Raw genomic sequence first — 57,671 nt, forward strand, 5'->3', positions numbered from 1 at the left:
GCCGAGCGTATCGCCCGCGTCCTGCACAACGACCCGGCCACTGGGGTCATGCGTCACGCCGATGCCGGTTATCAGATTGCCATCGACTGTGCCAAGGAACAGGGCCTGAACCTGCCGATGATTACCGGTAAATAAGCTGTTGCAGGAAACCCGTGTGGGAGCCGGCTTGCCGGCGATGCGGCCCGAGCGTCTTGCATCGACTGTTCGATCGCCATCGCCGGCAAGCCGGCTCCTACAAGGGGGGCTGGAGCAAGTTTCACAAACGCTGTGCACCTAACGAAAACAATCCACAGAGGTTGAACAATGTCTGCGTCAAATGATCGTGCAAGCTACAAACCGTTGATCGAAAGGCGTTCGATCGACTACATCCCGGAAGCGGAAAGACACGGTCGTCTACTCAGTCAGTTCACCCTGTGGTTGGGTGCCAACCTGCAAATCACCGCGATTGTCACCGGTGCCTTGGCGGTGGTGCTAGGCGGCGATGTCTATTGGTCGCTGATCGGTCTGCTGCTCGGGCAACTGATCGGCGGTGGGGTGATGGCGCTGCACGCCGCGCAAGGTCCGCAACTGGGCCTGCCGCAGATGATCTCCAGCCGCGTGCAGTTCGGCGTCTATGGCGCGGTGATCCCGCTGGTGCTGGTGTGCCTGATGTATATCGGTTTCTCGGCCAGCGGCTCGTTGCTGGCCGGGCAGGCGGTGGCGCAGCTGCTGCATGTGGAAGACTGGGTCGGCATCGTGCTGTTCGCCGCCAGCATCCTGGTCTGCACCATCTTCGGCTACCGGGTGATCCACGGCATCGGCCGGATCGCCAGCGTGCTGGGAGTGATCGCCTTCGTCTACCTGTTCTACAAACTGTTGGCCGGCAACGATATCTCGGCCTTGCTCGGCAACAAGCATTTCTCCCTGGCGAGTTTCCTGCTGGCAATGTCGCTCTCGGCGTCCTGGCAGATCGCGTTCGGGCCTTATGTGGCGGATTACTCGCGTTATTTGCCACGCCGCACTTCGCCGGTGAAAACCTTTTGGGCCGTGGGCCTGGGTTCGGTGATCGGCGCGCAGGCGTCCATGGTCTTCGGCGTGTTCGCCGCCGCCCTGGCCGGCTCGCAGTTCTCCCACCACGAAGTCTCGTTCATCGTCAGCCTCGGTGGTACCGGGGCGGTCGCGGCGGCGCTGTTCTTTGCCGTGGCCTTCGGCAAGGTGACGGTCACCACCTTGAACGCCTATGGCAGCTTTATGTCGATCGCCACCATCATCAGCGGTTTCCGTGGCAACCGACATATCTCCAGCGGTGTGCGCCTGCTGTATATCTTCATCATGGTCAGCGTGTCCGCGGCCCTGGCGCTGCTGGGCAAGGACTCGTTCCTCAAGGAGTTCTCCTCCTTCATTCTGTTCCTGCTGGCGTTCTTCACACCCTGGAGCGCGATCAACCTGGTGGATTTCTACTGCATCACCAAGGAACGCTATGACATTCCCGCGCTGTCCGATCCGAAGGCCCGCTACGGTGGTTGGAACCTGCTGGGTATCAGCATTTACGTGTTTGGCGTGCTGATCCAGATGCCGTTCATTGCCACCCAGTTCTATACCGGTTCCCTGGTGGCGAGCCTGGGCGATACCGATATCTCCTGGATCATCGGCCTGGTGGTGCCGGCGGCGTTGTACTACGTCGCGGCGAAGAAGTGGCATGGGGCTATTCCCGACCGTCTGATCCTGCCGGTAGAGCCGGGCGTGGAAGCGCTAGCCAAGACCAATGGGCGTGTGCAACCGGTGGCGAACTAGCCAGTGGGAGCGGTGCTGGGTCCGGGCGGTGTCCCGACGAAGCTTTGGGTGGTCTCAAGGGCCTCTTCGCGGCGTCCCGGAAAGTCCTGCTCCACAGGGCCTGCTGGCAGGCCAACCCGGGTCGGTGGTCTCTTGACCGGCGTTAACCCTTTGCAGATTAGGAGCGGCACAGAATGAAAATGACCAAGACCCTGCTGACCACGGCGCTGTCCCTGGGCCTGTGGGTAGCGGCCGGCGCCAGCCAGGCCGCCGGCTGGTGCGAATCCGGCAAACCGGTGAAGTTCGCGGGTCTGAATTGGGAAAGCGGCGCGTTCTTGACCGACGTGCTGCAGTTCGTTCTGGAAAAGGGTTACGACTGCAAGACCGACAGCCTGCCGGGCAACTCCATCACCATGGAAAACGCCCTGAGCAGCAACGATATCCAGGTGTTCGCCGAGGAGTGGGTTGGCCGCAGCGAAGTCTGGAACAAGGCTGAAAAAGCCGGCAAGGTCGTCGGTGTCGGCGCGCCGGTGGTGGGCGCCATCGAAGGCTGGTATGTGCCGCGCTATGTGATCGAAGGCGACGCCAAGCGCAACCTCAAGGCCCTGGCGCCGGACCTGAAGCACATCGCCGGCCTGGGTAAATACGCGGTGTTGTTCAAAGACCCGGAAGAGCCGAGCAAGGGCCGTTTCTACAACTGTCCGGCCGGCTGGACCTGTGAGCTGGAGAACAGCGAAATGCTGAAAAGCTACGGCCTGGAAAGATCCTATACCAACTTTCGCCCTGGCACCGGCCCAGCACTGGACGCCGCCGTGCTGTCGAGCTACAAGCGTGGTGAGCCGATCCTCTTTTACTACTGGTCGCCGACGCCGCTGATGGGTCAGGTCGACCTGGTCAAGCTGGAGGAAAAACCTGGTGTCGACAAGCGCGTGAGCATCAAGGTCGGTCTGTCCAAGGCCTTCCACGAGCAAGCCCCCGAGCTCGTCGCCGTACTGGAAAAGGCTAACCTGCCAATCGATCTGTTGAACCAGAACCTGGGGCGCATGACCAAAGAGCGGATCGAATCGCCGAAACTGGCGAAAATCTTCCTCAAGGAACACCCTGAGGTCTGGCAGGCTTGGGTCAGCGCTGACGCTGCCAAGAAAATCAACGCGGCTCTGTAGGTCGACTACCTCCCGGCTAACCGAGAGGCTGGCCGGGAAGTTCGCCACAACCACTTGATCGAGAGTTTCCAATGTTTCCCGAACGTTTCACATTTTCCATCGCCGACTGGGTCAACAGTTGGGTCGATGCACTGGTGACCCATTACGGTGATGTGTTCCGCCAGATCTCCGACACCCTGCTATGGGCCATCGTCAATCTGGAAGGCCTGCTGCGCCTGGCGCCCTGGTGGCTGATGCTGGCCATTGTCGGCGGTATCGCCTGGCACGCCACTCGCAAGTGGGTGACCGCCCTGGTGATCGTCGGCCTGTTGTTCCTGGTCGGCGCGGTCGGCCTGTGGGACAAGCTGATGCAGACCCTGGCGCTGATGCTGGTGGCGACCCTGATCTCGGTGCTGATCGGGATTCCGCTGGGCATTCTTTCGGCGCGCAGCAATCGCCTGCGTTCGGTGCTGATGCCGTTGCTGGACATCATGCAGACCATGCCCAGCTTCGTGTACCTGATTCCGGTGCTGATGCTGTTCGGCCTGGGCAAGGTCCCGGCGATCTTCGCCACGGTGATCTACGCGGCGCCGCCGCTGATCCGTCTGACCGACCTGGGCATTCGCCAGGTCGACGGCGAGGTGATGGAAGCGATCAACGCCTTTGGCGCCAACCGCTGGCAGCAACTGTTCGGCGTGCAACTGCCGCTGGCCCTGCCGAGCATCATGGCCGGGATCAACCAGACCACCATGATGGCGCTGTCGATGGTGGTGATTGCCTCGATGATCGGTGCCCGTGGCTTGGGCGAAGACGTGCTGGTTGGGATTCAAACCCTCAACGTCGGACGCGGCCTGGAAGCCGGCCTGGCCATCGTGATTCTCGCGGTGGTGATCGACCGCATCACCCAGGCCTATGGTCGGCCACGGCATGAGGTGAGCAAATGAGCGAGGCCAGCGTCAGCAAGATCGAAGTCAAGAACGTCTTCAAGATCTTCGGTTCGCGTGAGAAGGACGCGATGAGCCTGATCCTCCAGGGCAAGACCAAGGATCAGGTGCTGGCCGAGACCGGTTGCGTGATCGGGGTCAACGACCTGTCGCTGAGTGTCGGTACCGGCGAGATCTTCGTGATCATGGGCCTTTCCGGTTCCGGCAAGTCGACCCTGGTGCGGCATTTCAACCGCCTGATCGACCCGACCAGCGGCGCGATCCTGGTGGATGGCGTGGACATCCTCCAGTACGACATGGAGGCGTTGCGCGAGTTTCGTCGGCACAAGATCAGCATGGTGTTCCAGAGCTTTGGCCTGTTGCCCCACAAGAGCGTGCAGGAAAACGTCGCCTACGGTCTCAAGGTCCGTGGCGAAAGCAAGGAAGTCTGCGCCAAGCGCGCCTTGCACTGGATCAATACCGTGGGCCTGAAGGGTTACGAGGACAAGTACCCGCACCAGCTGTCGGGCGGTATGCGCCAGCGTGTTGGGTTGGCCCGGGCCTTGGCGGCGGACACCGACATCATCCTGATGGATGAAGCCTTCAGCGCCCTTGATCCGCTGATCCGCGCCGAGATGCAGGATCAGTTGCTGGAGCTGCAGAAGACGCTGCACAAGACCATCGTGTTTATCACCCATGACCTGGATGAAGCGGTACGGATCGGCAATCGCATCGCGATTCTCAAGGATGGCAAGTTGATCCAGGTCGGCACGCCGAAGGAGATTTTGCATGCGCCGGCGGATGAGTATGTGGATCGGTTTGTTCAGCGGCGTGCCGCGGCGGTGTAGGCGGGTGAGGGTGGTGGTGGCTGGGCTGGCCTCTTCGCGGGCAAGCTCCGCTCCCACACTAGATTTGAGTCGTGCCCGAGTCTTGCGTACGACTGAAAAACCTGTGGGAGCGGAGCTTGCCCGCGAAGAGGCCGGTAATGCTGCATCAATATCCAAGTTGTACTGATGAGGTTGAAGATGTCCCAGGCTGAAAAAATCGTTATCGCCGACGCCCCCTTGCGTTGGCAGGATGTGGTCGCGGTGGCCCGGCATGGCGCCCCGCTTGAACTGTCGCCCGAGGCTTGGGCGCGGATCGACAATGCCCAGGCCATCGTCCAGCGCATCGTCGTCAGCGGCGAGCGTGCCTATGGCGTGAACACCGGTCTCGGCGCGCTGTGCAACGTCTCGCTGTCCGGCGAACAGCTCAGCCAACTGTCGCGCAATACCCTGCTCAGCCATGCCTGCGGTGTCGGCGCGCCGCTGTCCGATGAACAGACCCGGGCCATCCTCTGCGCCGCCATCGTCAACTACAGCCATGGCAAATCCGGCCTGCAGCGCCAGGTGGTCGAAGCCCTGCTGGCGCTGCTCAACCGGGGCATCACCCCGCAAGTGCCGGCCCAGGGCTCGGTGGGTTACCTGACCCATATGGCCCATATCGGCATCGCCTTGCTCGGTGTCGGCCAGGTGAGCTATCGCGGGCAGATCGTCCCGGCGCAACAGGCGCTGGCCGCCGAAGGCCTGCAACCGGTGCAACTGGGGGCCAAGGACGGTCTCTGCCTGGTCAACGGTACGCCGTGCATGACCGGCTTGAGCTGCCTGGCCCTGGCCGACGCGACCCGCCTGGTGCAATGGGCCGATGTGGTCGGGGCCATGAGCTTCGAGGCCCAGCGTGGGCAAATCGCCGCGTTCGACGCGGAAATCATCGCGCTCAAACCGCATCCCGGCATGCAGCAGGTCGGCAACAACCTGCGTGGCTTGCTCGACGGTAGCGAAGTGATTGCCGTCAGCAAAGGCATTCGCACCCAGGACGCCCTGAGCTTGCGTTCGATCCCGCAAGTACACGGCGCCGCCCGCGACCAGTTGGCGCACGCCACCCGGCAGATCGAAATCGAACTCAACGGCTGCACCGACAACCCGCTGTTGCTGGGCACGCCGGACAACTACCGGGTGATGTCCCAGGCCAACCCCCATGGCCAGTCGGTGGCCCTGGCGGCGGACCTGCTGGCAATCGCCATGGCGGAAATCGGCTCGATTGCCGAACGCCGTCTCGACCGCCTGATCAACCCGCATGTCAGCGGCCTGCCGGCCTTCCTGGTGAGCAACCCGGGGGTCAACTCCGGGATGATGATCGTGCAGTACGTCGCCGCGTCCCTCTGTGCGGAAAACCGCCAGTTGGCGCAGCCGGCGGTGCTCGACAACTACGTCACCTCGGGCCTGCAGGAAGACCACCTGAGCCTGGGCACCAATGCCGCGCTGAAATTGCACCGGGCTCTGGAAAACTGCACGCAGATCCTCGCCATCGAGTACCTGCTGGCGGCCCAGGCCTTCGAATTCCTCAAGGAACAGCGCTTCGGTGTCGGCACCGAGCGCGCCTGGAAACTGCTGCGCGAGCGCGTCCCGGCCTACGACCAGGACCGCTGGCTGGCGCCGGACATCGCCAGCGCGGCGAGCCTGCTGAAGGACCCAGTATTGATCCAGTGCAGGTTCCCCGACCTGCACTGATTCCACGAATAACCAGCGTGCCAAGGCGCCATCGGCTCAAAAAGTCGGCGGCGACGGATAACGGAAGCTTCCGGAGCGTCTGGTAGTTAGTAAAAACTCTCAAAAGGAGCATGAATGTGACTGCGTTGAACCTGATTCCCGGCCAACTGAGCCTGGCCCAACTGCGTGCCATCTATCAACAGCCGGTGAAACTGACCCTGGATCACAGTGCCTCGGCACAGATCGAAGCCAGCGTCGCCTGCGTCGAGCAGATCCTCGCCGAGAACCGCACCGCCTACGGCATCAACACCGGTTTCGGCCTGCTGGCCTCGACCCGTATCGCCAGCGAAGACCTGGAAAACCTCCAGCGCTCCCTGGTGCTGTCCCATGCCGCCGGTGTCGGCGCGCCGATCAGCGACGCGCTGGTACGGCTGATCATGGTGCTCAAGGTCAACAGCCTGAGCCGTGGTTTCTCCGGGATTCGCCGCCAGGTGATCGACGCGCTGATCGCCCTGATCAATGCCGAGGTCTACCCGCACATTCCGCTGAAAGGTTCGGTCGGTGCTTCCGGTGACCTCGCGCCGCTGGCCCATATGTCCCTGGTGCTGCTGGGTGAAGGCAAGGCCCGCTACAAGGGCGAATGGCTGGACGCCCACACCGCGCTGAAACAGGCCGGTCTGCAACCGCTGACCCTGGCCGCGAAAGAAGGCCTGGCGCTGCTCAACGGCACCCAGGTGTCCACCGCCTTTGCCCTGCGTGGCCTGTTCGAAGGCGAAGACCTGTTCGCCGGCGCCCTGGTCAGCGGTTCGCTGACCGTCGAAGCGGTACTGGGTTCGCGTTCGCCGTTCGACCCGCGTATCCATGCGGCTCGTGGTCAACATGGCCAGATCGATGCGGCTGCCGCTTATCGCCACCTCTTGGGCGAGCGCAGCGAAGTGTCCGACTCCCACGAGAACTGCGAGAAGGTCCAGGACCCGTACTCCCTGCGTTGCCAGCCACAGGTCATGGGCGCCTGCCTGACCCAGTTCCGCCAGGCCGCCGAAGTGCTGGTGATCGAAGCCAACGCGGTGTCCGACAACCCGCTGGTGTTCGCCGCCGAAGGCGATGTGATCTCGGGCGGCAACTTCCACGCCGAGCCGGTGGCCATGGCCGCTGACAACCTGGCCCTGGCGATTGCCGAAATCGGTTCGCTGAGCGAGCGCCGCATCTCCCTGATGATGGACAAGCACATGTCGCAGTTGCCACCGTTCCTGGTGGCCAATGGCGGCGTCAACTCCGGCTTCATGATCGCCCAGGTGACTGCCGCGGCCCTCGCCAGCGAGAACAAGGCCCTGGCGCACCCGCACAGCGTCGACAGTCTGCCGACTTCCGCCAACCAGGAAGACCATGTGTCGATGGCCCCGGCTGCGGGCAAACGTCTGTGGGAAATGGCTGAGAACACTCGTGGGATTTTGGCTGTGGAATGGCTGGCGGCTTGCCAGGGGCTGGATCTGCGCAATGGCCTGAAAACCTCGCCAACCCTGGAAAGCGCACGGGCGACGTTGCGCGAGGAAGTGGCGTATTACGAGAAGGACCGTTTCTTCGCCCCGGATATCGAGGCGGCCACCGAGTTGCTGGCTTCCCGTTGCCTGAATGCACTGGTTCCGGCGAAGTTGCTGCCAAGCCTGTAAGCGTTGCCCGAGACCAGACTGGGGCGTGAAGGACATGTAGGAGCGAGCTTGCTCGCGATGGTGGTTCAGGCACTGCGGGGCATCAGATACCCCGCGTTATCGTTGGCGTCCATCGCGAGCAAGCTCGCTCCTACAGTAGTCGCCACCCGGCAGATGGGTTTTGCCTGCATCTGCCGGGTTGGGTACTCTGCGACCCCTTTTGCGGTCAGGCGGCCGCGAGATACTCGCCAACAGTCTGATTCTCATCGAGTTTTATCGATAAGAATAATTAAGGACGAGCAATGCAACAGCAAGTCAAAGGTTTGAAACGCGGGCTCTCGGCTCGACATATTCGCTTCATGGCCCTGGGGTCCGCTATCGGCACCGGGCTGTTCTACGGTTCCGCCTCGGCCATCCAGATGGCCGGCCCGGCCGTGCTGCTGGCCTACCTGATCGGCGGCGCCGCGGTGTTCATGGTTATGCGCGCCCTCGGCGAAATGGCCGTGCACGATCCGGTGGCCGGTTCCTTCGGCCACTACGCCAGCACCTACATCGGTCCCCGTTCCGGTTTTATCCTCGGTTGGACCTATGCGTTCGAGATGGTCATCGTTGGCCTGGCCGACGTCACCGCCTTCGGCATCTATATGGGCTTCTGGTTTCCCGAGGTCGATCGCTGGGTCTGGGTACTCGGCGTTGTCTTCATCATTGGCGCGCTGAACCTGTGCACCGTGAAGGTCTTCGGCGAAATGGAGTTCTGGCTGTCGCTGCTCAAGGTCGGCGCCATTGTCGCGATGATCCTTGGAGGCTTCGGCATCCTGTTCTTCGGCATCAGCACGGCCACGCCGTCGACGGCCGTCGGCATCAGCAACCTTTGGAGCAACGGCGGCTTCATGCCCAACGGCGCGGCCGGGATGATCGCCTCGTTCGCGGTGGTCATGTTCGCCTTCGGCGGCATCGAGATCATCGGCGTCACCGCCGGTGAAGCCCAGGACCCACAGCGGGTGATCCCCAAGGCGATCAATGCGGTACCGCTGCGCATCCTGCTGTTCTACGTGCTGACCCTGTTCGTGCTGATGTCCCTCTACCCGTGGCAGCAGATTGGCAACCAGGGCAGTCCCTTCGTGCAGATCTTCCAGAACCTGGGGATAGGCTCGGCGGCAAGCATTCTCAATATCGTGGTGATTTCGGCGGCGATCTCCGCCATCAACAGCGATATCTTCGGTGCCGGCCGTATGATGTACGGCCTGGCCGAGCAAGGCCATGCACCCCAGGCCTTCGCCAAGCTGTCCCGCGCCGGTGTGCCGTGGATGACCGTGCTGGTCATGGCCGCCGCGCTGCTGCTGGGCGTGCTGCTCAACTACCTGATTCCTGAAGACGTATTTTTGCTGATCGCCTCGATCGCCACCTTCGCCACGGTGTGGGTGTGGATCATGATCCTGGTCACCCAGGTGGCCATGCGCCGTTCCATGAGCCGTGAAGAGGCCGCGCAACTGAAGTTTCCGGTGCCGTTCTGGCCCTATGCGCCGCTGGCGGCGATTGCCTTCATGGTGTTTATCTTCGGCGTGCTGGGCTATTTCCCCGACACCCGGCCGGCGTTGATCGTCGGCGCGGTCTGGATCGGCCTGCTGGTGCTGGCCTACCAGGTCTGGGTCAAGCCGGCGGCGGCCCAGGATGCCCGCGTTCAGCCAGACCCTGCTTTGTCTCATCAATAACCTAACGGAGGCCCCGGATGAAAACGCTTTGGCAGAACTGTCACGTTGCAAGCATGGCGCAAGGCAGCTACTCGATCATCGAGGATGCCGCCATCGTGACCGTGGCGTCGACGATCGAGTGGATCGGCCCACGCGCCGAACTGCCGGCCGCGGATTATCCACAGGTCGAGGATCTGCGCGGGGCCTGGGTGACGCCGGGGCTGATCGATTGCCATACCCACACGGTGTTCGGCGGCAACCGCAGCGGTGAGTTCGAGCAACGCCTGCAAGGCGTGAGTTATGCCGAGATCGCCGCCGCTGGCGGCGGGATTGCCAGCACCGTGCGGGCGACCCGTGCCGCGAGCGAGGACGAACTGTTCGACAGCGCTCGGCAACGCCTGACCTGCCTGCTGCGCGATGGCGTGACCAGCGTCGAGATCAAGTCCGGCTACGGCCTGGACCTGGACAGCGAGCGCAAGATCCTCAAGGTGATTCGCCGCCTCGGCGCCGAATTGCCGGTCAGCGTGCGCAGCACCTGCCTGGCGGCCCATGCCTTGCCGCCGGAATACCTCGGGCGGGCCGACGACTATATCGAGCATATCTGCGCCGAGATGCTCCCGGCCCTGGCCGCCGAAGGTTTGGTCGACGCGGTGGATGCCTTCTGTGAATACCTGGCGTTTTCCCCGGCCCAGGTCGAGCGGGTGTTCAAGGTCGCGCAACAGCTGGGCTTGCCGGTGAAACTACATGCCGAGCAGCTGTCATCGCTGCACGGTTCGAGCCTGGCGGCGCGTTACCAGGCGCTGTCGGCGGACCACCTGGAATTTATGACCGAAGAGGACGCCATCGCCATGGCCGCCGCCGGTACCGTCGCGGTGCTGCTGCCCGGGGCGTTCTACTTTTTGCGCGAAACCCAGCTGCCGCCGATGGATGCCCTGCGCAAGCACGGCGTGAAGATGGCCATTGCCAGCGACCTCAACCCCGGCACCTCGCCAGCGCTGTCCCTGCGGCTGATGCTGAACATGGCCTGCACCCTGTTCCGCATGACCCCGGAAGAAGCCCTGGCCGGTGTCACCCAGCATGCCGCCACGGCGTTGGGCATGGGCGCTACCCACGGTTCGCTGGAGATTGGCAAGGTCGCGGATTTCGTCGCCTGGCAGATCGAGCGGCCGGCGGACCTGGCCTACTGGCTGGGCGGTGACCTGAGCAAGCGCGTGGTGCGCCATGGTGTCGAAGTACTGATCTAGGAGATTGTCCTGTGGATAACGTTCTGAGTTTCAAACAAGGTCGCGTGCCGCTGTTGATCAGCATGCCCCATGCCGGTGTGCAACTGACCCCGGCGGTCAAGGCCGGGTTGATCGCCGAGGCGCAAAGCCTGCCGGATACCGACTGGCACATCCCGCGGCTCTATGATTTCGCTGCCGAACTGGGCGCCAGCACCCTGGCGGCCGGTTACTCGCGGTTTGTCATCGACCTGAACCGGCCGTCCGACGACAAGCCGCTGTATGTCGGTGCCACCACCGGCCTGTACCCGGCCACCCTGTTCGATGGCGTGCCGCTGTTCGTCGAAGGGCAGGTGCCGTCGGCCGCGGAGCGGGCGAACTACCTGGAGCAGATCTGGACACCGTATCACCAGACTCTGCAACAGGAGCTGGCGCGGCTCAAGGCCGAGTTCGGCTATGCCTTGCTGTTCGACGCCCACTCGATCCGCTCGGTGATCCCGCACCTGTTCGACGGCAAGCTGCCGGATTTCAACCTGGGCACCTTCAACGGCGCCAGCTGCAACCCGCAACTGGCGGCGCGGCTGGAGGGCATCTGTGCCGGACATCCGGCCTACAGCCATGTGTTGAACGGACGCTTCAAGGGCGGGCATATCACCCGTCACTATGGCGACCCGGCGCAGAATATCCACGCCGTGCAGCTTGAGCTGGGGCAGTGCACCTATATGGAAGAGTTCGAGCCGTTCAACTACCGCAGCGACCTGGCGGAACCGACGCGGGTAGTGCTCAAGGAACTGCTGCAAGGCCTGCTGGTCTGGGGCCGCGAGCACTACGGTCGCTGAGGCGGGTTGCACCGTTTTCAAGATAATCGAACGAGTCCTGTCACGGCCATGGCTCATCCCGGGAGCACCTCGACGCCCGGGCTGAGGAAGTCGATGTGATAGCCACTGTTGCCGTCCCCCAGGCCCACATGCACGCCGCTGACACCTTCGTTCATCGGCGAGTTGTGGCTGTAGTTGATGTTCGGCCCGATGCTCTCGTTCACGCCGATGGCGAACTCGCTCAGGTACAGGCCCCTGTCACCTGCCGCGCGACTCAGCAGACCGACATATTCCTGCCCGGCAACCTTGAACGAGCGCACCTGGTTGTGTTCGATATGTAGCCAGGCCTGGTGCCTGGCGACACTCTGGGTCAGTTCCAGCACGCGTTCATCGACCCCTGTGGCGAGATGCGTGCGGTTGCTGCCCTGAGACGTCAGCAGGCCGCTGATGTGCAGGATGCCGTTCAGTTGAAAGAGATCGGGACTGTCCGGGCGCATGTGGGCGTAGTGCACTTCGAACAACTCCGAGACGGACAGCACGAACTGTTCGCTGATCTCGTCGCGGGTGGTGACATAAGGGGCCGAGTGGTTTTGCAACCAGACATCGGCCCGCGATCCCTCGCCGGCCAGGTGCAGGTGCGGGTGCTGACTCAAGAGCCTGAGGTGGTCGCGCTGGCGCCTCAGGCACTCGGCGAAGTCGCTGCGCAGGAGCAGCATCAGGCTGTACAGCGCGTTCTCCAGGCCCGGGTCGAAGGCGTGCAGCGGGCAGAGAATACTTTGTTTGCCCCGGGTTTTGGCCGCCCGCTCATAGAATTGCCGGGCGCCCTGGCGGGTGAAGGAAAACACCAGGCTTTGCGCCGGCAGTGGTTCGGTCGAATCGACAGCGGCGGCGTCCAGCCCCAGTTCCGCGAGGGCGCGGATAAACATTTCGTTGTCAGCGAGGATGATGGCCTTCTCCGGGTAGGAAAGCAGGCCCGGCAAATAGTCTTGCTGCATTGGAAACTCCCTTTCACTTTTGCGCGGATACCCCGGCAGAGCGGCTCCTGCCGTTCTACGTGACCTGACTATTGAAGCGTTTATTGGGCCGACTTGAACACTGACCAAATGGATAGGCATCGTCCGACGAGAGGAAAACATCGCCGAGCAGGCCCGCGTGCATCCGCTTTTGACAAGGGCATGCCGATTCGGCGATTCGGGTTTATGATGCCGAACGACAGAATAATATGAAGTCCCCATCAGGGATGACCTCGACCCCTACGGAGCGCGTGATGCAGACTTTGTACCCGCAGATCAAACCCTACGCCCGGCACGATCTGGCCGTGGATGAAACGCATGTGCTGTATGTCGACGAGAGTGGCTCGCCGGAAGGCTTGCCGGTGGTCTTTATTCATGGCGGTCCTGGAGCCGGCTGCGACGCCCAGAGCCGCTGCTATTTCGATCCCAACCTGTATCGCATCATCACCTTCGACCAGCGCGGTTGCGGTCGCTCGACCCCCCACGCAAGCCTGGAAAACAACACCACCTGGGACCTGGTGGCGGACCTTGAGCGGATTCGCCAGCACCTGGAAATCGACAAATGGGTGCTGTTCGGCGGCTCCTGGGGCTCGACGCTGGCCCTGGCCTACGCCCAGACCCATGCGGATCGGGTGCATGGCCTGATCCTGCGGGGGATCTTCCTCGCCCGCCAACAGGAGATCGAGTGGTTCTACCAGGCCGGCGCCAGCCGCCTGTTCCCGGACTACTGGCAGGACTACGTGGCGCCGATCCCGCTGGATGAGCGCGACGACCTGCTCAACGCTTTCCACAAGCGCCTGACCGGCAACGACCAGATCGCCCAGATGCACGCCGCCAAGGCCTGGTCCCTGTGGGAGGGGCGTACCGCGACCCTGCGCCCGAACCCGCTGGTGGTTGACCGTTTCTCCGAGCCGCAGCGCGCGCTGTCGATTGCCCGGATCGAATGCCACTACTTCACCAACGACGCTTTCCTCGAACCCAACCAACTGATCCGCGACATGGGCAAGATCGCCCACCTGCCGGGAGTGATCGTGCACGGTCGCTACGATGTGATCTGCCCGCTGGACAACGCCTGGGAGTTGCACCAGGCCTGGCCCAACAGCGAACTGCAGGTGATTCGGGATGCCGGTCATGCGGCCTCCGAGCCAGGAATCACCGACGCGCTGGTACGCGCTGCCGACCAGATGGCCCGGCGCCTGCTTGACCTGCCTCTCGAAGAAGCATGAAGGGCTTGTTGCAACGCGTCAGCGGCGCGCGGGTAGAAGTGGCTGGAGACGTGGTCGGGGCCATCGACCAGGGTTTGTTGGTGTTGCTGGCGGTGGAGCCCGGCGATACCCAGGCACAGGCCGACAAACTGCTGAAGAAGCTGCTTAACTATCGGGTGTTCAGCGATCCACAGGGCAAGATGAACCTGTCCCTGGCGGACACCGGCGGCGGTTTGCTGCTGGTGTCGCAGTTCACCCTGGCGGCCGATACCCAAAGCGGATTGCGTCCGAGCTTCTCCACGGCGGCACCTCCGGCGCTCGCCGAGGCGCTGTTCGACTATGTAGTGGCACAGGCGCAGCACTTGCATGGGCAGGTGGCGACCGGGCGTTTCGGGGCGGACATGCAGGTGCATCTGGTCAATGATGGCCCTGTGACCTTCCTGTTACAGACCTGAATGCACCAAAAACGACGTATTTGACTGAAAACAGGGGGTTTTCGCGATAAATACTTTGTTTCACCTGATGCGTTGTAACGCGGCCTACTAGATAATCGCGCGCTACGGGGATCGCTGTTCGTTGGTCCAATTTGACTTAGGTAGAGACTTGTCCGTGACCGTTTGGGGAATCATTTTCTCCCACGGGAGTCGGAACAATGCTCGCCAACCTGGCATATAGATAGCTGGCCGTTGGTTTTTGATCTGTTTTCGGCGAGGGTTGCTCGTGATTGTTAGTCCCTGTAATGCTCCAACACTGACTGCCAAAGGTTTGAGAAAAGCACTGGTGGCGGGCTCGGCACTGTTTTGCCTGCTCAGCGCCGGTCAACTCTTTGCGTTCAATCTGGATGATGTGTCGGCCAAGGCCAAGACGCTGGCCGGGCAGAAATACGAAGCTCCGCGCAGCAATCTGCCGAACGAGTTCCGTGACATGAAGTTCGCGGACTACCAGAAAATCCGCTTCCTGACCGACAAGGCTGAATGGGCGGGCGAGAAAACCCCCTTCAAGCTGTCGTTCTACCATCAGGGCATGCACTTCGATACGCCGGTGAAGATCAACGAAATCACCGCGGACGATGTGAAAGAGATCAAGTACGACCCGACCCGTTTCGACTTCGGTGACGTCAAGTTCGATCCGAAAGCCACCGAACAGCTGGGTTATGCCGGCTTCCGGGTGCTTTACCCGATCAACAAGGCTGACAAGCAAGACGAGATCATGACCATGCTCGGCGCGAGTTACTTCCGCGTCGTCGGCAAGGGCCAGACTTATGGCCTGTCGGCGCGTGGCATGGCCATCGACACCGCCTTGCCGTCCGGCGAAGAGTTCCCGCGCTTCACCGAGTTCTGGATCCAGCAGCCCAAGCCGACCGACAAGCACCTGGTGATTTACGCCCTGCTCGACTCGCCACGGGCTACCGGCGCCTACCGCCTGATCCTGCGTCCGGGCACCGACACCATCGTCGACGTGAAGGCGCAGATGTACCTGCGCGACAAGGTCGGCAAGCTCGGCGTGGCACCGCTGACCAGTATGTTCCTGTTCGGCGCCAACCAGCCGTCCAAGGTCCTCAACTACCGTCGCGAGCTGCATGACTCCAGCGGCCTGTCGATCCATGCCGGCAATGGCGAGTGGGTCTGGCGTCCGCTGAACAACCCGAAACACCTGGCGGTGAGCAATTTCTCCGTGGAAAACCCACGGGGCTTCGGCTTGCTCCAGCGTGGCCGTGACTTCAGTCACTACGAAGACCTTGACGACCGCTACGACCAGCGCCCAAGCGCCTGGATCGAGCCCAAGGGCGACTGGGGCAAGGGCACCGTCGACCTGGTGGAGATTCCGACCGCTGACGAAACCAACGACAACATCGTGGCTTTCTGGAACCCGGCGGAACGCGCCGATGCGGGCCAGCCGATGAACTTCGCCTACCGCCTGCACTGGACCACCGACGAAGCGGCCCTGCATTCGCCGGACGGCGCTTGGGTCAAGCAGACCCTGAAGTCCACCGGCGACGTCAAGCAATCCAACCTGATCCGTCAACCGGACGGCAGCGTGGCCTACCTGATCGACTTTGAAGGCCCGTCCCTCAAGGCCTTGCCTGAAGATGCGCCGGTGCGTAGCCAGGTCAGCGTCGGCGACAACGCCGAACTGGTGGAAAACAGCCTGCGCTACAATGCGGAAACCCAGGGCTGGCGCCTGACCCTGCGCCTTAAGGTCAAGGATCCGGGCAAGGCCACCGAGCTGCGCGCGAACCTGGTCAAGGACCTCACCACGGCGGATCCGGTCAAGGTTGCGGTCTCGTCCCAGGTGGTCAAGGCCGATAAGGTCGCGGCCAAGCAGCAGGAGAAAGAGAAAGCCCTGGAAAAGAAAGAGCAGGCTCAAGACAAGAAAGAGCCGGCTCAGGATAAGAAAGAGCCAGCCCCGGACAAGAAAGAGCATGACGCTGCGGCGCCGGCTGCCGAGGCTGCCCCTACCACCCCGGATCCGGTGCCGACTGAGCAAGTCCTGACCGAGACCTGGAGCTACCAGTTGCCTGCCGATGAGTAACCCAAACGTAAAGCCAGAGGCTCTTTTCGAGTACCTGGCGCACTTGCCGCTGAGCAATGAGCAGCGTGCGGAACTGGCGAACTGCGGCTCGTTCGCCGAGTTGCATGAGCGCTTGAGCGAGCAACCGGCGGTTGACCCCGCCGAGGCCGCGCAGGCTTCGGTGGGGCGGCGCCTGATCCTCGATTCGGCGGCCGAGCTGGAAGACGCCGAGATGCTTGCGCTGGATGCCTCCGGGCGCGTGCGCCTCAAGGCCACGCCGCCGATCCGTCGGACCAAGGTGGTCCCGGAGCCGTGGCGCACCAATATTCTGGTGCGCGGCTGGCGGCGTCTGACCGGGCGCAGCAACCCGCCGGCGCCCAAGGACGACAAACGCGACCTGCCCCATGCGCGCTGGCGCACCGTGGGTTCGATTCGCCGCTATATCCTGCTGGTGTTGATGCTCGGCCAGACCATCGTTGCCGGCTGGTATATGAAAGGCATCATGCCTTACCAGGGTTGGGCCTTCGTCGATCTCAACGAAGTGGTGCACCAACCGCTGTTGCAGACCGCCCAGCAAGTACTGCCTTATCTGCTGCAAACCAGCATCCTGGTGCTGTTCGGGATTCTGTTCTGCTGGGTCTCGGCGGGTTTCTGGACTGCCTTGATGGGCTTTCTCGAATTGCTCACCGGGCATGACAAGTACCGTATCTCCGGCGCCAGCGCCGGCAGCGAGCCGATCGCCAAGGACGCGCGTACGGCCATCGTCATGCCGATCTGCAACGAGGACGTGCCACGGGTCTTTGCCGGCCTGCGCGCGACCTTCGAGTCGGTCGCGGCCACCGGTGACCTGGATCGCTTCGATTTCTTCGTCCTGAGTGACAGTAACGACACCGATATCTGCGTCGCCGAGCAACAGGCCTGGCTGGATGTCTGCCGCGAAGCCTCGGGTTTCGGCAAGATCTTCTACCGCCGTCGCCGCCGTCGGGTGAAGCGCAAGAGCGGCAACCTCGACGACTTCTGTCGTCGTTGGGGCGGCGACTACAAGTACATGGTGGTGCTCGACGCCGACAGCGTCATGAGCGGCGAATGCCTGACCAGCCTGGTACGGCTGATGGAAGCCACGCCGGACGCCGGGATCATCCAGACCGCGCCACGGGCGTCGGGTATGGACACCCTGTATGCGCGCATGCAGCAGTTCGCAACCCGCGTCTACGGTCCGCTGTTCACCGCCGGCCTGCACTTCTGGCAGTTGGGCGAGTCGCACTACTGGGGCCATAACGCGATCATCCGCATGAAGCCGTTTATCGAGCACTGCGCCCTGGCGCCGTTGCCCGGTAAAGGGGCCTTCGCCGGTGCGATTCTCTCCCACGACTTCGTCGAAGCCGCGCTGATGCGTCGTGCCGGCTGGGGCGTGTGGATCGCCTACGACCTGCCGGGCAGCTACGAAGAACTGCCGCCGAACCTGCTTGACGAGCTCAAGCGCGACCGGCGCTGGTGCCACGGCAACCTGATGAACTTCCGCCTGTTCCTGGTCAAGGGCATGCACCCGGTGCACCGCGCGGTGTTCCTCACCGGCGTGATGTCTTACCTGTCGGCGCCGCTGTGGTTTTTCTTCCTGGTGCTGTCGACGGCCCTGTTGGCGGTCAACACGCTGATGGAGCCGCAGTACTTCATGGAGCCACGCCAGCTCTATCCGCTGTGGCCGCAATGGCATCCGGACAAGGCGGTGGCGTTGTTCTCCACCACCATCGTGCTGCTGTTCCTGCCCAAGCTGCTGAGCATCATTCTGATCTGGGCCAAGGGCGCGAAAGAGTTCGGCGGCAAGTTCAAGGTTACCCTGTCGATGCTGCTGGAGATGTTGTTCTCCATGCTGCTGGCGCCGGTGCGGATGATTTTCCACACCCGTTTCGTCCTGGCCGCGTTCCTCGGCTGGGCGGCGACCTGGAACTCTCCGCAGCGTGACGACGACTCCACGCCATGGAGCGAAGCGGTGCGCCGCCATGGCCCGCAAACCCTGCTGGGTGCGCTCTGGGCGCTGCTGGTGGTCTGGCTCAACCCGAGCTTCCTCTGGTGGCTGATTCCGATTGTCGGTTCGCTGATGCTGTCGATCCCGGTTTCGGTGATCTCCAGCCGGGTCAAGCTGGGCTTGCGTTCCAGGGATGAGAGCCTGTTTCTCATTCCCGAGGAATACAATCCGCCGCAGGCGTTGTTGGCAACGGATGAGTACACCCACGAAAACCGTTGGCATGCGCTCAATGACGGCTTTGTCCGGGCGGTGGTCGATCCACGGCAGAATGCCCTGGCCTGCGCCCTGGCGACTGCCCGTCATGGTCAGGCCGAGCCGATCGAATGGCTGCGGGTCGAGCGTGTGCGGCATGCGCTGAAGGTCGGTCCGGCCGGTCTGGACAATCAGTCGCGACTGCACCTGCTGAGCGATCCAGTGGCCCTGACCCGCTTGCATGAGCAGGTCTGGAACGAAGGCCATGCCGAGTGGCTGGGCGCTTGGCGCCAGTCGATCAAGGCTGATCCCCATGCCCCGTTGCTGCCTCTGCAACCCACCACAACGGCGGCCCAGCCCGCCTGATGTCCGAGGGGTCGCGGGGTGATAAACACCGCCGCCCCTTTGTCATTTGGTAACAAAAGACCCGTCTCCCCTCAGTGTTGCCCCGCACCTGAGTACGTTAGGATCGCCCCGCAAAATCGTGCCCGCCAGACCCTGGTGCCCGCGCTCTCGCGCGGGCGTTGCGGGGGGCGATGGCACGACCGGAAAAGCCGCCCTGGGGAGTTTCATGATGAAAAGGTTTCTGTCGATACTGCTGCTGGGCATCGCAGTGCTCACTCACACCTGCGCACTGCAAGCGGGCGCCATTGACGATGCGCTCAAGCGCGGCAGCCTGAAAGTGGGGACCAATCCCACGTATATCCCCTTCGAAATGACGAGCAAACGCGGCGAAATCATCGGTTTCGAGATTGATCTGCTGCGTGAAATGAGCCAGGCGCTGGGGGTCAAGCTGGAGCTGGTGTCCAGCCCTTACGCCGAGTTGCTCCCCGGTCTGCTGGCGAACAAGTTCGACCTGATCGCCAGCGGCATGACCCTGACCCAGGAGCGCAACCTGCGGCTGAACTTCAGCGATGCCTTTATCGTGGTCGGGCAGACTCTGCTGATTCCCCTGGCGCTGGGCGGCAAGGTGCAGAGTTTCGAGGACCTCAACCAAGCCGGCTATCGCATCGCCGCCAAGGCCGGGACCACGGGGGAAATCGTTGCGAAAAAGATGATGGGTGCAGCGCAACTGAGCACTTATGCCAATGAGGAGGACGGTGTGCAGGCCGTGCTCGAAGGTAAGGCCGACGCCTTTGTCCACGACGCGCCCTACAATCTGGTGGCGGTGAACAAGCTGGGCAACGGCAAGCTGTTGTGCCTGGATCAGCCGTTCACCTACGAACCGCTGGCCTTCGGGGTGAAGAAGGGCGACCACGATAGCCTCAACTGGATCAACCACTTTCTCCACCAGATCGCCGAAGATGGCACCTACGATCGCATCCACGACCAGTGGTTCAAGACGAGCGACTGGTTGGCCGAGATCGATTGAAACGCTACCCCCCTGTAGGAGCCGGCTTGCCGGCGATGAGGCCAGTGAACCTAGCGTTGAATGTGAGGACGTCATCGCCGGCAAGCCGGCTCCTACAGGGGGAATCGCTCAGACCTTGAAGCGTTCCACCAGACGCTGCAACTGAGCCCCCAGTTGGCTCAGTTGCAGGCTGGCGGCGGCGGTCTCGTCGCAGGCATTCGCGGTCTGCCGCGACATATCCCGCACATGCAGCACGCTGCGGCTGATCTGCTCGGCGACGACGCTCTGTTCTTCGCCAGCGGCGGCAATCTGTTCGTTCATTCCGAGGATCCGCGACACGCTGCGGCTGATGGCTTCCAACTTACCGCCGCTGTGGCGGCTCGACTCGACGCTGTGGCGAGTCAGCTTGCGGCTGTTGTCGAGCATGCCCGCGACCTCCTCGGTGCCGCCTTGCAGGGCCTCGATCAGGTCCTTGATCTCCTGGGCCGCGTCCTGGGTGCGTTGCGCCAGGCAGCGCACCTCATCGGCGACCACGGCGAAGCCGCTGCCGGCCTCGCCGGCCCTGGCCGCCTCGATGGCGGCATTCAGGGCCAGCAGGTTGGTTTGCTGGGACACCGACTTGATCACGTCGAGCACGCTGCCGATCCGTTCGCTTTCACGCTGGAGCCCGTCCATGGCCTGGGAGCAGCGCTGCATTTGCTGCTCGAGCTGTTCGATCTGGCCGATGGCATCGGCCACGGCGGTGTCGCCTTCGCGGGCCTGCTGGTCGGCTTGGGTGGCCGCCTGGGAGGCGTTTTCGGCGTGACGGGCGACTTCGAGCACGCTGGCGCTCATCTGTTTCATGGCGGCGGCCACTTGCTCGGCGGCGGCGTACTGGCTGCTGACGCTGGCGTCGGTCTGCTCGGTACTGGTCGACAGGTGTTCGGCGGCGCTGGCCACGCGCGAGGCGCTGGCACCGATGCCCCGGATCAGCTCCCGCAGGCCCAGGGTCATGCCGCGCATGGCCTGTTGCAACTGGCCGAGCTCGTCCTGGCGATCCACCGCGACATCGCGGCTCAGGTCGCCCGCGGCGATATGGCGGGCCAGCTTCAGGCTGCGTGAGAGCGGGATCAGCAACTGGCGACTGAGGACCCAGGCGGCCAGGGTGGCGATCAGCCAGGCCAGCAGGGCTATTTTCGCCAGCAGCCATTTCGCCGCCTGGGCCTGGCGATCACGGGCCTGGGTCTGGCTGCGGCTGAGTTCCTCGTTGCCGGCCAGCAGCCGGTTGCCCAGACCCTCCATGACATTATGGGCGGCTTCGGCAAGCAGTTGCGCGTCCTTGAAACCTTGCAGGGCCTCGCGGTAGTGGCGCAGCTCCAGGAGCATGCGCTTATGGTCGTCGGCCAGCGGCGCCGTCAGGGGGGGCACCTGGGTCTCAAGCTGTCCAAGCCGGTCGATGGCCTTCAATGCCTGCTCCGAATAGGCTTGCAGCGAATCGAACAGATAGGCGGGTGTCTGCACGCTAGCGTGGGTGTCGTTGAGCCGTTGACGGAGTTCTTCGACCCGCTTGAGCGGTGCCTGCCACTGCTGCTCATGGGGGTTTTTGCTCGCTTCGCGCAGTTGATGGGCGGCGAAGCGGGCCACTGCCTGTGTCGCCTGTATCAGGCCGGCGCTCATCCGCTTGTGGGCGCGGTCGCGGTCGCGAAGGCTTTCACCGAGATCGTCGAGGGTGGTCTGGAACGTTTGGGTCGCCTGCTGCTGGTCGGCGAGGATCTGTTGCTCGCCCGGGTCCGTCAGGCGCGGCAGGAGTGTCTCCAGCAGTTTCTCGATGCTTGCCAGTTGGCGGGTTATCCGGGTGCGACTCTGCGGATCGCTCAGCACCCGGAAGGCGATGCGATCGGCGCGCATGTCGCTGGTGAGGCGGCTGAGCCGGGCAATGTTCGAGAGCGTTTGCGAGCGTTCTATGCTGGTGCTCAGGGCGTGCCAGCCGGTGAGGGTGACTGCCAGGGTCAAGAGCAGTACGAGGCCAAAGCCCAGGGCCAGTTTGAAGCGGATACTGCGGTCGCGCAGTGCGCGGGTCAGCCAACGGAACATGGTGAATCTCCTTGCCAAACGGATGAGTCCATGGCCCTCACGCACAGGTGCATGGGGCATGTTCTGTCATCGGCTTGGACGCGGGAGATGCGACCTGAATGGGCTGTAGGGGGATTCCTTGAAAATTGAAGGTTTTTTCTGTCGGTCGGTCAGTTAAGGCCGAGCGCGGTCTTGTAGGAGCGAGCTTGCTCGCGATGGACGTTAACGATAACGCGGGGAACCTGATGCCCAGCGGTGCGCCGACCACCATTGCGAGCAAGCTCGCTCCTACAAGGATATTGCGGTGGCGATCAGAACAGGCGGGAGAGCAGGGCGGTCACGGCGGTCTCGACCCGCAGGATCCGCTCGCCAAGCTGCACCGGTTGTAGCCCGGCCTTGCCCAGCAGGTCGATCTCATAGGGAATCCAGCCGCCTTCCGGGCCAATGGCCAGGGTCACCGGCTCATCCAGGCCACGAGGGCAGGGTGGATAGTCGCCGGGGTGGCCGACCAGGCCGAGGGTGCCGGCGCTGATGGCCGGCAGGCGGTCTTCGACGAAGGGCTTGAAGCGCTTCTCGATGACGATCTCTGGCAGCACGGTGTCGCGGGTCTGCTCCAGGCCGAGGATCAGTTGTTCGCGAATCGCTCCGGCCTCGAGAAACGGCGTCTGCCAGAAACTCTTTTCCACCCGGTAGCTGTTTACCAGCACCACCTTGGGCACACCCAGGGTGGCGACGGTCTGGAACACCCGGCGAAGCATTTTTGGGCGCGGCAGGGCCAGGATCAGGGTCAGCGGCAGTTTCGCCGGTGGCGCTCGATCCAGGCTGACCCGCAGTTCGGCTTCCGTGGCGTCCAGGCGCAGCACCTCGGCGCTGCCCATCAGGCCGCCGATACGCCCGACCCGCAAGCTATCGCCCACCGCCAGGCGATGGACTTCCTGCATATGGGTCAGGCGTCGGTCGCGCAGCACCACGAGGTCGGCCGCGATAAAGTCGGCCTCCTCCAGGAGCAGCAGGTTCACGTCAGCGGGGCTGGCGGCTGGGCGTCGTCACTGTCGGCGGACTCTTCGTCGCTGCGTTTGCGGACCAGGCCGCCGAACAGGATGCCGATCTCGAACAGCAGCCACATCGGCACCGCCAGCAGGGTCTGCGAGAACACATCCGGCGGGGTCAGGATCATGCCGACCACGAAGCAGCCGATGACCACGTAGGGACGGATCTTCTTCAGGTACTTGACGTCGACCACGCCGATCCACACCAGCAGCACCACGGCCACGGGAATCTCGAAGGCCACGCCGAAGGCGAAGAACAGCGTCATCACGAAGTCGAGGTAGCTGGTGATATCGGTCATCATTTCCACGCCGGCCGGGGTAGCGGCGGCGAAGAATTTGAAGATCAGCGGGAACACCAGAAAATAGGCGAAGGCCATGCCGGTGTAGAACAGCAGGATGCTCGACACCAGCAGTGGCACGGCGATGCGTTTTTCATGTTTGTACAGGCCCGGGGCGATAAACCCCCAGATCTGGTGCAGGATCACCGGGATGGCCAGGAACAGCGAGACCATCATGGTCAGCTTGAGCGGCGTCAGGAACGGCGACGACACATCGGTGGCGATCATCGTCGCACCCGCTGGCAGGTAATGGCGCAGCGGGATGGAGACGAAGGTGTAGATCTGCTGGGTAAAGGCGAACAGCCCGGCGAAGATCAGGAAGATCGCCGCGACACAACGCAGCAGGCGGGTGCGCAACTCGGTGAGGTGCGAAACCAGCGGCATGTGCTGGTCGTTTTCCGGAATATCGCTCATGGGGCTCGCGGCGGCAATGTAGGGTCATGAGGCGCAGGCGTGCCGGTCGGCGTCGCGCTTGCGGGTTCTGTCGGGTGCGGCGCGGGCTCCGTGGCCGCGAGTAGCGCGCCCGGCTCGGCGGCGCTCACCGGCGTCAGCGGGACTTGCGCCGACATCGGTGGGGCGGCATGGATCGTCTGCTCCACCACCGGCTCGGCCGGCGTGCTCGTGGCGATCGGCGAGAGGATTTTGCGCGCCTCCTGCTCCAGCGAGAGGATGTGCTCGTTGTGCAGTTGCCGACGGATCTCGTCGGCACCGATCTCGCGTTCCACTTCCTGCTTGATCGCGTTGAAGCTGCGCTTCAACCGTCCGACCCACAGGCCTGCCGTGCGCGCAGCATGGGGCAGGCGCTCGGGGCCGAGCACCAGCAGGGCCACCAGGCCCACGAGCAGCAGTTCACTGAAGCTGATACCGAACATTAGTCAGTGCTCACGAGTGGTTGCGGGGCTCTTCGACTTTCTGCGCCTGCACGTCGATGGTGTGCGGCGTGTTCTGCTGGGCAGTGGCCTGCGGCTGCACTGGCTGGGCCGGTTGCACGACGGGCGGGGCTACAGGAGGGGTTCCTGGCTCGGCGGGTTTTTCTTCGTCGTTCATGGCCTTGCGAAAGCCCTTGATCGTTTCGCCGACGTCGGTGCCGAGGTTTTTCAGTTTCTTGGTGCCGAACACCAGCACGACGACAACCAGGATGACGATCCAGTGTTTCCAGTCAAAAATGCCCATGATGCTGCTCCTCTCGAAAGTTGTTAGGCGGACGGACGCGAGGCTTTCTCGACGTGTCCGGACAGGCCGAAGCGACGATCCAGTTCGTCCAGCACGGCCTGCGGATGCTGCCCCAGTTGGGCGAGCATGACCAGACTGTGGAACCACAAATCGGCGGTTTCGTAGATCACGTCGCTGCAGTCGCCACTGATCGCGGCATCCTTTGCAGCAATAATAGTCTCGACCGACTCCTCGCCGACTTTTTCCAGAATCTTGTTCAAGCCCTTGTGATACAGGCTGGCGACGTAGGAGCTGTCGGCGGCGGCGCCCTTGCGTTCTTCCAGCACCTGGGCCAGACGGGTCAGGGTGTCAGTCATGTTCAGTGTCCTGCCGAGTAGATGCTGTGCGGGTCCTTGAGGACCGGGTCGACAATCTTCCAGCCGCCGTTTTCATACACGCGGTAGAAGCAACTGTGGCGGCCGGTATGGCAGGCGATATCGCCGACCTGCTCGACCATCAGGATAATCACGTCGGCATCGCAGTCCAGGCGCATTTCGTGCAGATGCTGCACATGGCCCGACTCTTCGCCCTTGCGCCACAGCTTGCCACGGGAGCGTGACCAGTAAATGGCGCGGTTCTCGCTGGCGGTCAGTTGCAGCGCCTCGCGGTTCATCCAGGCCATCATCAGTATGCGCCCGGTCTTGTGATCCTGGGCAATGGCCGGTACCAGGCCGTCGCTGTCCCATTTGATCTCGTCCAGCCAGTCTTTCATCTTCGACTCCGACAACCGGACACCACCCGCGTGGTTGTGTCTCGGCGAATGAACAGTGTGCCAGCCCACGGCCCGACTGGCTATCGGCGCACGATCAGATACAAACCGATGGCGAACATGATCCCCGCCGGCCATTGGCCCAGCTCGTGCAGTGGCCCGCCGGCGGCGAGTACCGCGCCGCCGCTTAGGTGCAGGCTGCCGAGCAGGCGCAGGAGCCAGTCGTCCTTGCGGCGCTTTTCTTTCGGTTCCGGACTGGCGGTGTGGGGCTGGGCCAGGCGTTCGAGCAGATCGCGGGTCATGCTGGCCAGGTGCGGCAACTGCTCGATCTGGCCGTGCAGGTTGCCGAGCAGGGTTTTCGGGCTGACACGCTCGCGCATCCAGCGTTCGAGGAACGGCTGGGCGGTGCTCCACAGGTCGAGGTCCGGGTACAGCTGGCGACCCAGGCCTTCGATGTTGAGCAGGGTTTTCTGCAGCAGCACCAATTGTGGCTGGACTTCCATATTGAAGCGCCGCGCGGTCTGGAACAGGCGCATCAGCACTTGGCCGAAGGAGATGTCCTTGAGCGGTTTTTCGAAGATCGGTTCGCAGACGGTACGGATCGCCGCCTCGAACTCGTTGAGCTTGGTGTGCGCCGGTACCCAGCCCGAATCGATGTGCAACTGGGCAACCCGGCGGTAGTCACGCTTGAAGAAGGCGAACAGGTTGCGGGCCAGGTAATCCTGGTCTTCCGGGGTCAGGCTGCCGACGATGCCGCAGTCGATGGCGATGTACTTCGGGCTCCACGGGTTCACGGTGCTGACGAAGATGTTGCCGGGGTGCATGTCGGCGTGGAAGAAGCTGTCGCGGAACACCTGGGTGAAGAAGATCTCCACGCCGCGCTCGGCAAGCAGCTTCATGTCGGTGCGCTGGTCGGCCAGGGTCGCCAGGTCGGTGACCTGGATACCGTAGATGCGCTCCATCACCAGCACTTTCGGCCGGCACCAGTCCCAGTAGACCTGGGGCACGTACATCATCTCCGAGCCTTCGAAGTTGCGCCGCAGCTGGCTGGCGTTGGCCGCCTCGCGCAGCAGGTCGAGTTCGTCGTAGATGGTTTTTTCGTAGTCGCTGACCACGTCGACCGGGTGCAGCAGGCGGGCATCGGCCGAGACTCGCTCGGCGGCCCGGGCGAGCAGGAACAGCCAGGCCAGGTCCTGGGCGATGATCGGCTTGAGGCCGGGGCGGATGACCTTCACCACCACTTCTTCACCGCTCTTGAGCTGGGCGGCGTGGACCTGCGCCACCGAGGCCGAGGCCAGGGGCTCGATATCGAAGCGGCTGAAGACCTCGCCGATCTTCTTGCCCAACTGCGATTCGATCAGCTTGACCGCAGTCTGCGAGTCGAACGGCGGCACGCGGTCCTGCAACAGCATCAGCTCGTCGGCGATGTCCTCGGGCAGCAGGTCGCGGCGGGTCGAGAGGATCTGGCCGAACTTGATGAAGATCGGTCCCAGGTCCTGCAAGGCCAGGCGCAGGCGCGCGCTGCGGCTCAGCTCCAGGGTCTTGCGCGGGAACCAGCGCCAGGGCAGGGCAAAGCGCAACGCCAGGAGGAACCAGGGCAGGGGCAATTCGAACAGCAGGTCATCGAGACGGTAACGGATCACGACGCGCTGGATGCGCAACAGACGGCGGACGGCAAGCAGCTTCATGCGTTATCGCTGGATTGGAGGGATCGGGAAAGGCGCTCGACACGCGCCTCGAGGCGTTCCAGGTCGAGTTTGACCCGGTCCAGTTCGGTGAAGCGTGCTTCGGCCTCGTGGGTGCCGACCAAGGCCCGGGACTCTTCACTGAGGTATTCGGCGAGGTTCCGTTGCAGGCTGACAAAGCCCTGCCGGTACAGGCCGGCGCGGCTGCGCAGGTGGCCGCTGAGCAGGGGCGTGGCGATCGGCCCGAGCCAGCGCGAGAGTTCGTACTCCCAGTCCAGCTCCAGGTCCTGAAGCACGGCGGCGAGCTCCAGGAGCACGGCGCTGTCGCCTTCCAGCTGCACCTCGGGGCCGTGGAGCACGGCGCTCTTGTCGCGGCTCAGGGCCAGGTTCAGCAGACTGGTGGCTGGGGCGCGGAGGCTGCAGTCGGCCTCGGCCGCCCAGTTGGCGGCCAGCAGCAGGCCTGCGTCGCTGGGCAGGATGAACAGCTTCAGGGCCGGGCTGGCGCAGTCGACTTCGATGACCTTGCCGGTCAGCTGGCCCAGGCGGCTCAAGGCCGTGCTGTCGAGGCGCAGCACGCGGTTGAGACCGTGCTCGACGCCGGCGAGAAGGCCGCTGAGGATCATCAGGGTTTGATGCCGCGATGCAGGGCGACGATGCCCGCGGTCATGTTGTGGTAGGTCACGCGGTCGAAACCGGCTTCCACCATCATCGATTTCAGGGTTTCCTGATTCGGGTGCATGCGGATCGATTCGGCCAGGTAGCGATAGCTTTCCGAGTCGTTGGTGATCAGCTTGCCGGCCAACGGCATGAAGGCGAACGAGTAGGCGTCGTAGACCTTGGACATCAGCGCGTTGGTTGGCTTGGAGAACTCCAGCACCAGCAGCCGGCCGCCGGGCTTGAGCACCCGCAGCATGGAGCGCAGGGCATCTTCCTTGTGGGTGACGTTGCGCAGGCCGAAGGCAATGGTCACGCAGTCGAAATGGTTGTCCGGGAACGGCAGCTTTTCCGCGTCGGCCTGGACGAACTCGACGTTGCCGGCCACGCCCAGGTCCAGCAGGCGATCACGGCCGACCTTGAGCATGGAGGCGTTGATGTCGGCCAACACCACCTGGCCGGTAGGGCCCACCAGGTGCGAGAACTTGCGCGCGAGATCGCCGGTGCCGCCAGCGATATCGAGCACCCGGTTGCCCGTGCGCACGCCGGACAGCTCGATGGTGAAGCGCTTCCAGAGGCGATGCATGCCACCGGACAGCACGTCGTTCATCAGGTCGTACTTGGCGGCCACGGAGTGGAACACCTCGGCGACCTTTTCCGCCTTTTGGCTTTCCGGTACGTTCTTGAAGCCGAAGTGCGTGGTGGGTTCGGCATCGCTGCCTTTGCGCTGATCAGTCATGTCGCTGTCACCAGAAGAGAATGCGGGCATTCTAATCCCGGTGGCCGGCTTTGTCTTGGCAAGGGTGCATGTAAGATAGGTAACCACCGGGACGTTTTGACGCATTCAGGGTCAGGATTCACCGGGCAAGTCCCGATAGAGCAGGAGTCATTCGATGGCCCGTATTAGTGTTGAACGCGCCCACGGCCTGGGCAAGGTCGGTGCACGCGAGAAGGCCGACCAGTTGGCGCAGAAGCTGGCCGGGCAGTACGGCCTGGAGCCGCAGTGGTCCGGCGATACCCTGAACCTCAAGCGTTCCGGGGTCAAAGGCGCAGTGCATGTGAGCGAAGCAACGATCCGCATCGAGGTCGAGCTGGGCCTGCTGATGTCGGCCATGAGCGGCACCATCAAGGCCGAAATCGAAAAGGCCCTGGACAAGGTGCTGGTCTGAACACGGGCACCGTTCCGACACCGAGCCGGCCTTTAGGGTGCCCATTCTAATTTTTGTCATTACTTTGTGCATAAGCCCCCATTCCGGTGGGCAGATCCTCCAACCCTTCTTCACGTGTGAGGTGCACCATGGCCAAAGTAAGTCTGAAGAAAAAATCCGACAGTCAGCCAACCGCCCTGGCGGAAGTGAAAGTGTATGCCCGCAAGATCTGGCTGGCGGGTCTGGGTGCTTATGCCAAGGTCGGTCGCGAAGGCAGCGAGTACTTCAAGGAACTCGTGGCAACCGGTCAAGACGTTGAAAAAGAAGGTAAAAAACTGATTGGCGTGCAACGTGACGCGGCCAACAGCCAGATCGATAACGTGAAGAGCGAAGTCACCAGCCTCAAGGGTAAGGTGGAAGTGCAACTGGACAAGGTCGAGAAGGCCTTCGACCACCGGGTCGCCAGTGCCTTGAATCGCATCGGGATTCCGTCTAAACATGATGTGGAGACACTCTCTGCTAAGCTCGATGAGCTGACGGCATTGCTCGAACGTGTCGCGCGTAAACATTAAGGAGAACGGGATGGCTGGCAAAAAGAATACCGAGAAAGAAAGCAGCTCGTGGATCGGGAAGGTTGAGGAGTACTCCCGCAAAATCTGGCTTGCTGGTTTAGGCGTGTACTCGAAGATTGATACCGACGGCAGCAAACTCTTCGAGACCCTGGTGAAAGACGGCGAGAAGGCCGAGAAACTCACCAAGACCGCGGTCGACAAGAAAGTCGATGCGGCCAAGGACTCCGCCAGTTCGGCCAAGTCGCGCATCGCTGGGGTCAAGGACCGTGCGCTGGGCAAGTGGGACGAGTTGGAAGGGGCTTTCGACAAGCGCCTGAACAGTGCCATTTCGCGCCTGGGCGTACCCAGCCGCAATGAAGTGAAGGCGCTGCACAGCAAGGTCGATACCTTGACCAAGCAGATCGAGAAGCTCACCGGTGAGTCGGTGCCTCGGGCTTCGACGAAAACGGCAGCGGCCAAACCGGCGGCGAAAGCGGCAGCCAAGCCCTTGGTGAAAGCGGCGGCTAAACCGGCTGCCAAGCCTGCGGCGAAAACTGCGGCAGCCAAGCCGGCAGCGAAAGCCGTCGCCAAGCCTGCAGCCAAACCGGCAGCAGCGGCCAAGCCGGCTGTGAAGCCAGCCGCCAAGCCTGTGGCCGCCAAACCCGCCGCGAAACCTGCGGCGAAACCGGCAGTGGCGAAAAAGCCCGCTGCCGCGAAGCCGGCTCCTGCTGCGGCTCCGGTATCGGCAGCCAACTCGGCTGCTCCGGCACCGGTATCCGCTCCAGCGGCTACGCCAACAGCACCGACTTCACCTTCTCAAGCCTGAGTCGTCGCGCGCTGAATGAAAACGCCCGGCCTGTGAAGGTCGGGCGTTTTTGTGGGGGGCAGGAAAAGGTGTGTTGCCTGTTACACCGTATTCGCGGGCAAGCTCCGCTCCCACAGGTTGGGTGCCGTACACAAAAGTTCGGCTCGACGCGGGCATTGTGGGAGCGGGGTTTGTCGGATCGCCGCAGCGCCGCGAAGAGGCCGGCCCTGGCGCCACAGAGCCAGCCGTTAATCGTGATCTTGCAGATATTGCAGCGCCATCTGCTCCGTCACCAACCGCGCCGGGGCCATCAGGTGCGGGGCCACCAGCATCATGATCTGGTACACCACCAGCCGTACCTCACCCTCGCGCCCAAGAATCCGCTGGTAATCCAGGGAAAACAGCAGCGTCAGGGTGATCTGCTCCACCAACTGCCCCAGGGCCTGGGTCTCACTCAGCAGCAGGCCTTGTGCTTTCAGGCGCGCCAGCAATGACGCCAAGGTCCGTTTGAGGGCGTTGAGTAGGTGGCGGATGCCCTTGGCCAGCTTGGGCAAGCGTCCGGACAGATTGGACAGGTCCTGGAACAGGAAGCGGTAATGGGCCAGCCGCTCGACGATCAGGTGCAGGAAGAACCAGTAGTCCTCGGGCGCCAGTCGGGCGTCGGCCGGTGGATTGAGCAAGGGCGCCAGTTCGCCCTGGAAACGCTCGAACAAGCCCAGCACCAGTGGCTCCTTGCCGTGGAAGTGGTAGTAGAGGTTGCCCGGGCTGATCCCCATTTCATTGGCCACTTCCATGGTCGAAACGTTGGGTTCGCCTTTCTGGTTGAACAGTTGCAGGGCGCATTCAAGGATTCGGTCGCGGGTTTTCATCCAGTCTTCTTAGGTCGTTCCGAGCGTTCGCCACGGCTGTGCGGCAGCCGTGGCCGGTAGTCATCAGCGCACCCGCACATAGGTGCCGGGTGCCGCTTCCATGGGTGGGTAATTGGCGTTGCCCAGGGTCATCTGGGTTTCATGCTGGGCTCCCGAGCGTTCCTGGATCCAGGTCAGCCACTGGATCCACCAACTGCCTTCGACCCGCTTGCCGTCGTAGTACCAGGCCCGCGGATCACTGCTCAGCTTGGGGTTGTTGATGTAGTTGGCCTTGGGGTTGCTCGGCGGGTTGAGGATGCTCTGGATATGGCCGCTGTTGGACAGCACGAACCGACGATCGCCCCCCAGCAGCAAGGTCGAGCGATACACCGCATCCCAGGGTGTGATGTGGTCGTTGATGCCGCCGACACTGAAGCTGTCGACCGTGACTTTTTGCAGGTCGATGGGCGTACCGCAGACCTCCAGGCCGCCTGGATGGCTCAGCGGGTTGTGCTTGAAGAAGTCCAGCAGGTCGCCATGAAAGGCCGCGGGCAAGCGGGTGTTGTCGTTGTTCCAGTAGAGAATGTCGAACGGCGGCGGCTCCTTGCCCAGCAGGTAGTTGTTGACCCAGTAGTTCCAGATCAGGTCGTTGGGCCGCATCCAGGCGAAGACCCGCGCCAGGTCGCGGCCATCGAGCACGCCTTGCTGGTAGGAGCGACGCTTGGCCGCTTCCAGGGTCTGTTCGTCGGCGAACAGGGTGGCCGGGCTGTCCAACTGGCTGTCGAGCAGGCTGACCAGGTAGGTGGCGCTGGACACCCGGCGGATCTGCCGCTTGGCCTGCAGGTGGCCTTGCAGGGCGGCAATGGTCAGGCCGCCGGCGCAGGCGCCCATCAGGTTGACCTCGCGGCTGGTGGTGATCGCCCGGCAGATGTTCATGGCTTCTTCCAGCGCTTCGACATAGCTGGACAGGCCCCATTCGCGGTGACGCACATCCGGGTTGCGCCAACTGACGACAAACACCTGCAGGCCGTTCTTGAGGGCGTACTGCACGAAGCTGTTGGCAGGGCTCAGGTCGAAGATGTAGTACTTGTTGATCTGTGGTGGCACGATCAACAGCGGCTTGGCGTACTGTTTTTCGCTCATGGGCTTGTACTGGATCAGCTCCAGCAGCTCATTGCGAAACACCACCGCGCCAGGGGTGGTGGCCACGGTCTTGCCGACTTCGAACGAATGCTTGGTGACCTGACTGGGCAGCCCGTTGTTGTGCAGCAAGTCGTCCACCAGATGGCTGATGCCACGCACAATGCTGTTGCCGCCGGAGTTGAACACTTCCTTGACCGCCAACGGGTTGAGCAGGGTATTGGACGGCGCCAGGGCATCGTTGAGCAGGGCGAAGACAAAGTGCGCCCGGGCGCGGTCGTCGTCGCTCATCCGGCTGTCGTCGATCCAGTGTTTTACCTGTTTCTGCCAGGCCAGATAGGCTTGCAGGCTGCGGCGGTAGAACGGGTTGAGGCTCCAGGCCGGGTCGGCGAAGCGCGGGTCCTGCGGGTTGGGCTTGTACAGCGTGTCGCCGAGCAGCACCTTGCCCAGTTGTCCGCCCAGGGCCAGGGCGTGCCGGGCGGTATGGATCGGATTGCGCAGGCTGTGGGCGGCCACGCTGCGCAGGGTGGAAAACAGATCCCGGCCGCGCAGACCGGTAATCGCACTCTGTGCATTGATGAACGCGGCGGGGGTGGGCATCGAGCCCGTCGCTGGTTTGTCTCGCATGAGTCAACACTCCTTCGTCATCAGGCTATCAACCAACACAGGGGGGTGCGACAGACGGGGTTGTCGGTCGCGGACCTTGCGCGCCACACGGACGTCCTGCCCGCGCGCGCTTACTGCCAGGGAAACGACTCCTAGGTACTCTTGAAAGGCGCCGGGTGCGGGTGCATCACCGCCCGCTGGCGTTCTTCCTGGAGGAACTTCATGATGATCGGCGCCACGGCCTCGGCCCGAGTGATCAGAAATAAATGACCGTCGTCGATTATGTGTAGCTGGGCATTGGGGATTCGCCAAGCCAGCAGACGCATATTGATCAGTGGAATCAGCGGATCGTCGTCGCCGGCCAGCACCAGGGTCGGCTGGCGGATCTTGTGCAGCCAGTGGATGCTGGTCCAGCCCAGGCCCGCGAACAGTTGCCAGTAGTAGCCGAGCTTGCCGGCCGAGCGAACCTTGGCGGCGTGTTCGGCGGCCAGGTGCGGATCGCGGCGAAAGGCCCCGCCATAGATCGTCGGGGCAATGCGGATAACATGGGAAGGCTGGATATAGCGCCGTGGACTGGCCATGTTCCACAGCACCCTGGGTTTGCCCGGAACCATCACCGTACCGGCGGCGGTGGCCGCGAGGATCAGCTTCTTGCAGCGCTCCGGGTAGTCGTGGGCGAATTGTTGTGCCAGGGCGCCACCCCAGGATACGCCCACCGCGTTGACCTGGCCGTAATCCAGGTAATCGAGCATGCGCGTGGTGAGCTTGGCCAGGCCCGGAAAACGATAAGGCCTTTTGGGCGTCGACGAGCCGCCGACGCCGGGGACGTCGAAGGCGATGACCTCCAGGTCCGGGTCCAGGGCCTGGACGAACGGAAACACCAGCTCCAGGTTGGCGCCGATGCCGTTGAAGATCAGCAAGGGCGTCATATGAGGCTTGCCGGGGCGAACCGCGGTGCGGATGGTCTGGCCATCCAGATCGATGGTTCGGAAGATGAACGGTTGCGGCATGCTCGAAGCCCTGTGGTTAAAACCTGTTTTCCTGATCTAACGTGGTCCCTGTCGGTTCAGGGGGGTCCTGATAGTGAAACTGAATGCGGCCCCTGCAGGCGCCGGGTTGTCATGATACCGAGGCTGAGCGCGGTCTTTGTAGGAGCCAGCTTGCCGGCGATGAGGCCCTTGAGCCGTGCAGCGATCTTCCGGACGCCATCGCCGACAAGTCGGCTCCTACAAGGTATTGCGGTGCTCTTGAGTCCCTAGCGCTCGTGCACGTAGGTGCCCGGTGCCGCCTCGCCTGCCGGGTAGGCCTTGTTGCCCAGACTGGTCGGTGATTTCTTCAGTTTGCCCGAGCGTTCGGTCTGCCACGCCTGCCAGTGCAGCCACCATGAGTCGGTGTGCTTGGTGGAGTTTTCCTGCCAGTCGTCGGCCTTGGCCGGCATCTCGGTGCTGGTCATGTAGCGCGATTTTGGATTGCCCGGCGGGTTCAGGATGCTCTGGATATGGCCGCTGCTGGACAGCACGAACTCGACCTTGCCGCCGAACAGTTGCGCCGACTTGTAGCAGGATTTCCAGGGCGTGATGTGATCGTTGGTGCCCGCCAGGGCAAAGATGTCGGCGTCGACTTTTTTCAGGTCGATCGGCGTGCCGCACACTTCCAGGGCATCGGCGCGTATCAGTGGATTGTTCTTGAACATCTCGATCAGGTCGCCGTGGAAGGCGGCCGGCAGGCGCGTGGTGTCGTTGTTCCAGAACAGGATGTCGAACACCGGCGGCTCGTTGCCCAGCAGGTAGTTGTTGACCCAGTAGTTCCAGATCAGGTCGTTGGGGCGCATCCAGGCGAACACCTTGGCCATGTCGCTGCCTTCCAGCACGCCGGCCTGGTAGGAGTGGCGCTTGGCCGCTTCGAGGGTCTGTTCGTCGACGAACAGCGCGACCTGGGTGTCGAGGGTGGTGTCGAGCACGCTGACCAGCAGGGTCAGGGCGTTGACCTTCTTCTCGCCGAGGGCGGCGTAGTGGCCGAGCAGGGCGGTGCAGGTGATGCCGCCGGAGCAGGCACCGAGCATGTTCACGTCCTTGCTGCCGGTGATGGCGGTGACCACGTCAACGGCTTCCTTCAGCGCCTCGATATAGGTCGACAGGCCCCACTCGCGCTGCGCCTTGGTCGGGTTACGCCAGCTGACGATAAAGGTCTGCACGTGGCTGCGCAGGCAGAAGCGCGCCAGGCTCTTGTCGGGGCTTAAGTCAAACACATAGAACTTGTTGATCTGCGGCGGCACCACCAGCAGCGGCCGCTCATGCACCTGCTCGGTGACGGGGCTGTACTGGATCAGCTCCAGCACATCGTTGCGAAACACCACCGCGCCTTCGGTGGTGCCCAGGCTCTTGCCGACCTCGAAGGCGCCCATGTTCACCTGGCTGGGCATGCCGCCGTTGTGCACCAGGTCCTTGGCCATGTTCGACAGACCGTCCAGCAGGCTCTTGCCGCCGGTCTCGAAGAAGCGCTTGACCGCCGCCGGGTTGGCGGCGGTGTTGGTCGGGGCCATGGCCTCGGTCATCAGGTTGATGACGAAGTGGCCGCGGCTGATGTCCTGTGGCGACAGCGAGCTCTCGCCGATCCAGGCATGGAGCTCCTTGCGCCAGGCCAGGTAGGTTTGCAGGTAACGCCGGTACAACGGATTCTGGCTCCAGGCCGGATCGTTGAAACGCCGGTCATCGCTTTCCGGCTGCAGGCCAGACGTGCCCAGCAGAACGTTCTTCAATTCGACGCCGAAATGCGCGACGTGCTTGACGCTGTGGATGGGTTGTTTGATGGCTTGGGTCAATACCATTCGTGCAGAAGTAAGAAGATCCTTTCTACGCAAGCCGACGACGGGGTTCAGGCCCAGGGTGTTTTCCGAGGCTTGCCGCTGCAGGTCATCGTTGTTCTTGTTACTCATCTACGACGCTCCATTGTCCTGAGACGAGTACCGGGTACAGCTGTGCAAATGGCACAGCGAATGCCAAGTACTACTGCTCGGGTGACCGTTGATTGCACTTCGTTAAATGCACGGAACTTGCCAGCTCCATTGGTTACCCGAGTTTGATTTTTTTCGCAAGCGGGCCAGTCAATAGCCACGCCGTGGGGGATTGAATCAGATGTGATTAGAAAATGCCCCCCAAAACGACCGGAGGTCCGGGCTAGAGCATCAGCTTGACGATGGACTCGGACGGGTCGCGGGATTTTCCGGCGGCTTTGAGTTCGGCAAGATAATCGGCCCACAAGTCATCCTGGCGACGAGCGAGCTCGTAGAGGTAGTCCCAGGTGAACAGTCCGCTGTCATGACCGTCGTCGAAGGTCAATTTCAGTGCATATTGGCCGGCGGGTTCGAGCTTGCTCAAACCGACGTTGAGCTTGCCGAACTGGAGGATGGGTTTACCGTGGCCCTGGACCTCGGCGGAAGGCGAGTGCACCCGCAGGAATTCGGCGGGCAGGTGGTACTCCTCGTCCTGGCCGTATTTGAGGGTCAGGGTTTTCGAGGCTTTGTGCAGGTTGATGGCGGTGGGGAGTCTGGTGGTCATGGGGCTGCCCGGCAATCGATCAGTGTAGGAGCGAGCTTGCTCGCGATGGTCGCCAACGATAACGCGGGGTATCTGATACCCCGCGGTGCCCGTGCCACCATCGCGAGCAAGCTCGCTCCTACAGGAGGGGTCTGCTTACAGGATATACCGCGACAAGTCTTCGTTCTTCGCCAATTCGCCCAAGTGGCTGTTGACGTAGTCGGCGTCGATGCGGATCGGCTCCTCGTTGTGGGCGCTGGCCAGGTCGCCGGCGCTGAACGAGACTTCCTCGAGCAGGCGCTCCAGCAGCGTGTGCAGGCGACGGGCACCGATGTTCTCGGTCTTCTCGTTGACCTGCCAGGCGATTTCCGCCAGGCGCTTGATGCCGTCCGGCAGGAACTCGATGGTCAGGCCTTCGGTTTTCAGCAGCTCGCGGTACTGCTCGGTCAGCGAGGCGTGCGGTTCGCTGAGGATGCGCTCGAAGTCTTCCGGGGTCAGCGCCTTGAGTTCGACACGGATCGGCAGACGGCCTTGCAGCTCGGGCACCAGGTCGCTCGGCTTGCTCAGGTGGAACGCGCCGGAAGCGATGAACAGGATATGGTCGGTCTTGACCATGCCCAGCTTGGTGTTCACCGTGCAGCCTTCGATCAGCGGCAGCAGGTCGCGCTGTACGCCTTCACGGGAGACATCGGCACCGCCGACGTTGCCGCGCCTGGCGACCTTGTCGATTTCGTCGATGAAGACGATACCGTGCTGCTCCACCGCCTCCAGGGCCTTGGCCTTCAACTCTTCGTCGTTGACCAGGCGCCCGGCTTCCTCGTCACGGACCAGCTTGAGCGCGTCCTTGACCTTGAGCTTGCGGCTCTTGCGCTTGCCCTTGCCCATGTTGGCGAACAGGTTCTGCAGCTGGTTGGTCATCTCTTCCATGCCCGGCGGCGTGGCGATCTCGACGCCGAACGACTCGGCCACTTCGACTTCGATCTCTTTGTCATCCAGCTGGCCTTCACGCAGGCGCTTGCGGAACAGCTGGCGGGTGTTGGAGTCCTGGGCTGGAGCTGCGTCTTCGTTGAAGCCCATGCGTGCCGGTGGCAGCAGGGCGTCGAGGATGCGTTCCTCGGCGGCGTCTTCGGCGCGATGGCGGACCTTGGCCAGCTCCTGCTCGCGCAACAGCTTGATCGCGGCGTCCGCCAGGTCACGGATGATCGATTCAACGTCGCGGCCGACATAGCCGACTTCGGTGAACTTGGTTGCTTCGACCTTGATGAACGGTGCGTTGGCCAGCTTGGCCAGGCGCCGGGCAATTTCGGTCTTGCCGACGCCGGTCGGGCCGATCATCAGGATGTTCTTGGGCGTCACTTCAACGCGCAGTTCTTCGGGGAGCTGCATCCGCCGCCAGCGGTTACGCAGCGCAATGGCGACGGCGCGTTTGGCATCGTCCTGGCCAATGATATGGCGATTGAGTTCGTGGACGATTTCGCGGGGGGTCATGGACATAATATGTGGGTCCTCAAGCGGGAACGGGCAGCCGGGCAGGCTGATTATTCCGCGAGGTCCTGCTCCTCGATGGTGACGTTATGATTGGTGAAGACGCAGATGTCAGCGGCGATACCCAGGGCGGCTTCGACGATTTCCCGGGCCGACAGGTCGGTTTTCTTCAGTAGTGCGCTGGCCGCGGCCTGGGCGTAGCCACCACCGGAGCCCATGGCGATCAGGCCGTTTTCCGGTTCGACGACGTCGCCGTTGCCGGTAATGATCAGTGAAGCATCTTTGTTGGCGACCGCCAGCATGGCTTCCAGGCGACTCAGGGAGCGGTCGGTACGCCACTCCTTGGCCAACTCGACAGCGGCGCGGACCAAATGACCTTGATGTTTTTCAAGCTGGCCTTCGAAACGCTCGAACAGGGTGAAAGCGTCGGCGGTGGCGCCAGCGAAACCGGCGAGGACTTCACCGTGGTAGAGGCGACGGACTTTTTTCGCGTTGCCCTTCATGACGGTGTTGCCGAGGGAAACCTGGCCGTCGCCGCCCATGACGACTTTGCCGTGGCGACGAACTGAAACGATGGTGGTCAAGGGAGAATCTCCACGCAGCGGGGCGAAAATGCCTGATGGAAACTCATATGGGGGTGGTGGTGGGTTTTTCAACCGTGGGCGGGATGAGGGGATGAGTGGTGTAGGCGGGCGAGGTTTGTTTTGTCTGAACGATTGCTATCGCCGGCAAGCCGGCTCCTACAGATTTGCGTCGTATACAGATATTGTGCACGACACCAACCTGTAGGAGCCGGCTTGCCGGCGATAGGGGCCGTGAGGCCGCTGAAAGCTCCACGGACAACCATCGCCCCGCCTGTCAGCGGCTCTGGCGTTGTTGCAGCAGCAGGTTGTTGAAGCCGCTGCCGGCTAGTTGTTTCTGCGCCTTGGTCAGTTGTTCGCGGTTGCTGAACGGTCCGACCAGGACCCGATACCAGGTCTCGTCCTTCACGGTCCCGGATTCCACGGAAACCGATTGCCCCAACAGGATGACCTGCGCGCGGACCTTGTCCGCGTCGGTTTCCTTGCGGAACGAGCCGGCCTGCAGGAAGAACTGCGTGACTGCCGCCGGCTTGGCCACGGCCACGGGCGGCGGCGGTGGCGGGGTCATACCGGACAGCGCGGCCTGGGCCCGCGCGGTATCGATCTTCGCCGCTTCGGCCGGGGTCACCGGGGTGGTCGGGGTCGGCACGGTCTGTGGTGTCGGCAGGGTTTTCTCCGGCACGGCTTCCGGTGGCACGATGACCTCGGATTCCGGCAGCAGGGTGTAGAAGTCGTACTTGGGCTTCACCGGCTGGGTCGGGCTCGGCGGAGTCTTGTTGGCTTCGGCGATCTTGCTGGCCTTCAACTGTTCCTGCTTGACCCGCTTGATGTCATCGCCCTTGCCCGGCTCCAGCTTCATCAGGAACACGATGAACGCGCCCACGCCGAGGCCGATTGCCAGCCACAACCAGCCGGGGATCGGTTTTTTCGCAGGAGCTTGGTAACGGCTGGCGCCACGTTTGGGTGCGGGGGTTTTCTTGGCAGCCAACTTACATACGCTCCAGGGTTTCCAGACCCAGCAGTTCCAGGCCTTGCTTGAGGGTGCGGCCGGTCAGCGCGGCGAGGCGCAGGCGGCTCTGTTTCTGTGCGGCGGTTTCGGCGGACAGGATCGGGCAATTCTCGTAGAAGCTGGAGAACAGGCCGGCGACATCGTACAGGTAGGTGCACAGCACATGTGGCGTGCCTTTCTCGGCGACGCTGCCGAGCACTTCGCCGAACTGCGCCAGTTTGGCGGCCAGTTCCTGTTCGTGGGGGGCTTCAAGGACGATCTGTCCTTCCACCTGGGTGAAGTCCTTGCCCAGTTTGCGGAACACACCGGCCACGCGGGTGTAGGCGTATAGCAGGTAGGGCGCGGTGTTGCCTTCGAAGTTGAGCATCAGCTCGAAGTTGAAGCTGTAGTCGCTGCTGCGGTGCTTGGACAGGTCGGCGTACTTGACCGCGCCGATGCCCACCACCCGGGCGATAGTGCGCAGTTCGTCTTCGGCCAGCGCCGGGTTCTTTTCCTTCACCAACAGATAGGCGCGGTCCATGGCCTCGGTCAGCAGGTCGATCAGCTTCACGGTGCCGCCGTCGCGGGTCTTGAACGGGCGGCCGTCGGCACCGTTCATGGTGCCGAAGCCCATGTGCTCCATTTCCATCGGGTGACCGACGAAACCGGCCTTGCGCGCCACCGCGAACACCTGCTGGAAATGCAGGGCCTGGCGCTGGTCGACGAAGTACAGGGCGCGATCGGCTTTCAGCACGTTGCTGCGGTAGCGCACGGCGGCCAGGTCGGTGGTGGCATAGAGATAACCGCCATCGGCCTTGACGATGATCACCGGCAGCGGCTCGCCGTCGGCATTCTTGAACTCGTCGAGGAACACGCACTGGGCGCCGTTGCTTTCGACCAGCATGCCCTTGGCCCTGAGGTCGTTGACCACGTTGATCAGGTCGTCGTTGTAGGCGCTTTCGCCCATCACGTCGGCCATGGTCAGTTTGACGTTCAGCAGCTCGTAAGTGCTTTGGCAGTGGGACAGGGAGATATCGGTAAAGCTCTTCCAGGCCTTGATGCACGACTCGTCGCCGGCTTGAAGATCCACCACCAGCTTCCGGGCGCGATCGGCAAATGCCGGGTCTTCGTCAAAGCGTTTCTTGGCCGCCCGGTAGAAGTCCTCGAGGTCCGACAGTGCGCTTTTGAGCATGTCCGGATTATCTTCGAGCATGGCCATCAGCATGCCGAACTGGGTACCCCAGTCGCCGACGTGGTTCTGCCGGATCACGTTGTCGCCGAGGAACTCGAGGACGCGCGCCACGCCGTCGCCGATGATGGTCGAGCGCAGGTGGCCGACGTGCATTTCCTTGGCCAGGTTGGGCGCCGACAGGTCGACCACCACGCGCTGCGCCGGGCCGGCCTTGCGCACGCCGACATGGGCGTCGGCCAGGGCGGCGTCGAGGCGCGCGGCCAGGGCCTGGGTGTTCTGGAAGAAGTTGATGAAGCCGGGGCCGGCGATCTCGGCCTTGCTCACGCTGTCGGCGGCGGGCAGGGCGGCGATGATTTTTTCCGCCAGGTCACGCGGCTTGAGGCCAGCTGGTTTGGCCAACATCATCGCGATATTGCTGGCGAAGTCGCCGTGGGTCTTGTCCCGGGTGTTTTCCACCTGGATCGCCGGCGTCAGCCCTTCAGGCAACACACCTTCGGCGACGAGTTGGGTGATGGCTTGTTGGATCAGCTGGCGAATGGTGTCTTTCATGGTCTTCTCTTTCGACCGCAAGCGCGGCGGCGCTTCGATGCGCAGGTGGAAAAACTGGGCATTATCCGTTGCCGGGGCGAGCTTGCCAACCGGTTATGGACTTGTGGTGCCTGGGTTGACCTCTTCGCGGGCAAGCTCCGCTCCCACAGGTTCTCGGTTGTACGCAAGGTTGCGGTATGGCTCGGACATTATGGGACTGATGCCACAAATCCCGAGTCGTTTACAGTATTTGCATACAACTCGGACCTGTGGGAGCGGAGCTTGCCCGCGAAGAGGCCGCCAGGGTCAATACAAATCCACCGGATCGACATCCAACGACCAGCGTACCTGCCGCCCGCTGGGCATCTGCTCCAGGACCAGCAGCCAACTGCTCAACAATCGGTGCAGCGCGGCCCGGCCATTGGCCTGCAACAACAACTGCGCCCGATAACGCCCGGCCCGCCGTTCCATGGGCGCTGGCACCGGCCCCAGCAGCTCGATGCCGCCCAGGTTCATCTCGGCGAGCAAACGCTCCGCCTCGCTGCAGGCCTCATCGAGAAACCCCTCGGCCTGTCCCGGCTTGTGGGCTTCGGCCCGCAGCAGCGCCAGGTGCGCGAAGGGTGGTAATCCAGCAGCCCGGCGCTCGCTCAGGGCCTGCTCGGCAAAGGCGAAATAGCCCTGCTCGGTCAGTTGAATCAACAGCGGATGGTCCGCCAGGTGCGTCTGGATAATCACCTTGCCCGGCTCCTCTGCCCGCCCGGCCCGGCCCGCCACCTGGACGATCAACTGGGCCATGCGCTCGCTGGCGCGGAAGTCTCCGGAAAACAGGCCGCCGTCAGCATCGAGGATAGAGACCAGGGTCACCCGGGGGAAGTGATGGCCTTTGGCAAGCATCTGCGTACCCACCAGGATGCACGGCAGGCCTTTCTGGATGGTGGCGAACAGCTGGTTCATCGCGTCCTTGCGCGAGGTGCTGTCGCGGTCGACTCGCAGCACCGGGTAGTCGGGGAACAGGATGCCCAGGCGCTCCTCGGCGCGCTCGGTCCCGGCGCCCACCGGGCGCAGGTCGACCTTGCCGCACTGCGGGCAATTGCGCGGTACGCGTTCGACATAGCCGCAGTGATGGCAGCGCAGTTCGCCAGAACGCTGGTGCACGGTCATCCGTGCATCGCAGCGCGAGCATTCGGACATCCAGCCGCAGTCGTGGCACAACAGCGTCGGCGCGAAGCCGCGACGGTTGAGGAACACCAGCACTTGCTGACCGGCGGCGAGGGTCTGGCCGATGGCTTGCTGCATGGGACCGGAAATGCCGCTGTCCAGTGGCCGACTTTTCACATCCAGGCGCAGGAAGCGCGGTTGCTTGGCGCCGCCGGCGCGTTCGTTCAGGCGCAACAGGGCGTAGCGACCGGTGTAGGCGTTGTGCAGGCTTTCCAGGGACGGCGTGGCCGACCCCAACACGATCGGGATGTTTTCCTGGCGGGCCCGCACCAGCGCCAGGTCGCGGGCGTGATAACGCAGGCCTTCCTGCTGTTTATAGGAGCCGTCGTGCTCTTCGTCGATGATGATCAGCCCGGGGTTTTTCATCGGGGTGAACAGCGCCGAACGGGTGCCGATAATGATGTCGGCCTCGCCGTCGCGGGCGGCGAGCCAGGCGTCCAGGCGCTCGCGGTCATTCACCGCCGAGTGCAGCAGGGCGATGCGGGCGTTGAAGCGTTGTTCGAAACGCGCCAGGGTCTGCGGTCCCAGGTTGATTTCCGGGATCAGCACCAGCGCCTGCTTGCCAGCTTCCAGGGTCTCGCGGATCAGTTGCAGATAGACCTCGGTCTTGCCGCTGCCGGTGACCCCGGCCAGCAGGAATGCGTGAAAACTGTCGAGCCCGGCACGGATCGCTTCGCAGGCGGCGCGTTGTTCGCTGTTGAGCGGCAGTTCCGGTTGCGCCAGCCAGTGTTCGTGGCGCTCGCTGGGGGCGTGACGGCGAACTTCCACCTGCACCAGGTCCTTGGCCAGCAGCAGGTCGAGGCTGTCCTTGCTCAGCATCAGTTTGCTCAGCAGTTGATGGGCCGCGCCGTGAGGGTGCTGGGCCAGGGTCGCCAGGGCGTCGCGTTGGCGCGGGGCCCTGACGATGCGTGGGTCGTCGAGGCGGGCGCCGGGGACAATCGACCAGAACCGTTCCTGGCGCGCCTCGGCCGGCTCGCCCTGGCGCAGCAGCACCGGCAGCGCCCAGCTCAGGGTGTCGCCGAGGCTGTGCTGATAATACTGGGCGGTCCACAGGCACAGCTTGAACAGCGCCGGCGGCAGCGGCACCGTGGCGTCGAGCAGGGCCGTGGCGCGCCTGAGCTTGTCCGCCGGGACTTCGCTGTGCTCGGCGATCTCCACCAGGATGCCGATCATCTCCCGGCGGCCGAACGGTACTCGCAGGCGCATGCCGGGCTGCAACGCGCCGCGCGGCACGCCTTCCGGTGCCCGATAATCGAACAGGCGACGCAGTGGCGACGGCAGGGCAAGGCGCAGGATGGCGTCGGGCACGCGGTTCTCTCAGGGCGGGTTTCATGGAGGGCGCGAGCCTAGCAGACGGCTCGGGCAGTGTCTTCCCGACGGAGGGCATGCTGGCCACTTGCGTCAGAGAAAAGCTCTGGTATGATCGCCGGCTAAATTACGTGCGGTGTTCAACAATCGTGTTGAGCGGCGGCACGCCAGCCTGAGGAAGTCCCCATGAAAGCCGATATCCATCCAGTATACGTAGACATCGACGTTACCTGCAGCTGCGGTAACAAGTTCGTGACCCGTTCGACCCATGGCAAAGCACTGCCAATCGACGTGTGCAACGAATGCCACCCGTTCTACACCGGTAAGCAGAAGACCCTGGACACCGGCGGCCGCGTACAGAAGTTCGCCGACCGTTTCGGCATGTTCGGCGCTGTCAAAAAGGCCTGAGGCTGATCGCTCTGGGGAAAACCGCTGGTTTTTCCCGGTCGATAAAAAAGGCGTCCCGCGTGGACGCCTTTTTTGTGGGCGTCGTTTTTATCCGCGGCTGCCGCATAAAAACTGTAGACATTTTTTTGCTTGATTGTGCACAGTCGCACCTTGTATTTCCTGGCTTTTGGGCCAAAGTCGTAGGGGCAGGCGCTTGACAGCAGTGACTGGTCAGTCTTGTGAGGACTTGGCGACACGAGTATCCTCGGCGGTCCGTCTGTCCCACAGTAAAAAGCGGAATGCCCACATGTCAGATTTGAAAACTGCCGCTCTCGAATATCATGCCAAGCCCCGTCCGGGGAAGCTGAGCGTCGAGCTCACCAAAGCCACCGCCACTGCCCGTGACCTGTCGCTGGCCTATAGCCCAGGCGTAGCCGAACCAGTACGCGAAATCGCCCGCGATCCTGAGCTGGCCTACAAGTACACCGGCAAGGGCAACCTGGTTGCAGTCATTTCCGATGGCACCGCGATTCTCGGCCTGGGTAACCTCGGCCCATTGGCCTCCAAGCCTGTCATGGAAGGCAAGGGCGTGCTGTTCAAGCGCTTCGCCGGTATCGACGTGTTCGACATCGAAGTCGACTCGGAAAGCCCGCAGGCCTTTATCGACACCGTCAAGCGTATCTCCATCACCTTCGGTGGCATCAACCTGGAAGACATCAAGGCACCTGAGTGCTTTGAGATCGAACGTGCTCTGATCGAGCAGTGCGATATTCCGGTGTTCCACGATGACCAGCACGGCACCGCGATCGTCACCGCGGCCGGCATGATCAATGCCCTGGAAATCGCCGGCAAGACCCTGCCGGAAGCCAAGATCGTCTGCCTGGGTGCCGGCGCTGCCGCGATCTCCTGCATGAAGTTGCTGGTAAGCATGGGCGCGAAGATCGAAAACATCTTCATGGTTGACCGTACTGGCGTGATCCACGCTGGCCGTGACGACCTGAACCAGTACAAGGCGGTGTTCGCCCACGCGACCGAGAAACGCACCCTGGCTGACGCGCTGCAAGGCGCTGACGTGTTCGTCGGCCTGTCCGGTCCGAACCTGCTGGACGCTGCGGGCCTGCTGGCCATGGCGCCCAACCCGATCGTGTTCGCCTGTTCGAACCCGGATCCGGAAATTGCCCCGGAGCTGGCTCACGCCACCCGTAACGACGTGATCATGGCCACCGGTCGTTCGGACTACCCGAACCAGGTCAACAACGTTCTGGGTTTCCCGTTCATCTTCCGTGGTGCCCTGGACGTTCGCGCCAAGCGCATCAACGAAGAGATGAAAGTGGCTGCCGCCAACGCCCTGCGCGAACTGGCCAAGCTGCCGGTGCCACAGGAAGTGTGCGACGCCTACGGCGGTATCAAGCTGGAGTTCGGTCGTGAGTACATCATTCCGAAACCAATGGATGCCCGTCTGATCACCCTGATCTCCGATGCCGTGGCCAAGGCCGCGATCGAGACCGGCGTGGCGACCCTGCCGTATCCGAAGCACTACCCGCTGAAAAGCGTGGATGACGTGTTCAACGGCTAAGCCGTTGTAGCGTCAAACAAAAAGCCCCGGCTCGGATGAGTCGGGGCTTTTTTGTGGGTGCCATTTGGGCGGTGCAGGTCATTCAGGCTGGGCGCGATCTCCTGTAGGAGCTGGCTTGCCGGCGATAGCGTCCGCATGAACGGCGCAGAGCAAGGGCCTCATCGCTGGCAAGCCAGCTCCTACAGGGGGCGGTGGTGCCCGATCAGAACAGGTCGATCGGCGCCGCCTCATCCGCTGGCAGCGGGCTACCCGGAACGCTGCCGCCATTGCCGATTTCGTTGACCGATGGCGGCGTGTCTTCGCTCTTGAACAGTTCGAAGTAGGCGTTCGGCGTGCCCGGGGTTGCCGCACGACCGCTGACTGGATCCACCCGCAGGCTGAGGATGCCTTCCGGCTCCGCCTGGGTGTGAAGCGGCTTGCCCTTGAGGGCGGCACCCATGTAGTCCATCCAGATCGGCAGCGCCACGGTGCCGCCGAATTCGCGACGACCGAGGCTTTCAGGTTGGTCGAAACCGGTCCAGACGGTGGTGATGTAGTCGGCGTTGTAGCCGGTGAACCAGGCGTCCTTGGATTCGTTGGTGGTGCCGGTCTTGCCTGCCAGGTCGCCACGGCCCAGAGCCAGGGCGCGACGCCCGGTGCCGAGCTTGATCACGTCCTCGAGCATGCTGTTGAGGATAAAGGTGGTGCGCCCATCGATGATCCGTTCGGCCACCGCCGGTGCCTGGGCGGCCGGTGTCGGGGCTTCACTGGTGCTGTTGACGGTGAAGGACGGCTGGCTTGGCGCCGCAATGCCGCTGCTGGCCGCCGCGCCCGTCGGTACGCTCGGTGGGTTGGCGACGAACAGGGTGTCGCCATTGCGGCTTTCGATCTTGTCGATCAGGTATGGGGTGATCTTGTAGCCGCCGTTGGCGAAGGTGCTCCAGCCCGTGGCAATTTCCATTGGCGTGAGGGTCGCGGTGCCCAGGGCCAGGGACAGGTTGCGCGGCAGGTCCTGTTTGTTGAAACCGAACTTGGTGATGTAGTCGATGGTCTTGTCGACGCCCAGGCTTTGCAGCAGGCGAATCGAGACCAGGTTGCGCGACTTGTACAGTGCCTCGCGCATGCGGATCGGGCCAAGGAAGGTATTGGTGTCGTTTTTCGGTCGCCAGACCTTGTCCAGGTATTCGTCGACGAACACGATCGGCGCATCGTTCACCAGACTGGCCGGGGTGTAACCGTTATCCAGGGCGGCGCTGTAGATGAACGGCTTGAAGCTCGAACCCGGCTGGCGCTTGGCCTGGGTGGCACGGTTGTAGTTGCTCTGTTCGAAAGCGAAGCCGCCGACCAGGGAGCGAATCGCACCATTTTGCGGGTCAAGCGAGACCAGCGCGCTCTGGGCGGCCGGTACCTGGCTGAATTTCAGGCTGTTGTCGGCCTGGCGCTGGACGCGGATCAGATCGCCGACCTGGGCCACGTCGGCCGGTTGCTTGGGCACGGCGCCGAGGCTGTTGGTATTGAGGTACGGGCGAGCCCATTTCATGCTGTCCCAGTTGACGATTTCCGGACCGTTGCGGGTCAGTACGTGCAAGCTGGTCTTGTCCACCTGGGTGACGATGGCCGGATCGAGGCCGCTGATGGTGCGCTGCTTGCCCAGTTCGGCGATCCAGGCGTCGCGGGTCTTGCCCGGAAGGCGTGATTCCGGCCCGCGGTAGCCGTGGCGCTGGTCGTAGGCGATCAAGCCTTCCTCGACCGAGTGGTTGGCCAGTTCCTGCAGGTTGCTCGGTACGGTGGTGGTGACGCGGAAACCTTCGGTGTAGGCTTCGCTGCCATAACGACCGACCATTTCCGCGCGGGCCATTTCGGCGATGTACGGCGCGTTTACTTCCGGCGTCGGCACGTGATAGCTGGCGTTGATCGGCTCGACGATGGCGGCCTGGTAGGCGGCCTCATCGATTTTACCCAATTTGTACATGCGGCCGAGGATCCAGTCGCGGCGCTCTTTGGCGCGCACCGGGTTGGCCAGCGGGTTGAAACGCGACGGGGCCTTCGGCAAGCCGGCGATCATGGCCATCTGGGCCAGGGTGATGTCGCGGATCGACTTGCCGTAATAAACCTGAGAGGCCGCTTCGATACCGTAGGCGCGGTTGCCCAGGTAGATCTTGTTCACGTACAGCTCGAGGATCTCGTCCTTGGTCAGCTGGCGCTCGATTTGCAGGGCAAGAAGAATTTCGTTGGTCTTGCGCGAGAAGCTACGCTCGCTGGACAGGAAGAAGTTCTTCGCCACCTGCATGGTGATGGTGCTGCCGCCGGACTGGATATGCCCGCTCTTGACCAGCTGGGTCGCGGCGCGCATCAGGCTGCTGGGGTCGACGCCATAGTGGTTGGCGAAGTTGTCATCCTCGGCGCTGAGCAGGGCGTTGATGAAGTTTGGTGGGATATCGGCGAAATGCAGCGGCGAACGGCGCATCTCGCCGAATTCGGCGATCAGCTTGCCATCGCTGGTATAGACCCTGAGCGGAATCTGCAATTGTATGCTGCGCAAAGTCTCGACGGACGGCAGGCCCGGACTAAGATAAAGAAAAGCGCCGCTCAGGACGAGCAACAGCCCGCAGAACACGGCGACGAAAGACCACCCGAAAAACTTCAGCAGACGAATCAAGGCTTGTGGATTTCCAGATAAAAGAATGAGTTAGGCGTCAGGCTAAATTCACAGCAAGCGCTGGTTCGGCGATTCGGAAAAAAACGCTGGGCATTATAAGCATTTTTGGGCGTGAGCGTCATTTGCGCTTATGTCAAGACTGCTATTAAATGCCACTGATCATAAAGGGTCCGTAAGTCGCGGATAGTAAAAGGGAATCGGTAGTGCTTGGACTCTTTGGCAAAAAAGCGCATTCGCTCCTGGGGATCGACATCAGTTCCACCTCGGTAAAACTCCTCGAATTGAGCCGCTCAGGCAATCGATATCGAGTCGAGTCCTACGCCGTGGAACCGTTGCCGGCCAATGCCGTGGTGGAAAAAAACATCGCCGAGCTCGAAGGCGTCGGGCAGGCCCTTGCGCGGGTGCTGCTCAAGGCCAAGACCAATGTGCGCGGCGTGGCCGTCGCGGTGGCCGGCTCCGCGGTGATCACCAAGACCATCGAGATGGACGCCGGGCTTTCCGATGACGAAATGGAAAACCAGCTGAAAATCGAGGCCGACCAGTACATTCCCTATCCCCTGGAAGAAGTGGCCATCGACTTCGAGGTCCAGGGCTATTCGGCGCGCAATCCCGAGCGTGTCGAGGTATTGCTTGCCGCCTGTCGGAAAGAAAACGTCGAGGTCCGCGAGGCGGCCCTGGCCCTGGCCGGGCTCGAAGCCCAGGTGGTCGATGTCGAGGCCTACGCCCTGGAGCGTTCCTTCGGCCTGCTCGCCGCGCAACTGGCCAGCGACCACGAGAAGCTGACGGTGGCGGTGGTGGATATCGGCGCGACCATGACCACCCTTAGCGTCCTGCATAACGGCCGGATCATCTACACCCGCGAACAGTTGTTCGGCGGCCGCCAGCTCACCGAAGAAATCCAGCGCCGCTACGGCCTGTCCAACGAAGAGGCGGGGCTGGCGAAGAAACAGGGCGGCCTGCCCGACGACTACGTCGCCGAGGTGCTGCAACCGTTCAAGGATGCCGTGGTCCAGCAGGTGTCTCGCTCCCTGCAGTTCTTCTTTGCCTCCGGGCAGTACAACGATGTCGACTACATCCTGCTCGCCGGTGGCACGGCGTCCATTGCCGGGCTCGATCACTTGATCCAGCAGCGGCTCGGCACGCCCACCCTGGTGGCCAACCCCTTCGCCGACATGGCCTTGAGCAGCAAGGTCAACGCCGGGGCCCTGGCCAGTGATGCGCCGGCCCTGATGATCGCCTGCGGTCTGGCCTTGAGGAGTTTCGACTGATATGGCGCGCATCAATCTTCTGCCCTGGCGCGAGCAACTGCGCGAAGAGCGACGCAAACGCTTCCTGACCGCCCTGGTCGGCGTGCTGGTGGCGGCGGTCGGCGTGGTTTTGCTGACCGACCAGTACTTCAGCGGCGCCGTTGACCGGCAGGTCGCGCGCAATGCCTACATGAACAAGGAAATCGCCCAGCTCGACGGGCGGATCAAGCAGATCAGCGAACTCAAGGCCCGTCGCCAGCAACTGATCGAGCGCATGAAAATCATCCAGGACCTGCAGGGCAACCGGTCCATCAGTGGGCGGATCTTCGATCAACTGGTGCGGACCCTGCCGGACGGCGTGTATTTCACAAACGTGAAGATGACGGACAAGATCATCGCGATCACTGGCGCAGCCGAGTCCAACAACCGGGTTTCAGACCTGATGCGCAATCTCGATGCCTCCGATTGGCTCACGGGGCCCACGCTGACCGAGGTCAAGGCGACCACCGCCGGTGCGGTGGACCAGGCCAATACGTTCCAGATGAGCGTGCGCCAGACCCAGCCAAAATCTGAGGGGGTGGCCAAATGAATGTCTCCGCCTGGGTGGAAAGCCTGCGCAAGATCGACCTTGCCGACCTGGACATGCAGAACATCGGCTCCTGGCCGGTGGTGGTCAAGGTGGCGAGCGGCCTACTGACGGCGATCCTGGTATTGGCCCTGGGGTACAACTTCTACATCAAGGACCTGATCGATCAACTGGACCAGCAACGCGCGACGGAAGTGACCCTCAAGGAGCAGTTCGCCACCAAGGCGCACCTAGCCGCGAACCTGGAGGCCTATACCCGGCAGATGCAGGATATGGAGGAGTCGTTCGGCGCCTTGCTCAAGCAGTTGCCGAGTGACACCGAGGTGCCGGGGCTGCTGGAAGACATCACCCGCACCGGGCTGGGCAGCGGACTGGAGTTCGAGGAGATCAAGCTCTTGCCGGAAGTCACCCAGCAGTTCTATATCGAGCTGCCGATCCAGATTACCGTGACCGGCGCCTATCACGACCTGGCCACCTTTGTCAGCGGTGTGGCTGCGCTGCCACGGATCGTGACTCTGCATGATTTCGAGATCAAGCCGATCGTGGCTACGCCGGTCGGTAGCAACAAGCTGCGCATGAGCATCCTGGCCAAGACCTATCGCTACAACGACAAGGGGCTGCAGAAATGAGCCGCTTGCAAGCGATCTGTGTGGCCATGTTGGCGCTGATGCTGGTTGGCTGTGGCCGCGGCAACGATTTCAGCGACCTGGATGCGTACATGAAAGAGGTGCGGGCGCGTCCGGCGGGCAATATCGAGCCGACGCCGAAGTTTCGCGCCTTCGAGATGTTCACCTACAGCGCCGCCGCGCTGCGCAGCCCGTTCCAGCCGCCGATGAAGATCGACTTGACCCATCGTGAGAAAGGCTCTCACGAGGTCAAGCCTGATCCGAACCGGACCAAGCAGTTCCTCGAGGGCTTCAACATCGAGCAGTTCGAGATGGTCGGTACGTTATCCAATGCCAGTGGCACCTTTGCTTTGTTACGTGGGGCGGGTGGTGTCCATCGATTGAAAGTGGGCGATTACCTGGGACGCAACGATGGCCGTATCGTGGCCATCACCGACGCTCAGGTCGAGGTGATAGAGCTCGTTCCGGACGGCGAAGGCGCCTGGCTGGAACGACCGCGCACCATCCCTTTGAAAGAGCACTCATAGTGGAATTCGATATGAACAGGATTATTTCATCCCTCGGCATTTCGCTATGGATAGCGCTGGTGTCGCCGATGGTGTTGGCGGCCAACCTGAAAACCCTGGATGTGGCGGCGTTGCCCGGCGATCGGGTCGAGCTGAAGCTGGGCTTCGACAGCCCGCCCGCCGCCCCCCACGGCTACACCACCGACCAGCCGGCGCGTATCGCCCTGGACTTGACCGGTGTCTCCAGCCAGTTGGCCAACAAGACTCGCGACCTGGGCGTGGGCAACGCCCACAGCGTGACCGTGGTCGAGGCCAAGGATCGCACGCGGCTGATTATCAGCCTGACCAAACTGGTGCCGTACAGCACGCGTATCGAGGGCAGCAATCTGTTCGTGGTGGTCGGCCTGGGTGCAGGGGCAGCCGGCACGGCCCAGGCCAGCGCGCCAAGGCCCGCGGCGGCGGTGCCGGTTCCCGCGCGAGCGACGCCCAAGCCCTATGTGGCGGCGGGGCGGGCGATCCGCAATGTCGACTTCCAGCGCGGCGAGCAGGGTGAGGGCAACGTGGTCATCGAGCTGTCCGATCCGTCCATCAGCCCGGATATCCAGGAGCGTGGTGGCAAGATCAGCGTGGACTTCGCCAAGACCCAGTTGCCCGATCCGCTGCGGGTGCGCCTGGATGTGAAGGATTTCGCCACGCCGGTGCAGTTCGTCAACGCCAGTGTCGTCGCCGACAAGGCGAGCATTTCCATCGAGCCCAGCGGTGCCTTCGATTACTCGACCTACCAGACCGACAACAAGCTGACCATCAGCGTACGCCCGCTTACCGTTGACGACCTGCAGCGGCGTAATGCCGAGCGCTTCGTCTACAGCGGCGATAAGCTCTCGCTGAACTTCCAGGACATCGATGTGCGTTCGGTGCTGCAACTGATCGCCGACTTCACCAACCTCAACCTGGTGGCCAGTGACACGGTGCAGGGCGGGATCACCCTGCGCCTGCAGAATGTGCCTTGGGACCAGGCGTTGGACCTGGTGCTGAAAACCAAGGGCCTGGACAAGCGCAAGATCGGCAACGTGCTGCTGGTGGCCCCGGCGGACGAGATCGCCGCTCGCGAGCGCCAGGAACTGGAGTCGCAGAAACAGATCGCCGAGCTGGCGCCATTGCGCCGTGAGTTGTTGCAGGTCAACTACGCGAAAGCGGCGGATATCGCCAAGCTGTTCCAGTCGGTGACCAGTGCCGAGTCCAAGGCCGACGAGCGTGGCTCGATCACCGTGGATGACCGCACCAACAACATCATTGCCTACCAGACCCAGGACCGCCTCGACGAATTGCGGCGCATTGTCGCCCAGTTGGACATTCCGGTGCGCCAGGTGATGATCGAAGCGCGGATTGTTGAAGCCAACGTCGGTTACGACAAGCAGCTCGGCGCCCGCTGGGGCGGCAAGATCAGTGGCGGCAACTGGAACACCTCGGGCGGTTCGCCGACCCTCTCCAAACTGACCGGCCAGAACGCCAGCACACCGTTCGTCGACCTGGGTGCGACCACCGCCACGTCCGGCATCGGCATCGGCTTCGTGACCAACAACACGACCCTGGACCTGGAACTCAGTGCGATGGAAAAAACCGGCAACGGCGAGGTGGTGTCGCAGCCCAAGGTGGTCACTTCCGACAAGGAAACCGCGAAGATCCTCAAGGGCACCGAGATTCCTTACCAGGAATCCAGCTCCAGCGGCGCGACTTCGGTGTCCTTCAAGGAGGCTTCGCTGTCCCTGGAAGTGACCCCGCAGATCACCCCGGACAACCGGATCATCATGGAGGTGAAGGTGACCAAGGATGAGCCGGACTACCAGAACGTGCTGAACAACGTTCCGCCGATCAAGAAAAACCAGGTCAACGCCAAGGTCCTGGTCAACGACGGCGAGACCGTGGTGATCGGCGGCGTATTTTCCAATACGCAAAGCAAAACCGAAGAGAAGGTGCCATTTCTCGGCGATGTGCCGTATGTTGGCCGCCTCTTCCGTCGAGACATTGTCTCGGAAGCAAAATCCGAGCTGCTGGTATTCCTGACTCCGCGTATCATGAATAACCAGGCGATTGCTGTGAGTCGTTGATTCTGTGCGAAATTTGATTCTTGTAGGGCCTATGGGGGCTGGAAAGAGCACCATAGGCCGGTTGCTGGCCAAAGAGCTGCGCCTGCCTTTCAAAGATTCCGACAAGGAAATTGAACTGCGTACCGGTGCGAATATTCCGTGGATCTTCGACAAGGAAGGCGAACCCGGCTTTCGCGACCGCGAGCAGGCGATGATTGCCGAGTTGTGCGCGGCCGACGGTGTGGTGTTGGCCACCGGCGGTGGTGCGGTCATGCGCGACGAAAACCGCCAGGCCCTGCACGCCGGTGGTCGGGTGGTCTACCTGCACGCTTCGGTGGAGCAGCAGGTCGGACGCACGGCCCGTGACCGCAACCGGCCATTGCTGCGCACCGCCGACCCGGCCAAGACCTTGCGCGACCTGTTGGCGATCCGTGATCCGCTGTATCGGGAAATCGCCGACCTGGTGGTGGAAACCGATGAGCGGCCGCCACGCATGGTGGTCCTGGACATCCTTGAACGCTTGCAGCAGCTGCCTCCCCGTTAAAGCGCGGGAGGAAATGCGCTATCCTCGACAACCGCCATGCTCGGTGTCGGTCATGGCTTAGAGCCATCGGGCCGCGTCCACACCAGACGCCGCCGACAATCGTTAATCCTGAGACTGGACGCCCGCGTCCATCTTCACTGTGGGGACACATGCAGACACTTAAGGTCGATCTTGGCGAGCGTAGCTACCCGATTCACATTGGCGAAGGGCTGCTGGACCAGCCCGGGCTGCTGACGCCGCACATTGCCGGTCGGCAGGTTGCGATCATCTCCAATGAAACCGTCGCTCCGCTCTACCTCGAGCGCCTGACCCGCAGTCTGTCGGCTTATTCCGTGGTTTCGGTGGTGTTGCCCGACGGCGAGGCCTTCAAGACCTGGGAAACCCTGCAGTTGATCTTCGACGGTCTGCTGACGGCCCGTCATGACCGCCGCACCACGGTGATCGCCCTGGGCGGCGGGGTGATCGGCGACATGGCTGGCTTCGCCGCGGCCTGCTACCAGCGCGGCGTGGACTTTATCCAGGTACCCACCACCTTGCTGTCCCAGGTCGATTCGTCGGTGGGCGGCAAGACCGGTATCAACCATCCGCTGGGCAAGAATATGGTCGGTGCCTTCTATCAGCCCAATGTGGTGCTGATCGATACCACGACCCTGAATACCCTGCCGCCGCGCGAGCTGTCGGCGGGCCTGGCGGAAGTGATCAAGTACGGCCTGATCTGCGACGAACCGTTCCTGACCTGGTTGGAAGAGCACGTCGACCAACTGCGCGCCCTGGACCAGAGTGCCCTGACCGTCGCCATCGAGCGTTCCTGCGCGGCCAAGGCCGCGGTGGTCGGTGCCGACGAGCGCGAGTCCGGCATACGCGCCACGCTCAACCTCGGGCACACCTTCGGCCACGCCATCGAGACGCACATGGGCTATGGTGTCTGGCTGCACGGCGAAGCCGTGGCGGCGGGCACCGTAATGGCACTGGAAATGTCCATGCGCCTGGGCTGGATCAGTGCCCAGGAGCGTGATCGCGGTATTCGTCTGTTTCTGCGTGCCGGCTTGCCGGTCATTCCGCCGGAGGAGATGACCGAGGCCGATTTTCTCGAACACATGGCAGTTGACAAGAAAGTGATCGACGGTCGCCTGCGCCTGGTGCTGTTGCGCCGAATGGGCGAAGCCGTGGTAACCGACGATTATCCGAAAGAAGTTCTACAGGCCACGCTGGGGGCGGACTACCGCACTCTGGCTCAGCTTAAAGGTTGATAGGATTCCGATGACCAGTTTGCATGCCGACGAGGCTTTCCTCGGCCATTACCAGTTAAGTCACGACCCTTTCGCTCCCCGGGTGCCTGGCTTCAAATTTTTCCCCGCCCAGCGCAAGCCAGTGCTCGGGCAATTGCATCACCTGGCCCGTTATAGCCAACTGCTGCTGGTGGTTACCGGCCCGCAAGGCAGTGGCAAGACGCTGTTGCGCCAAGCGCTGGTGGCGAGCACCAACAAGCAGTCGGTGCAAAGCGTGGTGGTCTCCGCGCGCGGTGCCGGCGATGCGGCGGGCGTGCTGCGGCAGATCGCCCAGGCGTTGAACGTCGCCCAGGCCGATATCCGCGAGATCCTCAACCAGGTGGTGCAACTGGCCCTGACCGGTCAGGAGGTCTACCTGCTGGTGGACGATGCCGAGTCGCTCGACGACTCCGCCATCGAGGCCCTGCTGGCCCTGGCGACCGGCGCGCCGGAGGGGCGACCGCATGTGTTCCTGTTCGGCGAATCGTCGCTGATCGCGGCGCTGGAGCAGCACGGCGCGGAGGAAGAACGCTTCCACGTGATCGAATTGCAGCCCTACACCGAAGAAGAAACACGTGAATACCTGGCCCAGCGTCTTGATGGCGCGGGCCAGGGAATCGAACTTTTTTCCGCTGAGCAGATCACTGAGATTCACGAAAGCGCCGAAGGTTGGCCTGGCAACATCAATCAGGTCGCCCGTGACGCCATGATCGAAGCGATGATCGCCAGCCGCTCCGCGGTGAAGCGTCCAAGTATGGGGTTCAAGATGCCTAAGAAGCAGGTATTGGCGTTGTCCGCCGTGGTGGTGGTTGCCGTCGCGGCGGCCTGGATGATTCCGGGTCGCAACAAGGCGCCGGCCAGCGCCGGCACAACCGCCAGCGAGCAGGCGCAACTGCCACTGGGACAGGTGCCCAAACCGAACGCCGCGGGTAATCCGACGGTGGAATTCGCCGGCAATTCGCAGCCGATGCCGCTACCGTTGGTCGGCCAGTCGCAGCCGGTGATGCGCGGTCCACTGGCCGAAGCGGCGGGTGGCAGTATTGAAGGTGATGATGGCATTGCGCCGCCAGTTGATGGTGGTCCGGCCAAGCCGCCGACCGTCACCACTATCGCGCCGCCTGTCGGCGTGCCAGCGGGCCCGACGCCGACTCCGGTGGCCAAGCCGGTACCGGCCCAGGTCGCCACCGCCAAACCGGCCCAGACCCCGGTTCCGGTGCCCAAGCCGGTCGCCAAGGCGCCAGAGAAAGCCGTTGAGAAACCGGCCGTGGTGGCCAAGGCCGCCGCGACGGGCCACAGCTGGTACACCGGCCAGGCGCCGGGCAACTATGTGGTCCAGATCCTCGGTACCAGCTCCGAGACCACCGCGCAGAATTTCGTCAAGGAACAGGGCGGCGAGTACCGTTATTTCAAGAAAGTGCTTAACGGCAAGCCGCTTTACGTGATCACCTACGGCAGCTTCGGCAGCCGCGATGCGGCCGTCAGCGCCATCAAGGCCTTGCCAGCGAAGGTTCAGGCTGGTAAACCTTGGCCTCGTACTGTCGCCAGCGTCCAACAGGACCTGGCCACAACTCGCTGAAGAATCGGCGGCCTTATCCAGGCCGCCTTCCCGGCACCTCAAAATTTCCGCAAGCGCATGCTGCTTCCAAAGCCGCGTGCCTTTTGGTGTCTGCGTCACAGTGGTTTTGAGTCGTTACGGTCAAAATTCAAAAATGTTTTGACTAGCATGAGATATCGCTTTAAACCTTTCATAAATGCGACATGAATTTTCGACGATTCGTCGTTAAGTTTGTGGGCGTGAATGTCGGTGTGTACAATGACCTCCCTTTTGCCCCTGCAAAGCCGGCGTACGTTCGGCGTGGATGGTAAGTGGTTGAATTGAAAAGAAATTTGCCTCGATAAAGAGGCAGCCTGGTGAGAAAGTGTCTATGAAAGCAGGTCTGTACCAACCAGATGAATTCAAGGATAACTGTGGTTTCGGCCTGATTGCCCATATGCAGGGCGAGCCCAGTCATCACCTGTTGCAGACGGCCATTGAGGCCCTGACCTGCATGACCCACCGCGGTGGGATCAACGCCGACGGCAAGACCGGTGACGGTTGCGGCCTTCTGATCCAGAAGCCGGACCAGTTCCTGCGCGCTGTCGCCAAAGCGACATTCGGTAGCGATTTGCCCAAGCAATATGCGGTGGGCATGGTGTTCTTCAACCAGGACCCGGTCAAAGCCGAAGCCGCCCGCGAACACATGAATCGCGAAATCCTCGCGGCCGGCCTGCAACTGGTGGGCTGGCGCAAGGTGCCGATCGATACCAGCGTCCTCGGCCGCCTGGCCCTGGAGCGCCTGCCGCAGATCGAGCAAGTCTTCATCGGCGGCGAAGGCCTGAGTGACCAGGCGTTCGCCATCAAGTTGTTCAGTTCTCGTCGTCGCTCGTCGGTGGCCAATGCCGCCGACACCGATCACTACATCTGCAGCTTTTCCCACAAGACCATCATTTACAAAGGCCTGATGATGCCGGCGGACCTCACCGCCTTCTATCCGGACCTTAGCGACCCGAGC

General features: G+C 62.7%; 51 protein-coding genes (1 of these 51 running past the window's edge). 29 read left to right on the plus strand and 22 right to left on the minus strand.

The genetic code is table 11. The features are described from left to right. The 10 genes from AC07T0_RS22415 to hutG form a co-directional block, all read left to right on the plus strand. Positions 1-135: hypothetical protein (locus tag AC07T0_RS22415; RefSeq protein WP_495003331.1), on the plus strand; the 135-nt coding region annotated here is incomplete at its 5' end. Positions 136-303: 168 nt separating this feature from the next. Further along, positions 304-1,773 carry a purine-cytosine permease family protein gene (locus AC07T0_RS22420; protein WP_495003239.1) on the plus strand — a complete coding sequence of 490 codons (1,470 nt, stop codon included), beginning with the start codon at positions 304-306 and terminating at the stop codon, positions 1,771-1,773. A gap of 173 nt (positions 1,774-1,946) precedes the next feature. Continuing rightward, positions 1,947-2,915, plus strand: coding sequence for an ABC transporter substrate-binding protein (locus tag AC07T0_RS22425; protein ID WP_495003240.1), 969 nt, complete (start codon positions 1,947-1,949; stop codon positions 2,913-2,915). Between the two features lie 71 nt (positions 2,916-2,986). Further along, complete coding sequence (locus AC07T0_RS22430; protein ID WP_495003241.1) at positions 2,987-3,838, plus strand: ABC transporter permease; 852 nt, start codon at positions 2,987-2,989, stop codon at positions 3,836-3,838. Next, positions 3,835-4,665: a quaternary amine ABC transporter ATP-binding protein gene (locus AC07T0_RS22435; RefSeq protein ID WP_495003242.1), complete on the plus strand. Its 831-nt coding sequence runs from the start codon at positions 3,835-3,837 to the stop codon at positions 4,663-4,665. Before AC07T0_RS22430 ends, AC07T0_RS22435 begins: the two co-directional genes overlap by 4 nt. A 177-nt stretch (positions 4,666-4,842) precedes the next feature. Beyond that, a complete protein-coding gene (gene hutH, locus AC07T0_RS22440; protein WP_495003243.1) occupies positions 4,843-6,366 on the plus strand; it encodes a histidine ammonia-lyase in 1,524 nt (507 codons plus the stop codon). A gap of 110 nt (positions 6,367-6,476) precedes the next feature. Beyond that, positions 6,477-8,015 (plus strand): histidine ammonia-lyase, encoded by a 1,539-nt coding sequence (hutH, locus tag AC07T0_RS22445; protein WP_495003244.1) that lies wholly within the window; start codon positions 6,477-6,479, stop codon positions 8,013-8,015. A 281-nt stretch (positions 8,016-8,296) separates the two neighbouring features. After that, positions 8,297-9,706, plus strand: a complete 1,410-nt coding sequence (locus AC07T0_RS22450; protein ID WP_495003245.1) for an amino acid permease — start codon at positions 8,297-8,299, stop codon at positions 9,704-9,706. Positions 9,707-9,723: 17 nt separating this feature from the next. Next, positions 9,724-10,929: an imidazolonepropionase gene (hutI, locus tag AC07T0_RS22455; RefSeq protein WP_495003246.1), complete on the plus strand. Its 1,206-nt coding sequence runs from the start codon at positions 9,724-9,726 to the stop codon at positions 10,927-10,929. An 11-nt stretch (positions 10,930-10,940) separates the two neighbouring features. After that, positions 10,941-11,744, plus strand: coding sequence for an N-formylglutamate deformylase (hutG, locus tag AC07T0_RS22460; RefSeq protein ID WP_495003247.1), 804 nt, complete (start codon positions 10,941-10,943; stop codon positions 11,742-11,744). A 53-nt stretch (positions 11,745-11,797) separates the two neighbouring features. Here hutG and AC07T0_RS22465 read toward each other — a convergent pair whose 3' ends face one another. Next, positions 11,798-12,718: a CgnE/CgnB domain-containing protein gene (locus tag AC07T0_RS22465; RefSeq protein ID WP_495003248.1), complete on the minus strand. Its 921-nt coding sequence runs from the start codon at positions 12,716-12,718 to the stop codon at positions 11,798-11,800. A gap of 272 nt (positions 12,719-12,990) precedes the next feature. On the opposite strand from AC07T0_RS22465, the gene pip reads away from it, so the two are divergent. The 5 genes from pip to AC07T0_RS22490 all read left to right on the plus strand — a co-directional run bounded on the left by pip (position 12,991) and on the right by AC07T0_RS22490 (position 20,042). Next, positions 12,991-13,962: a prolyl aminopeptidase gene (gene pip, locus AC07T0_RS22470; protein ID WP_495003249.1), complete on the plus strand. Its 972-nt coding sequence runs from the start codon at positions 12,991-12,993 to the stop codon at positions 13,960-13,962. Then, a complete protein-coding gene (gene dtd / locus AC07T0_RS22475; protein WP_495003250.1) occupies positions 13,959-14,396 on the plus strand; it encodes a D-aminoacyl-tRNA deacylase in 438 nt (145 codons plus the stop codon). The genes pip and dtd overlap by 4 nt, the downstream gene beginning before the upstream one ends. Positions 14,397-14,661: 265 nt before the next feature. Continuing rightward, positions 14,662-16,473, plus strand: a complete 1,812-nt coding sequence (locus tag AC07T0_RS22480; RefSeq protein ID WP_495003251.1) for a glucan biosynthesis protein G — start codon at positions 14,662-14,664, stop codon at positions 16,471-16,473. After that, entirely contained in the window at positions 16,466-19,036 is a 2,571-nt protein-coding gene (gene mdoH / locus AC07T0_RS22485; RefSeq protein ID WP_495003252.1) for a glucans biosynthesis glucosyltransferase MdoH, read from the plus strand. The genes AC07T0_RS22480 and mdoH overlap by 8 nt, the downstream gene beginning before the upstream one ends. Positions 19,037-19,241: 205 nt before the next feature. Further along, entirely contained in the window at positions 19,242-20,042 is an 801-nt protein-coding gene (locus AC07T0_RS22490) for a transporter substrate-binding domain-containing protein (RefSeq protein ID WP_495003253.1), read from the plus strand. A gap of 108 nt (positions 20,043-20,150) precedes the next feature. Here the strand turns inward: AC07T0_RS22490 and AC07T0_RS22495 are convergent, their stop codons facing one another. The 10 genes from AC07T0_RS22495 to ubiE all read right to left on the minus strand — a co-directional run bounded on the left by AC07T0_RS22495 (position 20,151) and on the right by ubiE (position 28,459). Next, complete coding sequence (locus AC07T0_RS22495; protein ID WP_495003254.1) at positions 20,151-22,094, minus strand: methyl-accepting chemotaxis protein; 1,944 nt, start codon at positions 22,092-22,094, stop codon at positions 20,151-20,153. A gap of 290 nt (positions 22,095-22,384) precedes the next feature. Further along, positions 22,385-23,092: a 16S rRNA (uracil(1498)-N(3))-methyltransferase gene (locus AC07T0_RS22500; protein ID WP_495003255.1), complete on the minus strand. Its 708-nt coding sequence runs from the start codon at positions 23,090-23,092 to the stop codon at positions 22,385-22,387. Continuing rightward, a complete protein-coding gene (gene tatC / locus AC07T0_RS22505; RefSeq protein ID WP_495003256.1) occupies positions 23,089-23,874 on the minus strand; it encodes a twin-arginine translocase subunit TatC in 786 nt (261 codons plus the stop codon). Before tatC ends, AC07T0_RS22500 begins: the two co-directional genes overlap by 4 nt. Further along, positions 23,871-24,332, minus strand: a complete 462-nt coding sequence (tatB, locus tag AC07T0_RS22510; protein WP_495003257.1) for a Sec-independent protein translocase protein TatB — start codon at positions 24,330-24,332, stop codon at positions 23,871-23,873. The genes tatC and tatB overlap by 4 nt, the downstream gene beginning before the upstream one ends. Positions 24,333-24,342: 10 nt before the next feature. Next, positions 24,343-24,633 carry a twin-arginine translocase TatA/TatE family subunit gene (locus tag AC07T0_RS22515; RefSeq protein ID WP_495003258.1) on the minus strand — a complete coding sequence of 97 codons (291 nt, stop codon included), beginning with the start codon at positions 24,631-24,633 and terminating at the stop codon, positions 24,343-24,345. Between the two features lie 23 nt (positions 24,634-24,656). Beyond that, entirely contained in the window at positions 24,657-24,989 is a 333-nt protein-coding gene (locus AC07T0_RS22520) for a phosphoribosyl-ATP diphosphatase (RefSeq protein ID WP_017126935.1), read from the minus strand. Positions 24,990-24,991: 2 nt separating this feature from the next. Further along, the gene (gene hisI / locus AC07T0_RS22525; RefSeq protein ID WP_248795916.1) at positions 24,992-25,384 is read right to left on the minus strand and encodes a phosphoribosyl-AMP cyclohydrolase; all 393 of its coding nucleotides are present in this window, start codon (positions 25,382-25,384) and stop codon (positions 24,992-24,994) included. A gap of 80 nt (positions 25,385-25,464) precedes the next feature. Next, positions 25,465-27,069, minus strand: coding sequence for a ubiquinone biosynthesis regulatory protein kinase UbiB (gene ubiB / locus AC07T0_RS22530; protein WP_495003259.1), 1,605 nt, complete (start codon positions 27,067-27,069; stop codon positions 25,465-25,467). After that, positions 27,066-27,689 carry a ubiquinone biosynthesis accessory factor UbiJ gene (locus tag AC07T0_RS22535; RefSeq protein WP_495003260.1) on the minus strand — a complete coding sequence of 208 codons (624 nt, stop codon included), beginning with the start codon at positions 27,687-27,689 and terminating at the stop codon, positions 27,066-27,068. Before AC07T0_RS22535 ends, ubiB begins: the two co-directional genes overlap by 4 nt. Further along, positions 27,689-28,459, minus strand: coding sequence for a bifunctional demethylmenaquinone methyltransferase/2-methoxy-6-polyprenyl-1,4-benzoquinol methylase UbiE (ubiE, locus tag AC07T0_RS22540; RefSeq protein WP_103497711.1), 771 nt, complete (start codon positions 28,457-28,459; stop codon positions 27,689-27,691). Before ubiE ends, AC07T0_RS22535 begins: the two co-directional genes overlap by 1 nt. A gap of 154 nt (positions 28,460-28,613) precedes the next feature. Between ubiE and AC07T0_RS22545 the strand changes: the two genes are divergently transcribed. From AC07T0_RS22545 to AC07T0_RS22555, 3 genes are all read left to right on the plus strand, one after another. After that, positions 28,614-28,889, plus strand: coding sequence for a polyhydroxyalkanoic acid system family protein (locus AC07T0_RS22545; RefSeq protein WP_495003261.1), 276 nt, complete (start codon positions 28,614-28,616; stop codon positions 28,887-28,889). Positions 28,890-29,017: 128 nt separating this feature from the next. Then, on the plus strand, positions 29,018-29,440 hold the full coding sequence (locus AC07T0_RS22550) for a phasin family protein (protein WP_495003262.1): 423 nt from the start codon (positions 29,018-29,020) through the stop codon (positions 29,438-29,440). A 10-nt stretch (positions 29,441-29,450) separates the two neighbouring features. Next, positions 29,451-30,245, plus strand: a complete 795-nt coding sequence (locus tag AC07T0_RS22555) for a phasin family protein (RefSeq protein ID WP_495003263.1) — start codon at positions 29,451-29,453, stop codon at positions 30,243-30,245. Between the two features lie 227 nt (positions 30,246-30,472). Here AC07T0_RS22555 and AC07T0_RS22560 read toward each other — a convergent pair whose 3' ends face one another. The 10 genes from AC07T0_RS22560 to AC07T0_RS22605 all read right to left on the minus strand — a co-directional run bounded on the left by AC07T0_RS22560 (position 30,473) and on the right by AC07T0_RS22605 (position 43,654). Continuing rightward, positions 30,473-31,093, minus strand: a complete 621-nt coding sequence (locus AC07T0_RS22560; protein ID WP_495003264.1) for a TetR/AcrR family transcriptional regulator — start codon at positions 31,091-31,093, stop codon at positions 30,473-30,475. Between the two features lie 63 nt (positions 31,094-31,156). Continuing rightward, positions 31,157-32,839 carry a class II poly(R)-hydroxyalkanoic acid synthase gene (gene phaC / locus AC07T0_RS22565; protein ID WP_495003265.1) on the minus strand — a complete coding sequence of 561 codons (1,683 nt, stop codon included), beginning with the start codon at positions 32,837-32,839 and terminating at the stop codon, positions 31,157-31,159. Between the two features lie 131 nt (positions 32,840-32,970). Further along, positions 32,971-33,828 (minus strand): poly(3-hydroxyalkanoate) depolymerase, encoded by an 858-nt coding sequence (gene phaZ / locus AC07T0_RS22570; RefSeq protein WP_495003266.1) that lies wholly within the window; start codon positions 33,826-33,828, stop codon positions 32,971-32,973. A gap of 245 nt (positions 33,829-34,073) precedes the next feature. Then, positions 34,074-35,753: a class II poly(R)-hydroxyalkanoic acid synthase gene (gene phaC / locus AC07T0_RS22575; protein WP_495003267.1), complete on the minus strand. Its 1,680-nt coding sequence runs from the start codon at positions 35,751-35,753 to the stop codon at positions 34,074-34,076. Positions 35,754-35,994: 241 nt separating this feature from the next. Beyond that, positions 35,995-36,375, minus strand: a complete 381-nt coding sequence (locus AC07T0_RS22580; protein WP_495003268.1) for a gamma-butyrobetaine hydroxylase family protein — start codon at positions 36,373-36,375, stop codon at positions 35,995-35,997. Positions 36,376-36,510: 135 nt separating this feature from the next. After that, complete coding sequence (hslU, locus tag AC07T0_RS22585; protein WP_495003269.1) at positions 36,511-37,848, minus strand: ATP-dependent protease ATPase subunit HslU; 1,338 nt, start codon at positions 37,846-37,848, stop codon at positions 36,511-36,513. 44 nt (positions 37,849-37,892) lie between these two features. Continuing rightward, positions 37,893-38,423, minus strand: a complete 531-nt coding sequence (hslV, locus tag AC07T0_RS22590; RefSeq protein WP_495003270.1) for an ATP-dependent protease subunit HslV — start codon at positions 38,421-38,423, stop codon at positions 37,893-37,895. Between the two features lie 274 nt (positions 38,424-38,697). After that, the gene (locus AC07T0_RS22595) at positions 38,698-39,408 is read right to left on the minus strand and encodes an SPOR domain-containing protein (RefSeq protein WP_495003271.1); all 711 of its coding nucleotides are present in this window, start codon (positions 39,406-39,408) and stop codon (positions 38,698-38,700) included. Position 39,409: 1 nt separating this feature from the next. Continuing rightward, positions 39,410-41,149: an arginine--tRNA ligase gene (gene argS, locus AC07T0_RS22600; RefSeq protein WP_495003272.1), complete on the minus strand. Its 1,740-nt coding sequence runs from the start codon at positions 41,147-41,149 to the stop codon at positions 39,410-39,412. Positions 41,150-41,434: 285 nt separating this feature from the next. Further along, positions 41,435-43,654 carry a primosomal protein N' gene (locus AC07T0_RS22605; RefSeq protein WP_495003273.1) on the minus strand — a complete coding sequence of 740 codons (2,220 nt, stop codon included), beginning with the start codon at positions 43,652-43,654 and terminating at the stop codon, positions 41,435-41,437. A gap of 186 nt (positions 43,655-43,840) precedes the next feature. Between AC07T0_RS22605 and rpmE the strand changes: the two genes are divergently transcribed. After that, the gene (gene rpmE, locus AC07T0_RS22610; RefSeq protein ID WP_495003274.1) at positions 43,841-44,062 is read left to right on the plus strand and encodes a 50S ribosomal protein L31; all 222 of its coding nucleotides are present in this window, start codon (positions 43,841-43,843) and stop codon (positions 44,060-44,062) included. A gap of 286 nt (positions 44,063-44,348) precedes the next feature. Beyond that, on the plus strand, positions 44,349-45,617 hold the full coding sequence (locus AC07T0_RS22615) for a malic enzyme-like NAD(P)-binding protein (RefSeq protein WP_495003275.1): 1,269 nt from the start codon (positions 44,349-44,351) through the stop codon (positions 45,615-45,617). A 202-nt stretch (positions 45,618-45,819) separates the two neighbouring features. On the opposite strand, the gene AC07T0_RS22620 is transcribed toward AC07T0_RS22615, so the two are convergent. After that, a complete protein-coding gene (locus AC07T0_RS22620; RefSeq protein WP_495003332.1) occupies positions 45,820-48,252 on the minus strand; it encodes a penicillin-binding protein 1A in 2,433 nt (810 codons plus the stop codon). Between the two features lie 206 nt (positions 48,253-48,458). On the opposite strand from AC07T0_RS22620, the gene AC07T0_RS22625 reads away from it, so the two are divergent. The 9 genes from AC07T0_RS22625 to gltB all read left to right on the plus strand — a co-directional run. Continuing rightward, positions 48,459-49,523, plus strand: coding sequence for a pilus assembly protein PilM (locus tag AC07T0_RS22625; protein WP_248795934.1), 1,065 nt, complete (start codon positions 48,459-48,461; stop codon positions 49,521-49,523). A gap of 1 nt (position 49,524) precedes the next feature. Further along, positions 49,525-50,091 carry a PilN domain-containing protein gene (locus tag AC07T0_RS22630; RefSeq protein ID WP_495003276.1) on the plus strand — a complete coding sequence of 189 codons (567 nt, stop codon included), beginning with the start codon at positions 49,525-49,527 and terminating at the stop codon, positions 50,089-50,091. Further along, entirely contained in the window at positions 50,088-50,717 is a 630-nt protein-coding gene (gene pilO / locus AC07T0_RS22635; RefSeq protein WP_495003277.1) for a type 4a pilus biogenesis protein PilO, read from the plus strand. The genes AC07T0_RS22630 and pilO overlap by 4 nt, the downstream gene beginning before the upstream one ends. Further along, positions 50,714-51,241, plus strand: a complete 528-nt coding sequence (locus AC07T0_RS22640; RefSeq protein WP_495003278.1) for a pilus assembly protein PilP — start codon at positions 50,714-50,716, stop codon at positions 51,239-51,241. The genes pilO and AC07T0_RS22640 overlap by 4 nt, the downstream gene beginning before the upstream one ends. Positions 51,242-51,252: 11 nt before the next feature. Continuing rightward, positions 51,253-53,328, plus strand: a complete 2,076-nt coding sequence (locus AC07T0_RS22645; protein WP_495003279.1) for a type IV pilus secretin PilQ — start codon at positions 51,253-51,255, stop codon at positions 53,326-53,328. A 4-nt stretch (positions 53,329-53,332) separates the two neighbouring features. After that, positions 53,333-53,851, plus strand: a complete 519-nt coding sequence (aroK, locus tag AC07T0_RS22650; protein ID WP_042935610.1) for a shikimate kinase AroK — start codon at positions 53,333-53,335, stop codon at positions 53,849-53,851. Between the two features lie 149 nt (positions 53,852-54,000). Then, positions 54,001-55,101: a 3-dehydroquinate synthase gene (gene aroB / locus AC07T0_RS22655; RefSeq protein ID WP_495003280.1), complete on the plus strand. Its 1,101-nt coding sequence runs from the start codon at positions 54,001-54,003 to the stop codon at positions 55,099-55,101. 10 nt (positions 55,102-55,111) lie between these two features. Continuing rightward, a complete protein-coding gene (locus AC07T0_RS22660; RefSeq protein ID WP_495003281.1) occupies positions 55,112-56,695 on the plus strand; it encodes an AAA family ATPase in 1,584 nt (527 codons plus the stop codon). Positions 56,696-57,044: 349 nt separating this feature from the next. Beyond that, on the plus strand, positions 57,045-57,671 hold the beginning of the coding sequence (gene gltB, locus AC07T0_RS22665) for a glutamate synthase large subunit (RefSeq protein ID WP_495003282.1). 3,822 nt of this gene lie beyond the right edge of the window; only the first 627 of its 4,449 coding nucleotides appear in the window; it begins with the start codon at positions 57,045-57,047; the stop codon falls past the right edge of the window.

It is taken from the genome of Pseudomonas sp. GW821-FHT04D07 (assembly GCF_059420225.1).

Excerpts from the sequence above, each read along its gene's own strand:
- mdoH (WP_495003252.1), top strand. The coding sequence starts at position 16,466 with ATGAGTAACCCAAACGTAAAGCCAGAGGCTCTTTTCGAGTACCTGGCG.
- hisI (WP_248795916.1), bottom strand. The coding sequence starts at position 25,384 with ATGAAAGACTGGCTGGACGAGATCAAATGGGACAGCGACGGCCTGGTA.
- AC07T0_RS22515 (WP_495003258.1), bottom strand. The coding sequence starts at position 24,633 with ATGGGCATTTTTGACTGGAAACACTGGATCGTCATCCTGGTTGTCGTC.
- tatB (WP_495003257.1), bottom strand. The coding sequence starts at position 24,332 with ATGTTCGGTATCAGCTTCAGTGAACTGCTGCTCGTGGGCCTGGTGGCC.
- AC07T0_RS22645 (WP_495003279.1), top strand. The coding sequence starts at position 51,253 with ATGAACAGGATTATTTCATCCCTCGGCATTTCGCTATGGATAGCGCTG.
- dtd (WP_495003250.1), top strand. The coding sequence starts at position 13,959 with ATGAAGGGCTTGTTGCAACGCGTCAGCGGCGCGCGGGTAGAAGTGGCT.
- AC07T0_RS22545 (WP_495003261.1), top strand. The coding sequence starts at position 28,614 with ATGGCCCGTATTAGTGTTGAACGCGCCCACGGCCTGGGCAAGGTCGGT.
- AC07T0_RS22495 (WP_495003254.1), bottom strand. The coding sequence starts at position 22,094 with ATGTTCCGTTGGCTGACCCGCGCACTGCGCGACCGCAGTATCCGCTTC.
- AC07T0_RS22430 (WP_495003241.1), top strand. The coding sequence starts at position 2,987 with ATGTTTCCCGAACGTTTCACATTTTCCATCGCCGACTGGGTCAACAGT.
- AC07T0_RS22660 (WP_495003281.1), top strand. The coding sequence starts at position 55,112 with ATGACCAGTTTGCATGCCGACGAGGCTTTCCTCGGCCATTACCAGTTA.
- rpmE (WP_495003274.1), top strand. The coding sequence starts at position 43,841 with ATGAAAGCCGATATCCATCCAGTATACGTAGACATCGACGTTACCTGC.
- AC07T0_RS22450 (WP_495003245.1), top strand. The coding sequence starts at position 8,297 with ATGCAACAGCAAGTCAAAGGTTTGAAACGCGGGCTCTCGGCTCGACAT.
- ubiB (WP_495003259.1), bottom strand. The coding sequence starts at position 27,069 with ATGAAGCTGCTTGCCGTCCGCCGTCTGTTGCGCATCCAGCGCGTCGTG.
- pilO (WP_495003277.1), top strand. The coding sequence starts at position 50,088 with ATGAATGTCTCCGCCTGGGTGGAAAGCCTGCGCAAGATCGACCTTGCC.
- AC07T0_RS22520 (WP_017126935.1), bottom strand. The coding sequence starts at position 24,989 with ATGACTGACACCCTGACCCGTCTGGCCCAGGTGCTGGAAGAACGCAAG.
- AC07T0_RS22425 (WP_495003240.1), top strand. The coding sequence starts at position 1,947 with ATGAAAATGACCAAGACCCTGCTGACCACGGCGCTGTCCCTGGGCCTG.
- AC07T0_RS22640 (WP_495003278.1), top strand. The coding sequence starts at position 50,714 with ATGAGCCGCTTGCAAGCGATCTGTGTGGCCATGTTGGCGCTGATGCTG.
- phaC (WP_495003265.1), bottom strand. The coding sequence starts at position 32,839 with ATGCGAGACAAACCAGCGACGGGCTCGATGCCCACCCCCGCCGCGTTC.
- AC07T0_RS22580 (WP_495003268.1), bottom strand. The coding sequence starts at position 36,375 with ATGACCACCAGACTCCCCACCGCCATCAACCTGCACAAAGCCTCGAAA.
- AC07T0_RS22615 (WP_495003275.1), top strand. The coding sequence starts at position 44,349 with ATGTCAGATTTGAAAACTGCCGCTCTCGAATATCATGCCAAGCCCCGT.
- phaZ (WP_495003266.1), bottom strand. The coding sequence starts at position 33,828 with ATGCCGCAACCGTTCATCTTCCGAACCATCGATCTGGATGGCCAGACC.
- hutH (WP_495003244.1), top strand. The coding sequence starts at position 6,477 with ATGAATGTGACTGCGTTGAACCTGATTCCCGGCCAACTGAGCCTGGCC.
- AC07T0_RS22420 (WP_495003239.1), top strand. The coding sequence starts at position 304 with ATGTCTGCGTCAAATGATCGTGCAAGCTACAAACCGTTGATCGAAAGG.
- hutH (WP_495003243.1), top strand. The coding sequence starts at position 4,843 with ATGTCCCAGGCTGAAAAAATCGTTATCGCCGACGCCCCCTTGCGTTGG.
- AC07T0_RS22550 (WP_495003262.1), top strand. The coding sequence starts at position 29,018 with ATGGCCAAAGTAAGTCTGAAGAAAAAATCCGACAGTCAGCCAACCGCC.
- AC07T0_RS22490 (WP_495003253.1), top strand. The coding sequence starts at position 19,242 with ATGATGAAAAGGTTTCTGTCGATACTGCTGCTGGGCATCGCAGTGCTC.
- hutI (WP_495003246.1), top strand. The coding sequence starts at position 9,724 with ATGAAAACGCTTTGGCAGAACTGTCACGTTGCAAGCATGGCGCAAGGC.
- AC07T0_RS22560 (WP_495003264.1), bottom strand. The coding sequence starts at position 31,093 with ATGAAAACCCGCGACCGAATCCTTGAATGCGCCCTGCAACTGTTCAAC.
- ubiE (WP_103497711.1), bottom strand. The coding sequence starts at position 28,459 with ATGACTGATCAGCGCAAAGGCAGCGATGCCGAACCCACCACGCACTTC.
- AC07T0_RS22535 (WP_495003260.1), bottom strand. The coding sequence starts at position 27,689 with ATGATCCTCAGCGGCCTTCTCGCCGGCGTCGAGCACGGTCTCAACCGC.
- AC07T0_RS22465 (WP_495003248.1), bottom strand. The coding sequence starts at position 12,718 with ATGCAGCAAGACTATTTGCCGGGCCTGCTTTCCTACCCGGAGAAGGCC.
- AC07T0_RS22555 (WP_495003263.1), top strand. The coding sequence starts at position 29,451 with ATGGCTGGCAAAAAGAATACCGAGAAAGAAAGCAGCTCGTGGATCGGG.
- AC07T0_RS22630 (WP_495003276.1), top strand. The coding sequence starts at position 49,525 with ATGGCGCGCATCAATCTTCTGCCCTGGCGCGAGCAACTGCGCGAAGAG.
- hslU (WP_495003269.1), bottom strand. The coding sequence starts at position 37,848 with ATGTCCATGACCCCCCGCGAAATCGTCCACGAACTCAATCGCCATATC.
- aroB (WP_495003280.1), top strand. The coding sequence starts at position 54,001 with ATGCAGACACTTAAGGTCGATCTTGGCGAGCGTAGCTACCCGATTCAC.
- phaC (WP_495003267.1), bottom strand. The coding sequence starts at position 35,753 with ATGAGTAACAAGAACAACGATGACCTGCAGCGGCAAGCCTCGGAAAAC.
- argS (WP_495003272.1), bottom strand. The coding sequence starts at position 41,149 with ATGAAAGACACCATTCGCCAGCTGATCCAACAAGCCATCACCCAACTC.
- AC07T0_RS22435 (WP_495003242.1), top strand. The coding sequence starts at position 3,835 with ATGAGCGAGGCCAGCGTCAGCAAGATCGAAGTCAAGAACGTCTTCAAG.
- pip (WP_495003249.1), top strand. The coding sequence starts at position 12,991 with ATGCAGACTTTGTACCCGCAGATCAAACCCTACGCCCGGCACGATCTG.
- tatC (WP_495003256.1), bottom strand. The coding sequence starts at position 23,874 with ATGAGCGATATTCCGGAAAACGACCAGCACATGCCGCTGGTTTCGCAC.